This is a genomic window from Paenibacillus sp. 4624 (genome assembly GCF_050435065.1).
Classification (GTDB): Bacteria; Bacillota; Bacilli; order Paenibacillales; family Paenibacillaceae; genus Paenibacillus; species Paenibacillus amylolyticus_D.
The window spans coordinates 172,442-230,112 of record NZ_JBNDJR010000011.1; the positions used below are offsets into that span (position 1 = coordinate 172,442).

50 protein-coding genes and 1 riboswitch (2 of these 51 running past the window's edge) are annotated in these 57,671 nt (G+C 46.3%); of the genes, 14 read left to right on the forward strand and 36 right to left on the reverse strand.

Going from position 1 to position 57,671, the window contains the following annotated elements; translation table 11 throughout:
- From ABIE27_RS23510 to ABIE27_RS23535, 6 genes are all read right to left on the reverse strand, one after another.
- Positions 1-1,454, reverse strand: partial view of an ABC transporter substrate-binding protein gene (locus ABIE27_RS23510; RefSeq protein ID WP_429351649.1) — the 5' portion only. The gene continues 19 nt to the left of window position 1, outside the view; only the first 1,454 of its 1,473 coding nucleotides appear in the window; its start codon is at positions 1,452-1,454; its stop codon lies beyond the left edge, outside the window.
- 190 nt (positions 1,455-1,644) lie between these two features.
- On the reverse strand, positions 1,645-3,168 hold the full coding sequence (locus ABIE27_RS23515) for a response regulator (protein WP_429351650.1): 1,524 nt from the start codon (positions 3,166-3,168) through the stop codon (positions 1,645-1,647).
- A gap of 1 nt (position 3,169) precedes the next feature.
- Positions 3,170-5,062, reverse strand: a complete 1,893-nt coding sequence (locus tag ABIE27_RS23520; protein ID WP_429351651.1) for a sensor histidine kinase — start codon at positions 5,060-5,062, stop codon at positions 3,170-3,172.
- Positions 5,063-5,205: 143 nt separating this feature from the next.
- Positions 5,206-6,120: a tetratricopeptide repeat protein gene (locus ABIE27_RS23525; RefSeq protein ID WP_429351652.1), complete on the reverse strand. Its 915-nt coding sequence runs from the start codon at positions 6,118-6,120 to the stop codon at positions 5,206-5,208.
- A gap of 111 nt (positions 6,121-6,231) precedes the next feature.
- Positions 6,232-7,767, reverse strand: a complete 1,536-nt coding sequence (locus tag ABIE27_RS23530; RefSeq protein WP_123064680.1) for a DnaD domain protein — start codon at positions 7,765-7,767, stop codon at positions 6,232-6,234.
- Between the two features lie 383 nt (positions 7,768-8,150).
- Positions 8,151-8,444 carry a YuiB family protein gene (locus tag ABIE27_RS23535; RefSeq protein WP_123064681.1) on the reverse strand — a complete coding sequence of 98 codons (294 nt, stop codon included), beginning with the start codon at positions 8,442-8,444 and terminating at the stop codon, positions 8,151-8,153.
- A gap of 227 nt (positions 8,445-8,671) precedes the next feature.
- Here ABIE27_RS23535 and hemQ point away from each other — a divergent pair, with 227 nt between their 5' ends.
- The gene (gene hemQ, locus ABIE27_RS23540; RefSeq protein WP_123064682.1) at positions 8,672-9,418 is read left to right on the forward strand and encodes a hydrogen peroxide-dependent heme synthase; all 747 of its coding nucleotides are present in this window, start codon (positions 8,672-8,674) and stop codon (positions 9,416-9,418) included.
- A 342-nt stretch (positions 9,419-9,760) separates the two neighbouring features.
- Here hemQ and ABIE27_RS23545 read toward each other — a convergent pair whose 3' ends face one another.
- Both ABIE27_RS23545 and ABIE27_RS23550 read right to left on the reverse strand, forming a co-directional pair.
- Complete coding sequence (locus tag ABIE27_RS23545; RefSeq protein ID WP_123064683.1) at positions 9,761-10,015, reverse strand: hypothetical protein; 255 nt, start codon at positions 10,013-10,015, stop codon at positions 9,761-9,763.
- The gene (locus ABIE27_RS23550) at positions 10,012-11,205 is read right to left on the reverse strand and encodes an NAD(P)/FAD-dependent oxidoreductase (protein ID WP_429351653.1); all 1,194 of its coding nucleotides are present in this window, start codon (positions 11,203-11,205) and stop codon (positions 10,012-10,014) included. The genes ABIE27_RS23545 and ABIE27_RS23550 overlap by 4 nt, the downstream gene beginning before the upstream one ends.
- 510 nt (positions 11,206-11,715) lie before the next feature.
- Between ABIE27_RS23550 and ABIE27_RS23555 the strand changes: the two genes are divergently transcribed.
- Both ABIE27_RS23555 and ABIE27_RS23560 read left to right on the forward strand, forming a co-directional pair.
- Positions 11,716-12,717, forward strand: a complete 1,002-nt coding sequence (locus ABIE27_RS23555; protein WP_429351654.1) for an NAD(P)/FAD-dependent oxidoreductase — start codon at positions 11,716-11,718, stop codon at positions 12,715-12,717.
- Positions 12,718-12,796: 79 nt separating this feature from the next.
- Entirely contained in the window at positions 12,797-13,048 is a 252-nt protein-coding gene (locus ABIE27_RS23560) for a hypothetical protein (RefSeq protein WP_192895110.1), read from the forward strand.
- 21 nt (positions 13,049-13,069) lie between these two features.
- Here the strand turns inward: ABIE27_RS23560 and ABIE27_RS23565 are convergent, their stop codons facing one another.
- A complete protein-coding gene (locus ABIE27_RS23565; RefSeq protein WP_024632651.1) occupies positions 13,070-13,213 on the reverse strand; it encodes a sporulation histidine kinase inhibitor Sda in 144 nt (47 codons plus the stop codon).
- A gap of 356 nt (positions 13,214-13,569) precedes the next feature.
- The gene (locus tag ABIE27_RS23570) at positions 13,570-14,229 is read right to left on the reverse strand and encodes a YheC/YheD family protein (protein WP_123064686.1); all 660 of its coding nucleotides are present in this window, start codon (positions 14,227-14,229) and stop codon (positions 13,570-13,572) included.
- 236 nt (positions 14,230-14,465) lie between these two features.
- Between ABIE27_RS23570 and ABIE27_RS23575 the strand changes: the two genes are divergently transcribed.
- The gene (locus ABIE27_RS23575; protein ID WP_123064687.1) at positions 14,466-14,720 is read left to right on the forward strand and encodes a hypothetical protein; all 255 of its coding nucleotides are present in this window, start codon (positions 14,466-14,468) and stop codon (positions 14,718-14,720) included.
- Positions 14,721-14,745: 25 nt separating this feature from the next.
- A complete protein-coding gene (locus tag ABIE27_RS23580; RefSeq protein ID WP_161556926.1) occupies positions 14,746-16,275 on the forward strand; it encodes a Ppx/GppA phosphatase family protein in 1,530 nt (509 codons plus the stop codon).
- Here the strand turns inward: ABIE27_RS23580 and ppk1 are convergent.
- Positions 16,235-18,316, reverse strand: coding sequence for a polyphosphate kinase 1 (ppk1, locus tag ABIE27_RS23585; RefSeq protein WP_123064689.1), 2,082 nt, complete (start codon positions 18,314-18,316; stop codon positions 16,235-16,237). The genes ABIE27_RS23580 and ppk1 overlap by 41 nt on opposite strands.
- Positions 18,317-18,563: 247 nt before the next feature.
- Between ppk1 and ABIE27_RS23590 the strand changes: the two genes are divergently transcribed.
- From ABIE27_RS23590 to ABIE27_RS23600, 3 genes are all read left to right on the forward strand, one after another.
- Positions 18,564-18,791 carry a hypothetical protein gene (locus ABIE27_RS23590; RefSeq protein ID WP_123064690.1) on the forward strand — a complete coding sequence of 76 codons (228 nt, stop codon included), beginning with the start codon at positions 18,564-18,566 and terminating at the stop codon, positions 18,789-18,791.
- Between the two features lie 380 nt (positions 18,792-19,171).
- The gene (locus tag ABIE27_RS23595; protein ID WP_429351655.1) at positions 19,172-20,221 is read left to right on the forward strand and encodes a glycoside hydrolase family 53 protein; all 1,050 of its coding nucleotides are present in this window, start codon (positions 19,172-19,174) and stop codon (positions 20,219-20,221) included.
- Between the two features lie 41 nt (positions 20,222-20,262).
- Positions 20,263-20,571: a hypothetical protein gene (locus ABIE27_RS23600; protein WP_429351656.1), complete on the forward strand. Its 309-nt coding sequence runs from the start codon at positions 20,263-20,265 to the stop codon at positions 20,569-20,571.
- A gap of 917 nt (positions 20,572-21,488) precedes the next feature.
- On the opposite strand, the gene ABIE27_RS23605 is transcribed toward ABIE27_RS23600, so the two are convergent.
- The 4 genes from ABIE27_RS23605 to rarD form a co-directional block, all read right to left on the reverse strand.
- A complete protein-coding gene (locus ABIE27_RS23605) occupies positions 21,489-21,839 on the reverse strand; it encodes a hypothetical protein (protein ID WP_429351657.1) in 351 nt (116 codons plus the stop codon).
- 10 nt (positions 21,840-21,849) lie between these two features.
- Positions 21,850-23,121, reverse strand: coding sequence for an MFS transporter (locus ABIE27_RS23610; protein ID WP_429351658.1), 1,272 nt, complete (start codon positions 23,119-23,121; stop codon positions 21,850-21,852).
- 18 nt (positions 23,122-23,139) lie between these two features.
- On the reverse strand, positions 23,140-23,592 hold the full coding sequence (locus tag ABIE27_RS23615; RefSeq protein WP_123064695.1) for an NUDIX hydrolase: 453 nt from the start codon (positions 23,590-23,592) through the stop codon (positions 23,140-23,142).
- Between the two features lie 234 nt (positions 23,593-23,826).
- The gene (gene rarD, locus ABIE27_RS23620; protein WP_123064696.1) at positions 23,827-24,705 is read right to left on the reverse strand and encodes an EamA family transporter RarD; all 879 of its coding nucleotides are present in this window, start codon (positions 24,703-24,705) and stop codon (positions 23,827-23,829) included.
- 224 nt (positions 24,706-24,929) lie between these two features.
- On the opposite strand from rarD, the gene ABIE27_RS23625 reads away from it, so the two are divergent.
- On the forward strand, positions 24,930-25,334 hold the full coding sequence (locus tag ABIE27_RS23625) for a VOC family protein (RefSeq protein WP_123064697.1): 405 nt from the start codon (positions 24,930-24,932) through the stop codon (positions 25,332-25,334).
- Between the two features lie 120 nt (positions 25,335-25,454).
- Here the strand turns inward: ABIE27_RS23625 and ABIE27_RS23630 are convergent, their stop codons facing one another.
- The 3 genes from ABIE27_RS23630 to ABIE27_RS23640 form a co-directional block, all read right to left on the reverse strand.
- Positions 25,455-26,096, reverse strand: coding sequence for an NAD(P)-dependent oxidoreductase (locus ABIE27_RS23630; RefSeq protein WP_123064698.1), 642 nt, complete (start codon positions 26,094-26,096; stop codon positions 25,455-25,457).
- A gap of 422 nt (positions 26,097-26,518) precedes the next feature.
- Positions 26,519-30,421 carry a carbohydrate binding domain-containing protein gene (locus ABIE27_RS23635; RefSeq protein ID WP_429351659.1) on the reverse strand — a complete coding sequence of 1,301 codons (3,903 nt, stop codon included), beginning with the start codon at positions 30,419-30,421 and terminating at the stop codon, positions 26,519-26,521.
- A gap of 527 nt (positions 30,422-30,948) precedes the next feature.
- A complete protein-coding gene (locus ABIE27_RS23640; protein ID WP_123064700.1) occupies positions 30,949-31,305 on the reverse strand; it encodes a HesB/IscA family protein in 357 nt (118 codons plus the stop codon).
- A 446-nt stretch (positions 31,306-31,751) separates the two neighbouring features.
- Here ABIE27_RS23640 and mqnE point away from each other — a divergent pair, with 446 nt between their 5' ends.
- Together mqnE and ABIE27_RS23650 are read left to right on the forward strand one after the other, a co-directional pair.
- Entirely contained in the window at positions 31,752-32,858 is a 1,107-nt protein-coding gene (mqnE, locus tag ABIE27_RS23645; RefSeq protein WP_111269507.1) for an aminofutalosine synthase MqnE, read from the forward strand.
- Positions 32,859-33,127: 269 nt separating this feature from the next.
- Entirely contained in the window at positions 33,128-34,189 is a 1,062-nt protein-coding gene (locus ABIE27_RS23650) for an NAD(P)/FAD-dependent oxidoreductase (protein WP_429351660.1), read from the forward strand.
- Between the two features lie 6 nt (positions 34,190-34,195).
- Here the strand turns inward: ABIE27_RS23650 and ABIE27_RS23655 are convergent, their stop codons facing one another.
- A complete protein-coding gene (locus ABIE27_RS23655; RefSeq protein ID WP_123064702.1) occupies positions 34,196-34,450 on the reverse strand; it encodes a YuzB family protein in 255 nt (84 codons plus the stop codon).
- 80 nt (positions 34,451-34,530) lie between these two features.
- Here ABIE27_RS23655 and ABIE27_RS23660 point away from each other — a divergent pair, with 80 nt between their 5' ends.
- Complete coding sequence (locus tag ABIE27_RS23660) at positions 34,531-34,776, forward strand: NifU family protein (RefSeq protein ID WP_053783253.1); 246 nt, start codon at positions 34,531-34,533, stop codon at positions 34,774-34,776.
- 74 nt (positions 34,777-34,850) lie between these two features.
- Here the strand turns inward: ABIE27_RS23660 and ABIE27_RS23665 are convergent, their stop codons facing one another.
- Positions 34,851-35,615 carry an SDR family oxidoreductase gene (locus tag ABIE27_RS23665; protein ID WP_123064703.1) on the reverse strand — a complete coding sequence of 255 codons (765 nt, stop codon included), beginning with the start codon at positions 35,613-35,615 and terminating at the stop codon, positions 34,851-34,853.
- Between the two features lie 263 nt (positions 35,616-35,878).
- Between ABIE27_RS23665 and ABIE27_RS23670 the strand changes: the two genes are divergently transcribed.
- Positions 35,879-36,514 carry a DUF2167 domain-containing protein gene (locus ABIE27_RS23670; protein ID WP_429351661.1) on the forward strand — a complete coding sequence of 212 codons (636 nt, stop codon included), beginning with the start codon at positions 35,879-35,881 and terminating at the stop codon, positions 36,512-36,514.
- Positions 36,515-36,855: 341 nt separating this feature from the next.
- Here the strand turns inward: ABIE27_RS23670 and ABIE27_RS23675 are convergent, their stop codons facing one another.
- The 6 genes from ABIE27_RS23675 to ABIE27_RS23700 form a co-directional block, all read right to left on the reverse strand.
- The gene (locus tag ABIE27_RS23675) at positions 36,856-37,692 is read right to left on the reverse strand and encodes a MetQ/NlpA family ABC transporter substrate-binding protein (protein ID WP_123064705.1); all 837 of its coding nucleotides are present in this window, start codon (positions 37,690-37,692) and stop codon (positions 36,856-36,858) included.
- A 40-nt stretch (positions 37,693-37,732) separates the two neighbouring features.
- Positions 37,733-38,392: a methionine ABC transporter permease gene (locus ABIE27_RS23680; RefSeq protein WP_429351662.1), complete on the reverse strand. Its 660-nt coding sequence runs from the start codon at positions 38,390-38,392 to the stop codon at positions 37,733-37,735.
- Complete coding sequence (locus ABIE27_RS23685; RefSeq protein WP_429351663.1) at positions 38,392-39,426, reverse strand: methionine ABC transporter ATP-binding protein; 1,035 nt, start codon at positions 39,424-39,426, stop codon at positions 38,392-38,394. The genes ABIE27_RS23680 and ABIE27_RS23685 overlap by 1 nt, the downstream gene beginning before the upstream one ends.
- A 121-nt stretch (positions 39,427-39,547) precedes the next feature.
- Positions 39,548-39,686: riboswitch (SAM riboswitch) on the reverse strand.
- A 172-nt stretch (positions 39,687-39,858) separates the two neighbouring features.
- The gene (locus ABIE27_RS23690) at positions 39,859-40,578 is read right to left on the reverse strand and encodes a Cthe_2314 family HEPN domain-containing protein (protein WP_429351664.1); all 720 of its coding nucleotides are present in this window, start codon (positions 40,576-40,578) and stop codon (positions 39,859-39,861) included.
- A 262-nt stretch (positions 40,579-40,840) separates the two neighbouring features.
- A complete protein-coding gene (locus ABIE27_RS23695; RefSeq protein ID WP_240036880.1) occupies positions 40,841-41,728 on the reverse strand; it encodes a COX15/CtaA family protein in 888 nt (295 codons plus the stop codon).
- Positions 41,729-42,919: 1,191 nt separating this feature from the next.
- Positions 42,920-43,264 (reverse strand): thioredoxin family protein, encoded by a 345-nt coding sequence (locus ABIE27_RS23700; RefSeq protein WP_429351665.1) that lies wholly within the window; start codon positions 43,262-43,264, stop codon positions 42,920-42,922.
- A gap of 141 nt (positions 43,265-43,405) precedes the next feature.
- On the opposite strand from ABIE27_RS23700, the gene ABIE27_RS23705 reads away from it, so the two are divergent.
- Positions 43,406-44,692, forward strand: coding sequence for a DUF2515 family protein (locus ABIE27_RS23705; RefSeq protein WP_123064708.1), 1,287 nt, complete (start codon positions 43,406-43,408; stop codon positions 44,690-44,692).
- A 258-nt stretch (positions 44,693-44,950) separates the two neighbouring features.
- On the opposite strand, the gene ABIE27_RS23710 is transcribed toward ABIE27_RS23705, so the two are convergent.
- The 10 genes from ABIE27_RS23710 to ABIE27_RS23755 form a co-directional block, all read right to left on the reverse strand.
- On the reverse strand, positions 44,951-46,579 hold the full coding sequence (locus ABIE27_RS23710) for a putative polysaccharide biosynthesis protein (RefSeq protein ID WP_123064771.1): 1,629 nt from the start codon (positions 46,577-46,579) through the stop codon (positions 44,951-44,953).
- Positions 46,580-46,643: 64 nt separating this feature from the next.
- Entirely contained in the window at positions 46,644-47,132 is a 489-nt protein-coding gene (locus ABIE27_RS23715) for a DUF456 domain-containing protein (protein WP_123064772.1), read from the reverse strand.
- A gap of 6 nt (positions 47,133-47,138) precedes the next feature.
- On the reverse strand, positions 47,139-47,888 hold the full coding sequence (locus ABIE27_RS23720) for a Cof-type HAD-IIB family hydrolase (RefSeq protein ID WP_123064709.1): 750 nt from the start codon (positions 47,886-47,888) through the stop codon (positions 47,139-47,141).
- 293 nt (positions 47,889-48,181) lie between these two features.
- A complete protein-coding gene (locus ABIE27_RS23725; protein ID WP_123064710.1) occupies positions 48,182-49,054 on the reverse strand; it encodes a metal ABC transporter permease in 873 nt (290 codons plus the stop codon).
- The gene (locus tag ABIE27_RS23730) at positions 49,055-50,014 is read right to left on the reverse strand and encodes a metal ABC transporter permease (RefSeq protein WP_123064711.1); all 960 of its coding nucleotides are present in this window, start codon (positions 50,012-50,014) and stop codon (positions 49,055-49,057) included.
- A gap of 2 nt (positions 50,015-50,016) precedes the next feature.
- Entirely contained in the window at positions 50,017-50,823 is an 807-nt protein-coding gene (locus tag ABIE27_RS23735; RefSeq protein WP_429351691.1) for a metal ABC transporter ATP-binding protein, read from the reverse strand.
- A gap of 46 nt (positions 50,824-50,869) precedes the next feature.
- The gene (locus tag ABIE27_RS23740; protein WP_123064774.1) at positions 50,870-51,814 is read right to left on the reverse strand and encodes a metal ABC transporter solute-binding protein, Zn/Mn family; all 945 of its coding nucleotides are present in this window, start codon (positions 51,812-51,814) and stop codon (positions 50,870-50,872) included.
- 249 nt (positions 51,815-52,063) lie between these two features.
- Positions 52,064-54,043, reverse strand: coding sequence for a peptidoglycan D,D-transpeptidase FtsI family protein (locus ABIE27_RS23745; protein ID WP_429351666.1), 1,980 nt, complete (start codon positions 54,041-54,043; stop codon positions 52,064-52,066).
- Between the two features lie 352 nt (positions 54,044-54,395).
- Positions 54,396-56,426, reverse strand: a complete 2,031-nt coding sequence (locus tag ABIE27_RS23750) for a peptidoglycan D,D-transpeptidase FtsI family protein (protein ID WP_429351667.1) — start codon at positions 56,424-56,426, stop codon at positions 54,396-54,398.
- Positions 56,427-56,534: 108 nt separating this feature from the next.
- Positions 56,535-57,671, reverse strand: the 3' portion of a protein-coding gene (locus ABIE27_RS23755) for a transglutaminase domain-containing protein (RefSeq protein ID WP_123064714.1). 9 nt of this gene lie beyond the right edge of the window; 1,137 of the gene's 1,146 nt are visible here — the last part of the coding sequence; its start codon lies off the right edge, out of view — the gene reads right to left on this strand; its stop codon occupies positions 56,535-56,537.

Sequence of the window (57,671 nt, forward strand, 5' to 3'; positions counted from 1 at the left end):
CAGGCATCCAGCTGGCTTTGGGCTTCAGCCATCACTTTCTCCAGTCCGGCTTGATTGAACTTCTCAATCACTTGATCTAGATTGGTTGCCGGGTCGATGGTACCTGTCATTAATGCTGCCCAATACTGCTCCTTCACGTTCTGTACTGCCGTCAACTCGGCAGATACCTTGCTTGCATCAAAGTTAAAGCTGAGGATTGGCGAATCCACACCTTCTGCATTGAACTTTTTGAATTCATCCCATTTGTCATCCGGATCATTGCTGTTCAGATAGAGCAGCATGTTATTACCGAGAGAGTAGGAAGGCATATCATAGTTTTTGGATTCAGGCAGGTTTTCCATATGAGTATCTTCCACTTTTTTGTAGTGTGTGCCCTCAATGCCCGAGTCCACCATATTGCGCAGCACCGGGTCTGTATTCAGCAGGTTCAGGAATTCCATCGCTTTCTCCGAGTATTCCGAGTTGGCCGAGATTGCCATGATGGAGCCCTGTACCGATGTGTTGGTAATAATGGCGTCACTTGCCGGTGTGGATACGACAGGATAACCGTAACTTGCCGACCATAGATTGTCTGCGAGCGGCTGGGTCTGTGCACGATCCAGGAACCAGTTGCCCGACGTTGTCAGATCATTGGTAGAGCCTGTTGTTGCCGCTTCAGCCGACACATAACCCTCTTTATAATATTTGTGCATGGTTGTTAGCGCTTCCTTCATTTCTGGTGTTTCCAGAATGTTCACGATCTTGTAATCGGTAGTGTCCAGCTTTACGGCCATCGGCAGGTTCTGGATTACATAGTCGTATGGCACGTACGGCACGTAGTTTTTATCCATGGCAAAAGGAGTAACACTTGGCTCATTTTCCTGGATTGTTTTAAGCAAAGGTTCCAGGCTATCTAACGTACGGATCCCGGAAGTATCCAGTTTATATTGATCTAGCAGCGTTTTGTTGAAACGCCAGACTTCCTGCTGCGGCAGCTCCTTGTTGGCCGGAATACCATAATTGTGACCATCTACCTTGGAACCATTCAGGAAAGCCGGATCAATGGTTTTAGTCAGGTCCTGACCGTATTTGGCAAGCAGATCATCCAGTTCGAGGAATGCGCCCTTTCTGGCATTTTGCACGTAGTCAAAACCACCGGCAGAAGTAAAGATAATGTCCATCGGTTCACCGGATGCTACGTTCACTTGCATTTTCTGAGTATAGTCACCCCAGTCCACCATTTTCATCGTCACATTAGCATTAATTTTCTCTTTAGTATATTTGCTGACTTCCTCCATAACCTTGTTAACATCCTTCTGCGGTGTGCCGATGGTGTACCAGATCAACTGCACGGGGTCATCGCCTGCTCCGCCAGAATCAGAAGCCTCTTTACTGCTGCCGCAAGCGCTAAGAACAAGTGTAACAGCCATTAACAATGAAAGAACGAGCGATAAATGTTTCCTGACTTTACTCATTTGCATGATCCTCCCTTTTGGTGTTTCCTTCTGATGTTCCCCTTGGCACCTTCAACTAACTGCTTTAACCTTATCGAATGAAAGCACTTACAAAAAGAAGATAAACTTAAGGTTTCGAGGTACAAATTAAAGGGAATTCGGGCAGTTAGCTTGTTTTTGTCACCAAATAATTAAATTGCTCTGCACTTCATTATCCAAATACTTTAAAGTCAGTCGGCGAGATGCCCACATATTTGCGAAACTGTTTATAAAAATAACCGGTATCCCAATACCCTACGTTCCGGGCGATCTCCTGCACCTTCAGATTGGAGCTGCGCAGCTGCTCCTTGGCACGTTCGATTCGATACTTGTTGATGTACTCAGCAAAGGTCTCCCCTGTCTCTTTATGGAAAAGCTGACCCAAATAAACTGGATGCAGATGGTACTGTGCACCAAGCAGCTTCAAGGAAAGCTCTTCGGCATAATGCTTGTCGATATGCTGAAGCACCTGATTCACAACGGGATTCCGCATATCCTGGAGCAGAGACTCAATCGTCCGGGTGGCCAACAACTGCAATGTATGTACCAGTTCATCAAAGGTTGTACTATCCAGTACCTGACGAAGTCCTTGCCGATAGATTACCGTTTCCTCCGCATGTTTGATGCCCTCCAGCTCCATCTTGAAACGAATTACTACTTCCAGTGCCGTATTTTGTAACTGCTCAGGTGTGAGTTCATGGCGATGCAATTCAAAATCGGTGCGAATCCGCTCCGCCAACTGCTCTGCGCTGCGGGACAAAATCAGCTTCGCGTACGCTCTCCAATCTATAAAGAAGGAAAACGCCGCATGGCCTTGTTGATCCAGCATGGCATGGTCGATAACTCTCCGTTCAGGGTAAATCATCACATACTGGAGTGCCTTCTTTGCCTCTTCATAACTCACTGGAGCCTGATACAGACCTTTCAGCAAACGGCCAGCACCGATATGCAGATCGGGATACATCACCGCCAGCCGGTCTGCCAGCTTATGCAAACCAAGCATCAGCCTGTTTTTTTCATCCGGTTCGTCTTCTATGTTGGCTACAAGCACGATATCTCCGTTCATATCCTGAAAAATGTTCAGGCGGGCATATTCTCCCGCCAACTGTTCGACTTGTGCAAACAACATCTCTGCCTTGTGCGCCTGAGCTATGTCACGCAGCACGGCGACAACAACACAAGGTGCATTCAGTGAGAGATTCATGAACCGGGCACGTTCCTCAAACTCTGCTGCGGCAATTTGCCCGGTAAGCCAGCGATGCATAATATTATCCTTCAACATCTGGATGCCGTATTTCTCCTCCAGATGTGGTGTGACAAGCTGGTCCAGCTTAGCTGCTGTGTTCCGAAGCGTGGACTGAAGTTCATCCACATTAATTGGTTTGAGCAGATAATTTTCGATGCCAAGCTTCATGCCTTCTTTTAAATACTCGAATTCATTAAATCCGCTCAGAATAATCACCTTCAACTCGGGCTGTAATTGTCTGGCTTCCTGGATCAGGTCGAGTCCGTTCATCAAGGGCATCGAAATGTCCGTTATCAGGATATCCACCGGCTGATCGGGAAGAGCTTGCAGAGCTGCCTGCCCATTGCCTGCATGATTTACAATTTCCATCCCGAACGAAGACCAGTCCACAATATCGTATAAACCTTCAATGATGAACGGCTCATCGTCCACAATAAACACCTTGTACATGTCATACACCTTTCCCTTCCGAATGGGTTGGATATCTCACTCTGATCATGGTGCCTTCTTCCAGCGTGCTCACAATCGTAATTCCGAACTGCGGACCGTACAGATACCTTAATCGGCTGTGCACACTTCGCAGTCCAAACATCTGACCGGATTCCTCGGGACGTTCCAGTTCCTCCTGAATTTCTGTAAGCCTGGACGGATCAATGCCCTTGCCATTGTCCCGTACCTCAATCTGCAGGGCACCACCCGCTTCCACCACCGTAATCGACAATCGATTGTCACTACGCTCCGTTCGTATACCATGTACCACATAATTTTCAATGATGGGCTGCAGTGAAAGCTTCACCACCGGATGCCCGTAATAGATGCTATCGATCTGAATCGTATATATAAAAATATCCTTGTACCGGATACGGAACAGCTCCAGATACAAACGGCAGGCTTCCATCTCATCCTTCAACGTATAATTAGGTTTTTGCTGCACAAGGCTTTTGAACAGGACAGACAAACTGTAGATCATCTCCCCTACATCTCTCGCCCCCTGGGAAATAGCCCTCATGCGGATTACTTCAAGTGTATTGTAAAGGAAGTGCGGGTTAATTCGCGCCTGAAGCGCTACCAGTTCAGTCTCCTTTTGTCTGATCTCGGCCTTGTATACCCGTTCAATATACAGATTCAATTCATCCAGCATCTCGTTAAAGCTGTGCGATATTTGTCCCAGTTCATCCTCTCTCGCATCATCAATGCGAGCAGACAGATTGCCGTATTTTACTTTTTGGGTGAAACGAATGATTCTGCGGGTACGCTTGGCAAAGTTAATAATGAAAAAAGCCGGAACCAGCACGGCAAACAACAGGGAAATCAGGCTAATGGAGATAATGGTATTGCGAATACCCGCGTACGATTCTGCCATCTCTTTCACAGGAACGGTACCGATCACCACATATCCTTGATCAGCGGATACAAATCGGTTTATATACAGGTTCTGATTCTTTTTCATCGCATCCATGTCTGTCTGGTCAAACAGGGAATCTGCCGCTTCCACATAGGGATATTTCTTGCCGTAGTATTTTGCGCTGGAGTCGAACAACACCGTGCCTTTGGCGGACAGCACCACGATATCCCCCTTCAGATTGCGTTCGTAGTTATCCAGAGCATTGCCGATGCCTTTTGAGTCAAAGAAGATGAGGAACTGACCGATATTACGCAACGTCTGAGTATTGTTAATGGGCACACGAATAGCATACAATTCAGGGTCCCATAGATTGACGGCCTTGCGAATCCAGTAATTGGGAGCACTGATATTGGGCGTCTCCATCGCCATCACATCGGGAATATAAGATCTGGCCGCATTGGTGTTCAGCTTGCGGAACGGTTTGTACTGATTAAAGGTCAACAAATCCTGTTTCTCGGCACTGTATAACATGAGCTGGTGAATGTCTGAATTACGGTTGATGATGTTCTGAAAATGGTTAAGCACCTCGGCCGAATAGTCATCCCGATTGGCGTAATAGCCGTTGGTCATATGCTGAACATACTCGGCGTACGAATGGTTCATCAGATAGGTGACGTTGGCGGATAACGCCTCATTCTGGTGCATATCCCTCACCATGTTTTGGACCGATTCATACTGCTGATGCATGTAACGATCGACATGCTCCATTGCCGCTTTCTGAATCGCCAGCTCCCGGCGTATGGTGGAGTCCGATACGGACAGAAAAATAATATATGACAATGTAATAATCGTAACGATCGAGATCATCGAAAAGATGAGCAGCATTTTCATGAACATATTGTTCTTGAAGAAATTTTTGTAAACGTTAACAATTTGCAATCTGGTACCCCCTTTGATGCTTTTTTTCTGTCTTGAATTATAGCACCCGTCCTCTGACATGAACTTGTCCCTCGCAACTATTCTTTAATTTATACCTCGGATTCTTTAATTCCGCCCTCTTTATAGCTGACGATAAATGCCAAAAACAAAAGATAGCCCTCTTCACTTCGGTCGAAGTGAGAAGGGCTATTTCTGAAATACATTTAATCCCTATATTCAGGATATTTATGTCTTGAGCAGCCGAACAAGTAACACCTGGAACTTAAAGAGGTTGTAAACTTAAATGGCGGGACATAACCTTGAGATATCTTTTGGATAAGATATTCGTATTCCTTTTTTTCATTTTGCAATCCGATCAGGTACGCCGCTTTATCACTTTCTGTCCAATCCTCATCGCACTCTTCTGCCTGTGCTTCCTCAATGTCACCTTGTTTTAACCGAATACATTCTTCTGCAATTTCAACCGCACGTTCCATTGCATTCGTTTGAACCAAAGCATAAATATATCTACTTATCCAGTCGGGCGACTTATCATAGGTGTTCCAGGATTTTTCAAACCAATGCACCGCTTCGGAAAAACATGCAAGCTCCAAATACAGTTCTGCAACATGTACCTCTCCAACAAAATCATCATCACTTTCCAAGAAGGCATCCAGTTTGTGTTTTGCTTCAATGGTTTGCCCCAGCTGAATTAAACAGTGAACATGACTATACATGGCGTAATCAGAAGGCCCAGCACTTTTTAAAAATAAAGTTGAAGCCTCTTCCCACTCACCGAGATGATATTTGGCAACAGCTAAGTTATTGTATGCCTCTTGGGAAGGCTCCACAGCAATGGAGTCCGATAATACTACCACGGCTTCTTCCCATCTCTCCGTCAGAACAAGTAATTCACCCAGCAGACTGTATGGAAAATGCGAGGTTGGTTTCAACGCCACTGCTTCCTGAGCCAAATGTATAGCCGCCTCTACATCATTTTCTTCGTGATAATAAATCCAGGCCAGATTCGTCAAGGACTGAACATCCCTTGAATCATTCAATGCTTCCTGAAATAAAGTCAAAGCTGCATCATAATCATTATTTTCAAGGCATTCAATGGCTTTCTGATTCGTAGTCAACGATCTGCTCCCTCCTCTAAATGGTTGGTGCCCCTGGCTTTCTGACTTCCCCGTATATCTATTGAAAAAAGCGAGCCACCTCTTCCAAGGGACCCGCTTGTATAAGTACAACTATAACGTTCCTTTTTGCTTGCTCGCCTGCATCTCCTGAGCAAATCGCATCATCTCTTCGAACTCTTCCTCCGAAACATGTTCCCCATCATGGCTTATGTCTTGTACAATCGGAATTTCGGGTTTGGCTTTGGTTCCTTTGCCGTATGTACGGGTACGGGTTCCAGCTGCTCCTGCAGCCTGCTTGCCTTTGACCTTCGCCTGATCACGGATATATTGTACAGCCTTCTCATACGTATTAACCTGCTTCAGCAACATATTGGAGGCAATGGCTTCGACAAAATTACGATTAATCCGTTGCTCGCCGCCCGATACAAGTAGTGCCATCAGATAATGAATCAATACGTTGATCACTTCACCAGGCAACTTATAGCTCAGATCAATTTTTTCAAAAATATCAACCAGATTATCCGGAACAGCCCCCGGGAAAAATGTCTGTAACAACCGAGTGTACGGCTCGTTACGAAGCATCATATTGTATTGATGGATATCACATTTGGTTGCAAATTGCGGCGGAACCTCGACATAATACTCCATCTGAACAACGTGCTCCACTGGCGGTTCACCAGAGTCATTATATGGCTGTGGCTCCTCCATATTCTGGCGAAGTGCAACCACCTTGGCGGCCTGTACCGTCTGCTGTTCCTGACGTTTCTTCGTTTGTCTGAATTGCATGCTCGCCTTGTGCTGAAGATCATCCAGCAATAGTTGTCCTTGCGGGCTGAATACACCATCCTCGTCGAGCAGTCGGCATACATCCTGCACGCTTAGATTAAACTTGTTCACTACAAAATTGACGATCCCCAGCTGTTCATGATCAAAACGAAGTTGTTCCACATAACGCCGGTTTACCGACTCACGCGGGAAACGTAAAATAATGTCCGCGTAATTCAGTGTGTTTTCTTCCACGGCATCATTCGTGCCTGTTCGCTGTGCCGATGTGGATACTTCGGATAGTGCCTGCTCCAGCTCGTAATCAATAACATGCGTGTTAAGCTCAAATATATCGTAAAAGGGAACTGAAATATTTTCTTTATTGGCTGCAACGTAAGGTGCATCCCCATTTTCAACTGCCGAAAAACCAGCTCTCAGCGACAACACAGCAAACTTGCCAATTTTGTCCCGAAGCAAAAGTGTCAGATGCTGTGTGCGGAAAAACTCTCCTGGCGAGAGCGGCGGCTGTAGTTCATACTCATAGATGTAATCATCATTTTCTGGAATATAGACCCTCGACGTCTGGAGCAGACCTACTGCTTCCAGCTTGGATGCCTGTTCCACGAGATATTTACGTCCTTTCTCGCTAGGTTCCAGCCCCAATGTCATGAACAGCCTTCGTTGTTGCTCAAGCGGGGAATAACCGACCTGTTCTCCGGGGAGATGCTGAAATAACAGCCGATACAAGCCAACCGCAAACGCACCTACCATAGGCTGGTAAGCTCCTGTAAGCATGCGGTCGTCCAGGGCGCTTAATCCAAACTCCCTGTATACGCAGTAGCGATGATGTTCCGTAAAATGATGCAAATTCTTCATGCGCATAGCCTGATCTCCTTCTTCCCCAAAGGTTGTTTTTCTATTCTATCATAAATGTCCGATCCTCAAATGCTCAAAAACAGGTAAAAAACCAACCCGTTCTCTCTCCGTTTCGTCCTAGGTCGACATCGTTCACGTTTTCGCAGAATTGGGCGAATTTTCAAATAAGCAGAGCCAAAGAGTCGCTAGAATACTATAAAAGCTACAGAGCGAGATTACAAGCGAAAATCGTTTAGATCTATTTATCTTAAGCTTATGAAAAAAGCGGACAAACATTCCCCTCACCGTTCATCACAACAAAAAAGCCTTCCCTTTGCACGCGTAAGCGTTTGCGTCAAAGATAAAGACTTTTTCAAGTTATTGCGGCATATGCCTTCACTTTCCAGTCATCAGAACATCCGATATCCGCCCAAACGCAGCTTCTGAATCGTCCAGCCGCTAATAATCGCACCCGCCAGGCCTGCAACCCCAGTCATGTAATCGACCAGCTGGAATGATCCAAGATGCGACATGAGCGTAGATGAATGATCCCATAAGGAATATACCACCACAGGCAAAATAACGATGACGAACAGATAGGAAGGAAACCAGGTGGTCTTCATAAGCATATTCAAAATGAAACCGATACCAAACATCATGACAAAAAATAAAACCATTAATACAAGCACAGGTATAAACTGCATCGGCTGACGTTCACCTCTTCTTTCACACTTTCGGTTTTCCCTTCTGGATAGTAGTAAGTTTACCGCAAAAAATGTGGCGAAGCAACGAACTTTCTGGACAAATCTCCCGATTTTCACGAGAAGATCATTTGCCCTTCTGCTTCATATTGGGATACAATATAACGATAAAGCACTAAACCATCCCTTACCGGGATTTGGAAATATAATCTGCAGGAGGAACAAAATCCATGAACGAAGCCGCATCAACCCTGGAGGGCTGGTATGCCCTGCATGATTTTCGCTCGATGAACTGGACCGCCTGGAAAGCAGCCGACGATGAAGAGCGTGCTGTTGCCCTGGACGAGCTTCAAGAGTTTTGGAATGATTGGAAAAACGTTGAGGAGGCTTCCCAAGGCAGTACTGTAGTTTATACAGTTGTAGGCCAGAAGGCCGACTTTGTGATGATGCATCTGCGCGAGACGCTTGAAGATTTGAAGGCAGTAGAGAACGCTTTCAACAAAACGACGTTTGCCAAGTACACAACTAAAGCTTATTCATATGTCAGTGTAGTTGAACTCAGCAACTATCTGGGCAAAGAGGGCGAAGATCCGATGCAAAATCCGGAGATTGTTGCCCGCCTTAAGCCCGTTCTGCCACAGCGCCAATACATTTGTTTCTACCCGATGAACAAAAAGCGTGAGTTGAACGACAACTGGTACATGTTGTCCATGGACGAGCGCCGCACCATGATGCGCAGTCACGGCATGATTGGCCGCAGTTATGCGGGTAAAGTGAAACAGATTATTACCGGCTCTGTCGGATTTGACGATTGGGAATGGGGCGTTACGCTGTTCGCAGATGATGCACTTCAATTCAAAAAACTCGTGTACGAGATGCGCTTTGATGAAGTAAGTGCACGCTACGGCGAATTTGGCTCCTTCTATGTCGGAAGCTTGCTAAACGAAAGCACTCTAGAAGAGATGCTAAAATTGTAATTTGTTTCATACATGCAAGAATCGTCCAGCCTTCTATTGAGGAAGGCTGGACGATTCTTTTTATTCCAATACAGCAAAAAAATCACCGCCGGATGTATTGCTCAGCGGTGATTTTGTTCATACATATTACCTACTTCAAGCTTGATTAGGATCTATATAAGTTGAATTGTTTAATGTTTACACAAAAAACGGAGAGGACAGAAAAAACCTGGAAAAGCGAAGCGGTCGCATTTATCACCGAATTTTCCCCTTTAAAAAAATTTGGGGATAACAGCGATGTGAAGGTTATTCTGTCATCGAAGTGCCCTGTGTAAAGTAACTTCTTTCAACTTAAATAGAGACTTAATCCTGCTCCTCTTCATCAACCGCTTTCAGTGATTCGAGAAATTCGGCAGTTGCGCGGTCACGGTCACGGCTCTTTTCCTTCAACCGCTCAATCGCTGGCAGAATGAGAATGTCCACTTCTTTTTGAACGATGTAGGCGAGGTCATACTGATTCTGTTCCTCCAAATAACCGCCGACCTGCATCAGACCGTTGTAGCGATCCAGTTCCTCACGGGTTAACAGACCGCGAACCTGTACACTGCAATGTCTCATCCGAAAAACCGTCCTTTCCTCAGGACCAGCGGAATGCCACCGATAATGAACAAGTAACGGAGATCCACCAGCTTTTTCAGCTGTGCTGCCTTCCAGCCCTTGTACTTTTTATCGCCAACGACGGCAATGGCTTCCCCTTTACCCAATGAGGCTACCGTACCTTTGCTGGTGAATTCAAAAGGCTGAGGCTGCTTGTTGCGAATGGCTGCGACAATATTTTTTGCGCAGTTCACACCTTGCTGCATCGCAATCTGTGCTGTTGGCGGATACGGTCTGCCCTCCTTGTTAAACACAAGGGAGTTGTCCCCGATCACATATACGTGCTCGTGCCCAGGAGCACGCAAATATTCATCGACCTTCACACGGCCACGCATCACTTCAAGACCAGCCTGCTCAAGTAAGGAATTCCCCCGAATGCCTCCTGTCCATACAACTGTGGCCGCATCAATTTTCTCACCATCTCCAACAATAACCCCATCGGGAAGGCATTGCTTGATTGGTACACCGATTTTAAAGGTTACGCCTTTTTTCTTCAGCACATTCATTGCATGCTCCACAAGTTCTGGATCGAATCCCGGTAATGCCGAGGGTGCAGCTTCAACATTATAGATGTGTACATGCTTCGGATCTACGTCAAATTCTTTGCATAGCTGCGGGATACGATCTGCAAGTTCTGCGACAAATTCCACTCCGCTGAAACCTGCTCCCCCCACAACAAACCGAATACGGTTTCGTTTATTATCGTTTTTGTACATTGCGAATTGATATTCGATATGTTCCCGAATCAGCCTGACAGAGTTGATGCTGCGAATGGTCATCGCATGGTCAAGCATACCCGGTATACCAAAAGTTTCAGGTTCTCCGCCTAGTCCAATGATCAGGTAATCATAAGACAACGTTCCATCCTCCAGAATGACTTTACGATCCTGAAGACGGATCTCCTTCACGGATGATTTTACCAGATCAATCTTGAATTCATCGATCAGTTTGGAAATAGAAACTCTCGCATGCTCTATTTTATCCGTGCCGGCTGCCGGCATATGTAGATGGGTTGTAATATAGTGATAATCATGCCGATTCACCAATGTGACGTCAGCTTCATTGTAGTTCAGTTCCTTCTGCAGCCGCTGAGCTGTCAGAATCCCGCCATATCCCGCTCCGAGAATGACGATTTTGGGAATGCTGCTCATATCTGTACTCCTTCCGGTTTCGCTCGCATCCTTCCTGGTATTGAGGTGGAATGCAAAATGCTCATACTTACAAGTATTGCTCAGGTCTTATCCAATATGACGGCAAATGTAAAATTCGTGAGTGTATATTAACTTCTGTACGTATAATATCGACGATTATAGTTGTGAAATTAACCACAAGATTCCACAAAACAAGGTTGTTTCTTGACCTGATATTATGACTCTAATTTTGACAAAAAAACACATAGTACAGGTCAAGGATATCTGTATTTCTCGTAAAGATCAAGGTTTTTTTTGTTATTTTTCATAACCTTTCATTTCCAATTTCATCCTATTCTCACCAGAACTTCATCATTTATTCTCAGATTAGTGATCCAGCTGACTTTGCAACCCAGATTACACCGTTTATAATAGAAAAGACAGTTTGGAAACCATGCAGATGATGTGACCTAATTTGCGAAAATAATCACTGTTCTCTACCTATTAAAATAAGAAAGGTGTTGTTGATTTTTGACTGCACAGACGTCCGGTCATGAAATGACCGATTTACTTATTATCGGCGGTGGTCCTGCGGGCCTGTTCGCTGCATTTTATGGAGGTATGCGTCAGGCTTCCGTTACGCTGGTTGAAAGCATGCCACAGCTTGGCGGACAGCTGGCTGCCCTCTACCCGGAAAAATACATTTATGATGTAGCCGGTTTTCCGAAAGTTACTGCTCAGGAACTCGTGAATAACCTGATCGAGCAGATGAACCACTTTAACCCGAACATCCGCCTGGAAGAAAAAGTGGTATCGGTGGAGAAAAAAGAAGAACAGCATTTCATCGTAAAAACAGATGAGAATGAATATCATGCCAAAGCTGTTATTATTACGGCTGGTGTAGGTGCATTTGAACCGCGTCGCCTTGAACTTGAAGGTGCAGCCAAGTTTGAGAAAACCAACCTGCATTACTTCATCAGTGATTTAAACGCTTTTGCTGGTAAAAAAGTTTTGATTAGCGGCGGCGGAGATTCTGCTGTAGACTGGGCTCTTATGCTGGAGCCGATTGCTGAACAAGTTACTCTGATTCACCGCCGGGACAAATTCCGTGCACATGAGCACAGTGTGGAAAATCTGATGAACTCCAAAGTTAACGTTGTGACACCGACTGAAATTACGGAACTTCACGGAGATGACACCATCACCAAGGTTACTCTTGCTCATGTTAAGACAAAAGAAACACAGGAAATTGAAGTGGATGATGTGATTGTTAACTTTGGTTTCATATCGTCCCTCGGTCCAATTGCTGAGTGGGGTATCGAAATTGACAGCAATTCCATCGTTGTCGATTCCCGTATGGAAACATCTATTCCAGGTATTTTTGCTGCTGGCGATATTACGACGTATCCCGGCAAGCTGAAACTGATTGCTGTTGGGTTCGGCGAAGCTCCGACTGCAGTGAATAATGCGAAAGTGTACTTCGATCCGGATGCCAAATTGTCCCCTGGACACAGTAGTAATATGAAACGCTAATTCAAAGAAATTTCACATAATATGGTACAAAAAAGGGTATCTTACTCCTTGAGAAATCTCATGATCAGGAGGGATACCCTTGTCTTATATATGCCCGCTGTGTAACGGTCTGGTTGTACCGGAGCAGGCTTGTCCCCACTGCCTTCAGGGACTGTCAGAATGCGGCAAATTAGACGACTACACCGGACCATACAGCCCCTACGAACTTCAAGCTTCCTCTGACATGGCAGACGAAACCGAGAGCGTTTGCAATCACTTGTTGTATTGTCACCATTGTCAGACCAGCATGCTGCTGCCTGTCTATTTATGGGACTTGTCCGGAAACCTGTAACATTGCCTGCAATGAGGATCTCTAGTGAAGAATGGCAGATACGTCGGTACCCAGTTTGCGCTTATGGATTTCTGCCAATAGCAGCGCGATGAAATCTCGTTCGAGATCCAGCTCGATCGCTTTATGGTAGGAATCCAACAACATCTCATCGGATAACATAGCCATTTCCCGCCACAACCTTTCCTTTATTTTCCTCAAAACTATCATATCAGAGATTGGATAAGAGAACAAGCGTTCTTGTTATCCACAACGACGTGTGGAAATCCTGTGTATAGTTTGTTGATAATTGGAAAAAACATAGAATATATATCAGTGGATAATGTGGACATTATTTATACACAGGATGGATAGCATCTCTGCACCATTCAGAATTAAAAGGAAATTTAGAGCAATTTTCATAGTTTCCGTCGATGCTCCGAATGTATTACCCAAAACTGAAAATTTTCAAACACTTTTCAACCTATTTCTCTTGTATATACTATCGGTTTTTCTTCCGTTTTCTTTAGCATTTCCAGTAATTTTCATTGTGGTCTAGTATTCACTTCCAAAATCCATATTCTTCCGGAGTGATCCAGTCCATAATCAAATCCCAGCTGGCCTATGCCAGGAAACTGACTTTCCATGATATGTGTGCAAGTTAAAGTTAAAGAACGCATCTCCTGCCGTTTGTATCGGTTCGCGATGTGAGGCAGTGATAAGGCGAGTGCTCTTTTGCCTGACAGCATCGTGCCCCCTTTACTCAGATTTGTTATACACAGCCCCGGACGAGCAAGTCTGCCAACCAAAGAGCGAAATACCCAGCCCTGTGCAGTCTTCACCACCTTAACTCTGTAATCCACAGGTCTTCCATGAATGGTTGCAAGATGAATCCCTTGTTGAATCATATATCTTCGTTTGGCCTTCGCCCGCACAAGGGAACGATACATCTGTCTGAAGCCTGCGAATGAACGAGTAACCTTCATATGTGTATACTTGTAAACCCCACCACTGCTGGATACTCGGATTACGCCATATCCTCCGCCGCCAACAACGGGTTTGATGTATACCATTCCATAACGTTGCAACATAAACAGCAAATTAGCTGCATTAAATGCCTTTGTCTGTGGAATATGAGCAGCAGCTACCGGGTATTTCATTAACGCAGCCGTCTTCCGCCATTTGCTTGCTAACTGTCTCGACATAGGTTGATCTCCTCTCTCCAAACCATGATCCTTCTTTATACATACTCACCCCATGGATGATTTTCTTGGATGATTGTCCAAGGCAGGGGCCCCTTTTCTGTGGAACATGTCCTGCTTGGTGTAACGGATTTTGAGACAAACGCTGGTTTACTTTTCAAACGGTTCAATCTGTCGTATGCTACTAAAGAATGACTTGTATTGGCTAAAAATGAGGATCTAAGGAGCGTTCAGAAGACATGGAAGCATTTTTCAAATCACTTTATGGTGTAGCCTACTTCGCAATGTCGATTGTACTGGTCGCGGTGACGGTACTTCTTTTCGTAATCGGGATTCGTCTGTTTATCAAAAAACGCAATCGCGGCTTTGCCCTAAGTTGTATTTTATTCGCCTGTTTCATCGTCTTTATCATCGTCGTGATGTTTACCACGCCCTTCTCTGCCACGCCTCCAGGCTCACCGGAAGCCATGGCTGCCCTGTTACATTATGGGTAACTGACCTTTGTAGAAGGAGATGCTTATGACACGAAATAATAAAACTCTTGGAATTGTTGATATTGGCTCAAACTCCATTCGTCTAGTGATCTATGAGGTGAGTGAAGATGGAGCATACCGCATTATTCATGAAGACAAATATGCTGCCCGGCTAAGCGGTGTTGTGGAATTGGATGGCAGTATCCAAAGATCATCCCTATCCACTGCCATAACCGTCCTTCGGCAATTTAAAGCCACCTGTGAGGCTTATCAGACTGAATTGATTCGGGCGGCGGCCACTGCGGCAATTCGCAATGCAATCAACGCGGCGCAGATTATTGCCTGGCTGGAAAGTGAGACTGGACTTACGATTGAATGTGTCTCGGGAGATCGTGAGGCCTATTACGGATTCTTGGGTGTAATACAGTCGATCGACCTAACCGACGGTTTTGTCGTTGACATCGGGGGCGGCAGTACGGAGATCACTGTATTCCGCAATCGCGAAAGATTGCACAGTGTTTCTCTGCCAATCGGTGCCGTGAATTCACATGCCCGTTATGGAGGCGAGGATCAATGGACCGAGGCCAATGAACAATCCCTTTGCAATGAAGTTATTGAGGCATTACAGGGACAGGCTTGGATTGGGGAACATCCCGGTTTGCCGCTCATTGGACTGGGCGGTACAATGCGTACACTCGCAAAAGTAGAGCAAAAGCGTACGCAATATTCTCTCCCAGTATCGCATCACTATGAAATTGGAGAGGAAGCAATGGAAAATATCGCCCTTTCCTTGCCCTACCTTACTTCCGCTCAACGCAAAAAAGTGCCGGGTCTCGCCAAGGATCGGGCTGACATTATCGTACCGGGCATATTGATCCTGCGTACTATATTCCGCATCATCCAGGGAGATCGTTATGTGGTAAGCGGAGCAGGACTTCGCGACGGGCTTCTGAGAGACTATCTCGCCGCTGGTCAGCCTTCCGCACCCGATGCATTGAAGGATAGCATCCGTAATTTCCTTTATTACGGCCCGCCGATCCCTGCGAAACGTCTGAACCGGATTCATCAGGATACGGTTACCCTATACACCGCTTTGCAAGAGGCTACACCTGATGCCTCTGATGAGCGAATTTTGTACGCATCCTCTATGCTTCATATGGCCGGCAAACAGATTAACTATTTCCGGTACACGCAGCACTCGGCATACTGGATTATGAATGCAAGCATCTACGGTCTGTCCCACAGGGAAACGATTTTAAGTGCCATTGCAGCCGACTATCATCCCAAAAAAAGAACGCCTCAACTGCTGCAGAAGCATGAGGACATTCTGAAAGATTCGGATACACAGCATGCTCACCGCATCGGCTCGTTACTGCGTGCATCCGAAGCGATCAATCGTGCGGAAAGTATTCTTGCTATTCATGCAGTAAAAGAAAAAGACTCGCTGCAGGTCACGTTGACCTGTACAGACGAGCCTTTACTGGAACTGAACGGCCTGGAAGATGCCGTCAAAGATTTGCAGGAAGCCTGGGGAGTTACGTTAAAACACTCCATTCAGCAGGCTTCCAAGGGATAATGCCCATGGCCTCCGTCTGACTTCTCAGCGGGGGCTTTTCATTTTTTACAAATACATAATTGCCGTTTGGCATAAGCTCTCTGGCCTTCACATTGTCATTCAATGACAGATTGAGGATATCCACCAGCATTTTTTTCAATGAAGGATCAAATACGGGACACATCAGCTCAATCCGCCGATTCAAGTTCCGTGACATCCAATCTGCGCTGGAAATGAATACGTCCGGATTCCCTCCATTTTCGAAGTAGAACAACCGCGAGTGCTCCAGAAAACGGTCTACAATGCTAATGACGCGAATGTTCTCGCTCAACCCTTCCACCCCGGGACGCAAGCAGCATACACCGCGGACAATCAGGTCAATCTGCACCCCCGCCTGCGAAGCTACATATAATTGGTCTATCATTTCCTGATGTGATAAAGAGTTAATCTTAGCGATAATTCGAGAACGTTTGCCATTCAGCGCATGTTCAGTCTCCCGCCGAATCAGTGCAAACAGTTCGTCCTTCATGCCGTCCGGTGCCACACGAAATGCTTGCATCGCCTTGGGACCCGAATATCCGGTAATTTCGTTAAACAATTCAGATGCATCTTCACCAATGATCGGGTTAGAGGTGAATAACCCTACATCCGTATACACTTTCGCGGTACTCTCGTTGTAGTTCCCCGTACCGACGTGAACGTAACGCCGTAACCCTTGCTGCTCCCGGCGTACAACGAGGATAATCTTCGCATGTGTCTTCAGACCAACCAGACCATAGACAACGTGACAACCTGCCTTCTCCAACTTCCGAGCCCAAGCAATGTTGCGTTCTTCATCAAATCTGGCTTTGAGTTCCACCACCACTGTAACCTGCTTACCACTCTCTGCAGCAAGGGCGAGTGCCGGAATAAGACGTGAATCCCCATTCACCCGATAGAGTGTCATCTTGATTGCCAGAACCTGTGGATCTTCCGAAGCTTCCAAAATAAAGTCCGTCACAGGTTCAAAGGATTCATACGGATGATGAACCAGCACGTCCTGTCTGCGAAGCAACTCAAAATGGCTCTCTCTTGGCAAAAACTCAGGCGGATATACGGGCTTTACCGGAGTATATTTTAAATGCGAGAAACCTTCGAGGCTGTCCACAAATCCAGCCAGGAAACTAAGATCAAGTGGCCCATCAATCTCAAAAACAGGGTCCTGTATCTCAAATTCTTCTTGCAGTTCCTGCAGGGCGTCACTGCGGAAATCCTTGCACACTTCCAGCCTGACAGGCGCTCCGCGGAGTCTACGGCGCAGTTCTTTTTCGATCGCTTCCAGCAAGTCTTCCGCTTCCTCTTCATTAATAGAAAGATCCGCGTTGCGAGTCACCCGGAATTCTTGTACTGCCAGCGATATATATCCGCTGAACAAGGTATGAATATGGTGTTTAATCAGGTCTTCGATGAGAATGAAAGATTTCTTTTTGCTATTGGCCCGTAAGGGAACCTTCACGATTCGTGGAAGATTGGAAGGCACCTGCACGATCGCCATAAACGGCTCGCCATGCTGCTCATCTTCTTTTTGCAGCATAACCGACAGATACACCGACTTGTTGTGGACCAGTGGAAATGGTCGGCTCTGGTCAATAGCCATTGGTGTAAGCACCGGAAAAATAATGTCATGATAATATTGATCCATTGCACGTTGTTGTGTCACGTTAAGGTCTACGTATTCCTGAATGTGCACGCCCTTCTTGGTGAGAAGGCGAGTAAGCTCTCTATAGGTTTTATATTGCTCCGCGACCATAGCCCCGGTTCGTTTAATCAATCTGCGGTATAGTCCCGAAGGGGTATAACCCGTAAAGTCTTTTTGCGTGAATCCTGCCTTAATCTTCTCCTTGGTCTCTGCAACTCGGACACTGACAAACTCATCCAGATTGCTGGCAACAATACCGAGGAACCTCATCCGCTCCAGGATAGGCGTCGTAGGGTCCTGAGCTTCTTGAAGCACACGTCTGTTAAATTCAACCCAGCTCAAATCACGATTAACATAGTTTCCTGTCTTGAGATCTTTATGCATGTATGGCCTCCGAATGTGATGCATGTTAATTCTTATTCGAACTTCTACTATAATTGTACTATTCGTAATCGGCTCCAAGCGTCATCGGAATGTTAACGCAGTGTTAAATTTATGTAAATGATAACTCATGACCGCAACTTTTTCCATCCCTTTACAAAGCACAATAGACAAGGTAAAGTGAACTACAGTGTGATTTGACCGGCTGTCGTTATTATCCCAAATTTTCGTTATGTTAAAGGAGTATCTCATGAAATCGAACAAACCTAGAACGTTACAAAAAAATATCGAGTTTTTCACCGCTGCCCTTTCCCAATGTGTAGTTACCGCATGGCAGGAAGATCCCGCAGGTGTATATTGTGAAGTCGGTCGCGGCATTGTGGAGAAGATCAGTGATGACAGTGTACGGATTCGCAATGATAATGGAACGAAGAGTCATTATGCACGGGAAACGACGATGTTTCAAACCGAAAAATAATTTTGCGTAAATATAAAAAAAGACTAGCTTTCTGAAACAGAGTGTTGTATACTCTTGCCACAAGGAAAGGAGGTGCGTCAACATTTCTAATCACATGTTGAACGTGTCCCTTACCCGATCCACTACTTCCAAATAAATGGGATGGTAATGGAGGCGCGGGATACGGATCAATGTTTTAAAAAGCGCCACGGGTAGAAGAGCCGTCTTCGGACGGCTTTTTGTTTTGTCTTTTTTTATAATACGTACAGATATAACGTGTGAAAAAAGATGTAGAGGTTAAGAAAACAACCAAAATATTGGAAACGGACCCTTTAGGAGCTTGATTTCGGGAGGCTATAATGAGGATGCATCTCAACTTATAACCGAGGAGGCATGTTGTTATGTTTAGAAATGTAAGGGGTTTCAAAATAAGCATTCTGCTAGCTTTTGTTTTATTATTCACTTCTATCCTGCTACCAGCAGGCCAGCACGCCAGCGCCGCACCGAGTTTTGCCAAAGGAGCTGATATCAGTTGGGTTCCGGGCATGGAAGCTCAAGGGTACAAATGGAAAGATAAAAACGGAGTACAACGCGACATCATTGATATTCTGAAAAAAGATTACCAGATTAACTCTGTCCGGATCCGTGTTTTCGTTAATCCTTCCAATGATTATGGTAACGGTTATATGAATAAAGACCGTGCTGCCGCTCTAGCACAACGTGCTAAAAATGCAGGTATGAGTGTCATGTTGACACTGCATTACAGCGATTCGTGGGCAGACCCAGGTAAACAAACTAAACCGGCCGCATGGAAAAACTATAGTTTCCAACAGTTGATGGATGTTGTCTGGAGTTATACCCGTGACGTTATGACGACCATGCAGAGCAAAGGTGTCACTCCAGACTGGGTACAGATCGGCAACGAAACCAGCAACGGTATGTTGTGGGATGATGGCAAAGCTTCGGTGAACATGAAAAATTATGCTTGGCTCGTGAATACGGGACATAATGCTGTAAAATCCATAAGCAGCGGTACCAAAACCATTGTTCATCTTGCAAACGGAGACGATAACGCCCTGTTTGTCTGGAATATCGGTGGACTAATTAACAATGGGGCCAATTTTGACATGATTGCAATGTCTCTCTACCCTTCTGCTTCCGGCTGGAATACAGCAGTGACGAACACGGTCAACAATGCAAAAGATATGATTAATCGGTACGGCAAAGAAATTATGATCTCCGAAATTGGCATGGACAACAATCAGCCCGCGGCAGGAAAGAGCTTTGTCGCAGCGATGAAAAATCAGATCCGCAATTTGCCGAATGGCAAAGGAAAAGGTGTATTCTATTGGGAGCCACAAGCTACTCCAGGTTATAACGGTGGATACGGCAAAGGCGCTTGGCAGTCGAACATGATGCCAACGGCTACCCTGGAAGGGTTCATTGACTAAGCACGGGGGTTAGAAGCCTTATGCGCGGGAGGGAGCCGCGGGTGGTCGTTCCGGGGGCGGGGCGTTCTTTCGATCGCTGGTTGTCCTCGGATGGTTTTGGAATTTCCCTTCAATGGAGAACATCCGATGACAAACGCGAACGCTCCGCTTCTCCAGAATCGCTCCCGCCCCTCCACTACGCGCTGCTCCTCAAGGAAGGGCTTCTAAAACGTGCTTTGGCTTTTCACGGGAGTATAGGGAAACAATCTGGTGGGAGCCGCGGGTGGGCGTTCCGGGGGCGGGGCGTTCTTTCGATCGCTGGTTGTCCTCGGATGGTTTTGGAATCCCCTTCATTGGGGAACATCCGATGACAAACGCGAACGCTCCGCTTCTCCAGAATCGCTCCCGCCCCTCCACTACTCGCTGCTCCTTAAAGAAGGGCTTCTAAAACGTGCTTTGGCTTTTCACGGGAGTATAGGGAAACAATCTGGTGGGAGCCGCGGGTGGTCGTTCCGGGGGCGGGGCGTTCTTTCGATCGCTGGTTGTCCTCGGATGGTTTTGGAATCCCCTTCATTGGGGAACATCCGATGACAAACGCGAACGCTCCGCTTCTCCAGAATCGCTCCCGCCCCTCCACTACGCGCTGCTCCTCAAGGAAGGGCTTCTAAAACGTGCTTTGGCTTTTCACGGGAGTATAGGGAAACAATCTGGTGGGAGCCGCGGGTGGGCGTTCCGGGGGCGGGGCGTTCTTTCGATCGCTGGTTGTCCTCGGATGGTTTTGGAATCCCCTTTAATGGGGAACATCCGATGACAAACGCGAACGCTCCGCTTCTCCAGAATCGCTCCCGCCCCTCCACTACGCGCTGCTCCTCAAGGAAGGGCTTCTAAAACGTGCTTTGGCTTTTCACGGGAGTATAGGGAAACAATCTGGTGGGAGCCGCGGGTGGTCGTTCCGGGGGCGGGGCGTTCTTTCGATCGCTGGTTGTCCTCGGATGGTTTTGGAATTTCCCTTCAATGGAGAACATCCGATGACAAACGCGAACGCTCCGCTTCTCCAGAATCGCTCCCGCCCCTCCACTACTCGCTGCTCCTTAAAGAAGGGCTTCTAAAACGTGCTTCGGCTTTTCACGGGAGTAAGAGAGGAAAGATTATGAAAGGCGCTCACCCTTAGGGACAGCGCCTTTTGACATTGAAGAGCGTTATTGCATTCTTATACTTATAGACTGGGTGCTTGGAGGAAGCCAAGGTTGGGCGTTCGGGGGGCGGGTTCAAATGATTCTGTTCGAAATTACATGAACACCATAACAACTATAAGAGATGCAAAAAGACTGAGGATAGCAATAACCGCTTGAATACAGCTAAACGATATATTTTCGATCAGAATCATGTGTTTTCTCTGTACAACATACGAAAATACAAATGCAGGAAAGATGATCGGAAGATATTGATGTAAATCCGCACCATTTGTACTTGGCAACATTGTGCCAAGATATCGGTTTGTCGTTTCGTTCACGATTAACCATGTATAGATCATCCCAATGATTACTGAAAAAAGAAACGGAGATATGAAACGAATCCCGCTTCCCGGCAGCACGGAACGACCAGGCTTGCCCTCTAGCAACTCATCATTAACCATCATCATTCTCCCCCTAATTCATCATTTGACGATTTTTTTCCTGAAATGCCCTAAAATTCAGCAAACCCGCCACAATGGCTAAGATGGTCAGTGCAGCTGCAAATAAATAGAGATTCACAATGCCAATGTATTCAGCAAGCCAGGCCATGCCTAACAGTGAAACGCAAAATACGAGATGCATCATTGAGGCTTGAGCAGATAGAACCTTGGGCAACATGCGATTAGACACACTACTCTGAATCAAAGTACGCCGGTTAATCATAGCAAGCTCAGCAAATGGCCCCATCAACATGACTAAAATCAACGCAACAAAAGGCTGTGAGTTTAACGCATAAACCGCAGTTAGTATTCCATACCCTGCCATCCCTATCATCATGACTGAAAAATAACGCTGTCCAATGATTCTGCCTAGGGCAAGCACCAGCAAACCACCACCAATGGTCCCAGCAAAATAAGCTGCATTGATAAAACCCCACCATTCTTCTCCTTGACCAAGTGCCACTTGTACAAAAGCCAACGTGAAGGCGCCTACCCAGATAGAGCCACCAAGCATGTCAATCATATCCATGAACGTAAGCACTCGCAGACGAGGTGTCTTCCATATCATTTTCCAGCCTTCCGTTAACGTATGCCATCTACCTCTGCCCAGATCAGGAGAAATATCTGCTGATGCATCCGCACGCTTCCCCGGTATCTCTCCATGAGTTGTCTCCTTGACGCCAAGTGTAAGCGCGGCTGCCAAGCCATAAATAACCGCTGTGAGTAACAAGGTTGAACTTGATCCAATTAATGCAACAATTACGCCGCTTAGGCCCCAACCTGCAAATTGAACAACTTGATCGCTGACGCTCATAAGTCCATTGGCTTTGAGTAAACCTTGCTCATGAGTTACCAATCGCGGAATTAGCGCATTACGAGCTGGCGTTGTCCATCCATCAAGAAAAGACATCACAAATATAAGCGAAAACACAAGTACCAATGAGGATTCTACGCTATTAAGCTGTATGTACACTGCCAGACAGATGAACAACAAAAACTGTCCGGTTTGTGAAAAAAAGAGTAGACTGGACAACTTAAAACGTTGAATGAATAGCGGTGCGACTAAACTACTCAACAACTGAGCCCCACTGCGGATCAATGGCAAAAGTGCCGCAGACACGAGCGAATTTGTACGATCCAGTACCATAACCGTAAGGGCCATAATATACAATACGTCCGCAGCATTGGCTGCTGTTTGGGTTGTCCACAGATAATAAAAAGCACGATTTAAATACGAGGACTTCATGAACATCTTTCTCCATTTCTATAGCATGCTGTGAAAAAGCATTAAGGGATACTCAGTTTTAGACATTATATGATCCGTAATCTGCAACATCACTTCGCGGTCGCGCAATTGTAGCACATCCGATTTGGACAGGTCTTCCGGTGTAATCCACCTCGCGTCTGCAATTTCTATAGCATCCGGTTGCAGAGAACCACCTATAATCTCACCGATAAAATGGAATAAAACGACCTGTTGCTGAAGACTGCTTATAAAATTGTAAATCCCTGTTGTAGCAGTGAGTCTAACATCATAACCCGTTTCTTCTCTCACTTCTCGATGTGCCGCATCCATTATATCTTCTCCGTACTCTACTCGGCCTGAGGGGTAATTCCAGGTATTTCGGACAGATGCTTTGTTCTCCTTAACAATTAGCACTTTCCCCTTATTTACAATAGAAACACTCACAACGAATACAATGCCCTGCTGCCCCATCAATCCTAACCTCCACCGCCGCACAAAATCATTCCCTATAATTAGAACATACGTTCCTTAATTTGTAAATAAAAGAATCATTCCAGTTGTCTTACAACTGGAAATTTGGTTTAAAAAAAACCTTCCTCATCCTTAAGGATGGAAAGGCTCATTATCAGGAAGACTAGATCGATTGTAATCTTTCAACCATTTTATGATATTACATATTTTCTGATATTACGTCGCTTTCTGTTCCTAGACTGACTTCGCCAGTTTTGCAGCACGCATGGAAGCAATAGCATAGACGACAAGCGCTATCCAAATGAAGGCGAAACCAACCAGCAGCACAGGGGAAACGGTTTCCTTAAACACAAATATGCTCAGAACCAACATAATCGTTGGACCGATGTATTGCACAAATCCGAGCGTGGACAGCGACATGCGGGCAGCTGCACGTGCAAAGAAGAGTAGCGGCAACGCGGTTACAACGCCGGAAAGCAACAATTCAAAAAACATTGGTGCTGGCAATGTCCAAGCCGTTGTTTTACCCACAATACCAAGATAAATCCAATAACCTAATGCAACAGGCAGGACAACCGCGGTCTCTGACAACAAACCTACTGACGCATCTTGCTTGATCTTTTTCTTCGCCAGACCATATAAACCAAAGGATGCAGCCAGTGAAATGGAGATCCACGGGAAACGTCCGTAGTCGATCGTAATAATCAGCACGGCAAGCGCTGCAATAGCAATGGCCAGCCATTGCCCCCGGTTCGGTTTCTCATGAAGGAAAACGACGGCAAGCAGCACATTTAGCAAAGGGTTCAAATAATAACCAAGGCTGGTCTCCACCACATGACCGTTGTTCACAGCCCAGATGAAAATCAGCCAGTTGATCGCAATCAACAATCCACTAGCCGTGAGCGACAGTAAAGTTGAGCGGCTGGTCCAGATTCGTTTTACATCACTCCAGCGGCGCTGGATAGCGACTAAAATCCCCATAAATACAAATGACCATACCACCCGATGCGACAAAATTTCGCCAGCCGGAACGTTGTTAAACAGCTTCCAATAAAGTGGGAGAATTCCCCACATGACATACGCAATAATGGCATTAATTAATCCGCTATTCATGAAACATACCTCTCTTTATGATCTCTGTCTGTGTCTCTATTTAATCTCTGATGTCTCAACGGATTATACGCCTCGTTCCTAACATAAGTAAAGAAATACTTATAAAAATACAATTTTGTAACAATATACATGGCAGTCTAAACACACTACTTCATCGAAGTACGATGCTTCTCTTCATAATAGCGTATAATAAGATAAAATCTTTCTCTATGGGGGCTATGACGATGTCACAAGATATCTGGTTTAACTTGCCGGTCAAAGATGTTGAGAGAGCAACTGCTTTTTTTGATACCTTAGGATTCCAAGCTATGAACGTTGGCAGCGAAAGAGCCATGATCTCCATTGGCCAAACGAAGATTATGCTTTTTCCGCACGCAACTTTTGAGAAATTCACTGGCACCTCTGTTGCGGATACTTCACATAGTGCAGAGATTATCATTTCCATTAGTGCCGAGAGCAGAGAAGCAGTCGACTCCTTTATTCAAAATGTAGAGCGTGCCGGAGGAAGCATCTTTGGCAAGCCAGGAGAAACAGACGGTTGGATGTACGGTGCAGGGTTTGCGGATCTAGATGGTCATCGCTGGAATCTGCTGTACATGGATGAGAGCAAGATGCCAAAGCGTCAATAATGAGCCCGACAATAGATAGCGTATAATAGATCATAAATGTATATCAACAAAAACGGACACTCGCTTATCCAGGCTTAGTGTCCGTTTGTTTTTAGTTTATCCTACAAGCATATGCAATTATTACTTTGCTTCGCCAACTACAGTAAAGCGTTCATTTTTATGTTGCGGGTTCTCAATCTCATCCACAAGCGCAATCGCGTAATCGGCATAGCTGATGTAGCTGTTTCCTTCACTGTTTACCAAAATCACATCGTTGCCAGACTGGTATTTTCCAGTACGTACGCCTTCCGGATTGAAGAATCCAGCCGGGCTAAGGAATGTCCATTGAATACCCGAAGAGGCTTGCAGGTCTTCAAGGTTCTTACCTTGGTTAGTAGCTGTTGCTTTGTATGCATCAGGGAATCCTGGGGAATCGACAACACGCAATGTTTTGGACTCGTCCGTGAACAAGCTTCCTGCACCACCGACAACAATCAGACGAGTGTTTGGAGCATCTTTCAAAATGTGTATAAGAGCTTGTCCTACTTCTACATGCAGGTTTTCTTTGCCCGCTGGCGCTCCAAACGCATTCACAACCACATCAAAGGCTTGTACATCTGAAGGAGTCAGATCAAATACATCTTTCTCCAATACATTCAGACTTTTGTCTTCTAATTTAGATGCATTACGCACAATCGCTGTTACTTCGTGCCCGCGGTCTGCCGCTTCTTTCAAAATAATACTTCCCGCTTTACCTGTTGCACCAATAATTGCAATTTTCATCGTCAATCTCTCCTTCGATCTCGGTTTGTTTACTATTATGTTAAGGTTGTTTTCCCAACTCATAATGTAACTATAAATGTTACAACTTATCTTGTCAATACGTTTTCTTTTATCTTTTAACCATACAACCACGAAATATGTGGAGCTGGAATGAAGCTCATCAGATAACAAAGGCTAAAGTTGATCATGGTACTAAAAATAAACAGATGAATATCCTCCCGCCAATATCCTTAATGCCATAGTAAGAAGCCTTGTTCATCAATAAACAAAGCTTCTTTATACCCAGACTTCCACACCATTCCGTCCGTTTTAAGAACATCTTTTATTGGGGCAAATACACATCACGTATTTATTGAAATACCTTGACCTCATTTTCAATTTTTCTTCTTCCCTTACTCTCTTTATTGTTCATACCCATGAACTTAAGCGCTCTTACGTCCCATTTTCCAAGAAGAGACCTGAATATACTCTACTGGAAAAGATGTCCCTGGGCTGTCACCAGTACTTGAAAACGTTGCTCCCGCAGGGGCTCCTGGTGTGATGACACCAGCATGATAAGTGCTCACCCCCATAGGGAATATATAGTTGCGGCCCCCGTTGTTATCCCAAGTACCGCTTCCGTTGTTGAAAACGGCCTCCAGTCCGGTGGCTGCACCTACATCAATTGTAATTTTGTTATACCCTGGCAAGTCTGATGCTGGGATTGGAACACCTGGTGGTGTCGTCCAAGTCCCTCCTGCCGGACGGTAATGAATGTTAGGCTGCGCGTATCCTTGCTTGTAGTAGAGCGTGACACTGTTGCTCTTTGGTGCAGCATCGGTCGTCACACGGATTTCCGCACTCTCTGCCGATTTGTTCTCCGCCGCATCATAAGCAACAACATGGTAAGCATGAGCTGTTGCAGCGTTCAATCCCGTATCCGTATACGCAGGTGTTGTGCTTATGCCAATGTTGACGCCATCCCTAAATACTTCGTATCCGGTTACACCTGTATTATCCGTTGACGGACTCCAAGCAAGGGATACACGATCGGAAGCTTTTGAGGTGACTGTCAGATTTGTGGGTACGCTAGGCGGAGCCGTATCTACTTGTGGCGCACCTTGAGTGATGACCCCTGCATTATAGGTGCTCCCCCCTAATGGGAACTGATAGTTCTTTCCACCGTTGTTGTCCCACGTACCGCTGCCATTGTTGAAAACCGCTTCAAGTCCGGCAGCTGTGCCTACATTCACTGTCATTTTCATGTATCCTGGCATTTCAGCTGCCGACATTTTTACACCCGGAGCCGTCGTCCAGGTTCCACCCGTCGGACGATAATGAATGTATGGATTGGTGTAACCCTGTTTGTAATAAATGGTGACCACATTGCCTTCTTTGGTCTTTACCGTGACTGACTCACTGGCTGCCGAGACATTTCCTGCCACATCGACCGCTTTGATGGTGTAAACATAATTGGTTGCAGGAGCGAGAGAAGAATCGGTATACGTCAGCTGGGTTGCTTCTCCAACCTTACTTCCATCACGATAGATATCGTATCTCGCAACTCCGTAATTATCCTGACTTGCTGCCCACTCCACAGTTACAGTGGATGAAGTAGACTCTTTAATCACAACGTTCGTCGGTGCTGTTGGTGGCTCAGTATCTGCAACGAGTGTCTGCACTTGTAAAGTTTGACTGGCAGCAGATATGTTATTGGCCTTATCTCTGGCTTTAATGCTGTACGTGTAGGTTTTGGCAGGTTCAAGTCCTGTATCTGTATACTCTGTCGTCTGGGAGCTGCCCACTTTGGTGCCATTCCGATAGATATCATATCCATCGACACCAACATTGTCCGTAGCTGCTGTCCATTGAAGAGTGACACTACGATCCGTTACACGCGTGGATTTCACCTCGGTTGGAGCGGAAGGCGGCGTCTGATCCACCATCAGGAACGGGTGTGTGCCCTGAATCGTTCCGTTTGAGTCTTCCACGATTTTACCGGAAGCATCCTTTTTGTATTTTCCCGTACCTACATATACCGTCTGAATCTCACTGCGAGTTATATTGCCGTTACCGTCTTCAGCCTCGATATAATAGTCAACCAGTTGATCCCTGAAATCGTTGAAATAGGTATAATACATATCCCCGATTTCTTGAGCCGGTACACGTTTAAACATATCCGTACTGCTTGGTTGCCAAGCCACCCCATTGATGTCAGGCTTCAAATCACGCTTGGTCATCGGATATTCCTGCCAAGGGCTCACTTTTGCAGGATCAATGTTGGATACACCCTTGGCTTTGAGCGCCGCTGGATCATATACACGGAAAGTATTATCCTTCTCATCCGCCTGTTTATCCCGATGAGTCCGTACTTTCACTTTGATATCACGAATCCCGCTCACATCATAAGCGTAGGTGTAGATGCCAAACGTATTGTCAAAATAATGAAGCGTCCATCCCTCTGCCTTACTGATATTGGAACTCCCTGGGTTATATGGATAACGCTGAGGCCACCAGACTGATGGGCCTGTGCGATCCTTAGCCAGCTGGCCGTTAACATATGGCTTGGAGAAAAACAGAGACTGATTAAATGACAGTGTCGGCTTCACACCGTCATCCACATTTTCATCATAGTACCCAAAACCGGAATCCAGCGCAGGCAAAAGGAAATACCAACTCAGCTCTGCCGGGTTCGCCCCGCCCTTATAATTGTTTGCCGGATCTCCCTTGACTGGGTAAGCCATCATCCATGGATTCAGCTGATTGCCTTCATAGGTGATCTCCCGATCCAGTGCTGTAGAAGGTTTCCAATGATTCGGGTTGGCATCCAGCCACATTTGTTCGGCTGTCTTTGCATAATTGAGCGCTGCCTGTTCCAAGGCAAAGTTACGCTCCAGATAGTGATAACCGTATTCAAAGGATACCGTCATGCCTTCCTGAACCCCTTCCAGATTCTTTTTGGGCTCTAGATTAAGGCCGGTAGCCTTGTTGAACGCATCGAACTGTCCTTTCCAGATGCCAAAAGGAAGACGCCAGTGATACCATGTCGGATCGGAAGAGGAGTCACGCGTATCGATCCACGAGCCATCCTGCACATGTACCACATCGTCGGCTTTTGGCGTATTCGTACGCAAGTACTCATTGATGCTCTCTCCTTTTACCCCGGGTTGTGCATAAGTCACATTGCCTGCATTGCGCCAAGTATCCTCGGAACCTGCACGGCCAGAAGAGTTATCCCCATCATGCGCAATAACAAAAAACTGCTTCTGATCCACTAGCCCCTCAAACGGTTTGAGTGCCTCTGCCTTCACCGAACCTTGGTAGCCTTCTTCCCATGATTCTGCCTGAGCTACAGGGATACCAACAATTTTCTTCTCAGCCCCGGTCTCGGGATTCACATGCCGCACCCAGTGCGGTGTAGAAGCGAATGGGTATTTGTTGTACACGACCTGTTTTTCATTGAACATCGGTGCAGACACCCATGAACCAACACTACTTGTGTTTTGCAGATCGGCTCGATTTGGTGGAGATACCATCGTATCCTTGCCTGGATCGTTCAACAACGGATAGTCCTTGAGGGTACGCGAAAAGTGATTGTTGCCAATCACAGACCACTCAATGCCGAGTTGATCCAGCACGGGAATAATGCGTTCCGAGAAGCCAAGCTCGGTCGGGAAGAAGCCTTTGGAAGATTTGAAGCTGTCCCCCAGGAAAAAGGGTTGAGCCATGACTGCATTTTGGTATATCAAGTCCTTGAGCAAATATTCGTTGCCCGCAAGTGGCCCCATAGAGTGGTGCCCGGAAAAATGAACAAGGTCCATCGTCCGTTCTCCATGGGTCGTTTTCAGATTGTTGTACGCATTCTTCCAGGGAACACCCCAAGCTTTGTTATTGTAACCGTTTACATTATTGGTATACATAAAGCTGTCCACATTGTTTAGGAGGGAGCCTGACATTGTTACCTGCATGCCGGCGGCTGGATGGTTATTTTTGAGATCGCCTGCCACTTGCCATGGCCAACTGAGATAGGCTCCGGTTTTTGCATGATGCGTGTAATAAGCGACCAGATCATCATGTGGCATTGGTGCACCACCAGGCAGAAAATACGGATAACCTGCTGGGGGATTCTTTTTCAGTTCAATGACTTGCCCGTCATAGGTGTATCGGATGGGTGATCCTACAGGTGTGGAAGCATACTTGGACGTATCGTAGTAAGCCCAGAAATTCGGCATATGGTTATGGTACACATGGGAAGCGGAGATTTCAGCATAAGCTGCTGTGGTGTGTGTGGAAACAACGATGGATAATGCCAACAGGAATGCGCCTAGCCTGCGCACAAGCTTCATGTTTTTCCTCCCTTATTTGTTGCCCCTGTGGGGACCATGAATTTGAATTCATTTGAAAGTCATTAGAACCTTGCTAACGAATCTTTTGTTTGAACTAGAAAATGAATCTGCTATGGCGCCTCCTCTCTCCTGTAATCCTGTGATTCTTCGATTCTCTGATGGAAAATCTCCGTGCCATCTAAGCAAGATGACACCTTCTGAACAAACGTTTGCATATTCAGGAAATGAATAACCTCATATACACCAACGATTATTGGGTATAACAACGGGATATACGTTGATGATCAGCTTAATTTTTGCAAACGTTTGCACAAAATAATATACCTACACATGGAACAAAATGTCAATATCGAAAATACGTAATCAATGCCCCCACTTCAGACTGCCCTAGAGTACTTATCAAACTACACGAAGCACAAAAAAGCACACTTCCAGCGAAACCTCTTCGCCGAAAATGTGCTTTGTCGTTGTATCTTTTTTGAAAGCTTTAATGATTGGACACGCTCAACCCCATACTGTATTGCAGATTAGCAATCTTTATCGGGTACGCCCGCTTCTTCGCGTGTACGGAAGGATGAACCGCAGCCGCAAGTGGCTACCGCGTTCGGGTTGTGAATGGTGAAGCCGCCGGACATGCCGGATTCTTCAAAATCAATTTCGAGCCCATTCAAATATTTCACATTTTCTTTCTCCACAACGACTTTCATGTCATGAATGTCCATATATATATCCTCATCGGACTCTTTATCGTCAAAGCCCATGGCGTACGAAAATCCGGTACAACCGCCCGGTGCTACGCCAAGACGCAGGAACATTCCAGGGGTCTCTTGCTGTGCAAGCATCTCTTTCAATCGGTCTGCAGCCGTTTCGCTGATATTAATCATGCCAGGTCACTCTCCTTTTCATCACTCTTCTTTAAATTATACTCCACCCCGTCAAGTGGCTCAAGTCATGTTTGCCCGCTTCCGCGATCCCCCTAAACTCCTTTTTCTTCCCAGTGTATTGAACCCCTGCGGCACGAGGTTTATAATGGATAGGTGGTCACTCTGAAAATGTCAATATTTTGTCATGAGATATTCGGATGACGGTCATATATGGAGTTGTAATTTTTTTCACATTTCGAGACTGGTTCTCAGTCCCCAATGCATATAGAGTCACTTTGACTCCTTTTGAAAAAATAAACTTTTCGATTGCAGCACACGCTGCACCGGGTAATAAGAGTTAGTCTTTCACAGGAAGGCGGCAGTTGACCGCATCTTTGCTATGTAGTTCTGTTTATTGGTTCAACACACCACAACTCGAATTCCGGTAAAGAACAGGAGGAAACAGCATGTCTACATTGGTAACACCGTTCACCGACAAAAGAATGGCTGAAATCGTTGAGAAAGTGCAGAACGGCGTAAGGCTGAGCGTAGAAGACGGCGTATATCTGTATCAAACAGATGATCTGCTGACTTTGGGCCAGCTGGCCAATGAGGCCAATCTGCGGAAGAACGGCAAGAAAGTCTATTTTATTGAGAACATGAGCCTTTATTTCACCAACGTATGCGAAGCTCGCTGCGCATTTTGTAATTTCCGTAAAGACCAGGGTGAGGAAGGCTCTTATACGTTATCCGGTCCGGAAATGATCGACTATGTGGAACAGCATATTCATCCAGGCGTGCGTGAGTTCCATATCGTAGGTGGACATAACAACCATGTTCCTTTTCAATATTATGTCGATTCCCTGCGTGCTTTAAACGAAAAATATCCGGATGTTACGCTGAAAGCTTACACGGCGGCAGAGATTGATTTCTTTACTCGCATCAGCGGCCTGAGCATCAAGGAAGTATTGCAAGAGCTGCAAAAAGCTGGCCTGAAGTCCTTGACGGGCGGCGGTGCAGAAATTTTGTCCGATGAATATCGCAAAAAAATGCGTGTAGATAAAGCGAATGTCGATCGCTATCTCGAAGTACACCGCACGGCTCATAACCTGGGCATGCGTACACACACGACAATGCTCTATGGTTCTATTGAGTCCTATGAGGATCGCGTGAACCACATGGCACAGATTCGTGAACTTCAAGACGAAACCAACGGATTTATGGTGTTCATTCCACTGTCCATGCAGCCAAAAAGCAAATCCGCAAGCATTATGCGCCGCAACTCGGCGTATGAAGACCTCAAAACGATTGCGATCAGTCGTTTGATGCTGGATAACATTCAGCACGTGAAAGCTTATTTCATTAACATCGGCCCACAACTGACTCAGGTTGCGCTGAGCTTCGGTGCATCGGACGTGCATGGCACAATTGTCCGTGAAAAAATCAGCCACGCTGCAGGCGCACTGACACCTGAAGGTTTGACTCGTAAAGAGCTGATCTGGCTTGTCAAAGGTGCAGGCCGCATTCCTGTAGAGCGCGATACATTCTACAACGAAATTCAAGTTTACGAATAGATCTGATCGATTTCCTTCGATCTAGGCCAAACGTTACAGCAACAGAAGCATCACTCATCAAAGAACGATACTTTCTCTTCAATCAGGGGGACGTTTTATCTGAGTGGTGCTTCACTGTGACCTCATATTTTAAATTTTTATTTTCCCATTCTTGATTATTCAAATTATCTTCAAACTAAAACAACACACGGAGCAGCTATGTGAAGGCATAGCTGCTCCGCAGGTTACAGCCCCATAACATGGGACTGATGCAGAAAGGAAGCCGAGTCATGAAAAATTTCGTCATTCTTGGAGGCGGCTATGGCGGCCTCACGATCATCAAGGAACTTTTGGAAGGCAAAATTCCGGCAGACACCCAGATTGTACTGGTGGACCGGAGTCCTTTTCAAGGATTAAAGACTGAATATTACGCACTCGCAGCAGGAACGGTATCGGATTACGACCTGCGTATCCATTTTCCAGTAAATGAGAAAGTGACACACCGTTTCGGTGAAGTGACTGCCATTAATCTGGAGCAGCGTCAGATTGAATTCGAAGGTCAGGAACCGCTTGAATATGACAAGCTGGTCATTGGACTAGGTTGTACGGATCGTTTTCACAATACACCTGGTGCCGAAGAATACAGCTGTACCATCCAAAGCTTCAGCAAAACACGCGAGACGTATCTGCGTCTGAATGAAGTTAAAGCTTATGGTCATGTTCACATTGTGGGCGGTGGCCTCAGTGGTGTTGAAATGGCTGCCGAATTACGCGAAAGCAGACCCGACCTGAATATCAGCATTCTGGATCGTGGTGAACGTGTATTATCCGCATTCCCTCAACGTCTCTCCTCTTATGTTCACGAATGGTTTGGAGAACATCAGGTTGAAGCACGAGGACATATCGCCATTTCTCGGGTGGAACCAAACGCAATTTACAACCGCGATGAACAGATCCGGACCGATGCTGTCGTATGGACGGCAGGCATTCAACCGGTAAAAGTGGTTCAAGACCTCAATGTAACGAAAGACCCGCAAGGTCGTGTCGTATTAAACGAGTACTATCAAATTCCGGAGTATACCGACGTTTACGTGGTAGGTGACTGTGCCAGTATACCTTATGCACCCAGTGGTCAGGCTGCGGAGGTTCAGGGTGAACAGATCGCTCATATTCAGCATGCCCTCTGGAAAGGCGAAAAGCCCAATCCACAACCCCTGAAGCTTCGCGGCACACTGGGCGCACTCGGCAAAAAGGCTGGATTTGGGCTCATGGGCAAAACGTCCATGATGGGACGTGTGCCTCGTATTTTAAAAAGCGGCGTGCTCTGGATGTCCAAACGCCATCTCGGTTAATTGAGGTTAGTCGAGATCCAGCGCGTCCCAAGCATCCGCTTCAGCTATTTTGGCTAGAATGGCGTTATATAGATCTTCTACTTTTTCCGTGGTGACAACTTCACCATTGACCAAGGCAAAAGGAGTCATATAACATTGACCGCAATTGGTCAGACAGCCGTATTCGATCACGTCATAATCCGGATTTTCATCCAGTTGATCCATGACTTCATCCGTGCCAAAATGCATATTGTTAGCACAAAATTCAATAATTGGTCTCATTTCAGTTCACCTGCTTTGTTTGACCATTTTAATTTATGGTCATTTGTAATATAATATAGGGAGGAAAGGAGTTGAACAATATGAGCGAAAACGCACAAAGCACCATGTATGATGAGGTATCTGATGTGCTTGATAAACTTCGTCCGTTCCTGCAACGCGATGGCGGTGACGTGGAACTGGTCGACGTGGAGGACGGCATCATTAAGCTGAAACTGGTCGGTGCCTGCGGCAGTTGCCCAAGCTCCACCATTACCTTAAAAGCCGGGATTGAACGCGCCCTTCTTGAAGAAGTTGAGGGTGTACAAGAAGTCGTACAAGTATTCTAATCAATCCTTCACGAAATAAACCTCAGAGAGCCTTTCGCTTCGCAAGAAGCGAGAGGCTCTTTTTTGTAATTCAATCAAATTGTAGGCCGGATCGGATCAAGCCCTCCAGATACATCCATAATGTTGCCTGTTATAAAATCCGAATGATCCAGACACAGGTACGTGATCACTCGCGCAATATCTTCTCCACTGCCAGGCCGCCCTCTCGGCGTCTCCTTATCAATTATCCCTGCAATGTCATCAATCGTTTTCTCTTTGTTCGCACCACGAATATCTCCGGGACATACCATGTTCACCGTAATCCCATAAGGCGCTTCTTCCACGGCAAGAGTTTTCGTAAATGAAACCAGACCTACCTTGGCAGCAGCATAGACTGCACGATGAGGCCAGGATCTTGCTTCACCCGCGTGACTGAAGCCAAAATGAATAATACGTCCCCACTGCTTGCGACGCATTTCTGGCAAAACAAGCTGATCCAGAATCATCGGCCCGAGCAGGTTGCCCTGCACTAACATCTGCACTTCTGCTTCTGAATAATCTGCGAACACCCGACGCTCTCTTACAAATGGGCCTGCGTTATTCACCAGAATATCAATATGCCCCAGCTGCGTTTGTACCGTATCAACGAGCGCATGAATCTCTTCTACTTTCGATATATCCGCCTGAACGGCAATGCAGCGTACGCCTTTGGCGGTAATCTGCGCTTGCAACAACTCAGCTTCTGATTTGCTGTGAACATAATTAAGGGCAATGTGACATCCCTGATCTGCCAGACTGAGGGCTGTCATTTTACCAAGACCTTTGGCACTTCCCGTTATGAGGGCAATCTTTCCCTTCACGTTCATCCCCCTCTTCAAAGAGCAGTCACTCATTAAGTATAAAAGATTTAGCCTTCCCTCACAACTTGCATGTGCTCACAATCTGTTCCAGTTATTTAAACAATACAAATAAGTCCTGATTATCCAAATTTATCTTGATTACCTTACATACCTATGATAATGTCTTACAGTCGTTTCTTATCTATAAAAGAACGCCATTATCATTTTCGAAAGGATCGTGTTCAATGAAGAAATGGTTCAAATCTGCTTCATTTAGGTTCACAATGGCATGGGTTCTAATGTATTCTATACTATCCGCAAGCAGCCTACCCGTCTTCGCTGAAAATGAGAACATCACCTCATCTAATGAATACGAATGGGTGGATGGCCCGAATACCGTATCTCTCGATGGTAAAGCCTCACTTGTGCTTCCAGCAAACTACTCATTTCTAGGTAAAACGGATACACAACGCTCCATGCTGGAACTTGGTAATCAGCCGAACGGGAATGAGATCGGAAGCATGTACAGTAACGATCCCAACGGTTCATGGTCTGTCATATTTGAATACGTACAAAGCGGGCACATTCATGACGATGACGAAAATCAATTGGATGCTCACGAGTTATTAAGTAACTATATGCGTTGGGAAGTTGAACATAACCGTAATGCAACAGAAGGAAATGAGCTTCATGTAACGGGGTGGGAGGTTATACCTGATTATAATGCTTCCAGTCATCAACTGATTTATGCACTTGGATTCAAAGACAGTTACGAACAAGCCTTGGTCAATTATAATGTTAATCTTTTAACACGCGAGGGCTATATCACGGCGATTCTTGTAACCGAAAAAGCGAATTTGGAGCAAAGTCGTGAGGAATTCCTTTTACCGCTGAAGACGAAGGAATTTGGACATTTTTGAAACATAGGTGGTATTGGGGGCTGGTTGGTTTGATATTGTTATTTAGCTGGGTCAGATACCAACAAAAAAGAGATGCATTACATCAAGAGGAAACACAGTATCCGGTGACCCGAGAATATAATTATGAAGAATACGAGCAGCAGCATGCGGCGGAACAGAATGAATTAACGTACTACCGCTCATCTGATACACATTCAAAAACAGACAATACTTAATAATAAATTCAAGTTAACCAACCAAGTTTACCAGCAATGAGGAAAGGCCGCGCTCTCACCATTCGAGAGCCGCGGCCTGTGTTGTAATACAAATCAGCAATACCTACGCTGATCTCTTAGAGTACCTTAAAATGCAGGTTCAACTGCACCTTGGTAACGTTCTTTGATGAATTTTTTCACCGTTTCGGAGTGAAGAGCTTCTGCCAGTTTTTTGATCGCATCTGCATCTTTGTTATCTTCACGGGACACGAGAATGTTCGCATATGGATTGCCTTGCAGATCTTCGATCAACAACGCATCTTTTGCTGGATTGAGGTTTGCTTCCAGGGCATAGTTTGCATTGATAAATACCAGATCGGCTTCGTCTAATTGACGAGGCATCATGGCTGCATCCAGTTCGATGATCTCCAGGTTTTTCGGATTTGCGGTAATGTCCTGTTTAGTGGAGGCGATGTTTGTGTTGTCTTTAAGTGTAATCAGACCTTTTTTCGCGAGCAACAAGAGGGCACGTCCACCATTAGATGGGTCGTTCGGGATAGCAACTTTAGCGCCATCTTTCAGCTCATCCAACGATTTAATTTTTTTGGAGTAACCGCCAAAAGGTTCAACGTGAACTGGAGTCACAGCAACGAGGTTAAAACCGCGCTCTTTGTTCTCTGTATCAAGGTAAGGCTGATGCTGGAAGAAGTTTGCATCCAGTTTGCCATCTGCCAGCTGTTGGTTAGGCTGTACGTAGTCGTTAAACGTCACCACTTGCAAACGAATGCCTTGCGCTTCCAATTCGGGTTTGATGCTCTCCAGAATTTCTGCATGTGGTGTAGGTGAAGCGCCGACTTTCAATTCAACAGTACGTGGAGCGCCTGCTGCGTTATCCGCACCACTGTCGGACTTCTTATTGTTGCCACAAGCTGCGAGCACGGCAATCATCATCAAGCTGAGTAGAATAATAGACCACTTTTTCATCTGTAAAACCCCTTCACATTTTTATTTTTCCATCTATCTGTTATTTCCGGGTGAAATAAATGACCAGACGATCGCCAATCATCTGCAGAAGCTGAACCAAAATAATCATGGATACAACAGAAATAATCATGATCTCATTCTGATATCGGTAGTATCCATAGTTAATTGCCAGTGTACCCAGACCTCCACCACCAACCATACCCGCCATGGCCGTATAAGAGACCAACGTCACAATGGTAATCGTAATTCCGGCAAGCAAGCCAGGTAAAGCCTCAGGTAACAACACCCTTCTAACAATCTGTCCTGTGGATGCTCCCATTGCCTGTGCCGCTTCAATAACACCGCGATCGACTTCACGCAATGTATTTTCAACAAGACGTGCAAAATACGGAGCAGCCGAGATCACAAGCGGTGGAATGACACCAAGCACACCTGTAGCTGTACCCACCAGCGTGCGTGTAAACGGAATAAGAGCAACAATTAAGATGATGAAAGGTACCGAACGTAAAATATTAACAAGAATAGATAATATGATATAAGTTATTTTTGAACCAGATGATGCCGAGCGGCCTGTCATAAACAGAATGACACCAAGCGGCAAACCCAAGAGAACAGTAAACAAACCGGATGCAGCTAAAATTTGTAATGTTTCAATCGAAGCTGTACCAACCTCTTCCCAGCGTACTTTGGAAAAATCCATTATCGGAGCACCTCCACATCAAGTCCTTCTGCGGTTAGTTCAGACAAGGTCTGCTCGATCGCAGCGGAGTCACCTTCAAAACGCACCGTCAGTTGACCATAAGGAACCTGTTTGATTGTAGAGATCGTACCTTGCAGAATGGCGAAATCCACACCTGTTTTGCGAACCGTTCTCGACAGAATCGATTCATAGGTTTTATTTCCAAGAAATGAAACCTTCACCAACTTGGAAGAAACACCTGCTGCCAACTCCGTTCCGGCGTTCGCCATAACCGTTTCCTCCAGTGCCAGTCCACCTTCGCTGTCCCGTGAGACAAAATCCCGTGTGATCGCATGCTGCGGTTTCATGAATACTTCCGTCACTGGCCCTTGTTCCACAATGCCACCTTGATGAATAACGGCAACCCGATCACAGATGTTCTGAATGACATGCATCTCGTGGGTAATCAGCACAATGGTCAGATTATACTTTTCGTTAATATCCAACAATAGCTTCAGAATCGAATTGGTGGTTTGCGGATCAAGCGCCGAGGTTGCCTCATCACATAGAAGAACACTCGGATCACTTGCCAGAGCTCTCGCTATCCCTACCCGCTGCTTCTGTCCGCCAGACAGCTGTGCCGGATATTTGTTACTATGCTGCTCCAACCCAACCAGATCAAGCATTTCCTTCACTTTGCGATCAATCGCGTCTTTAGGTGTATTCACCAGTTTTAACGGGAAAGCAACATTGTCATACACCGTTGCCGAAGATAGCAGATTGAAATGCTGAAAGATCATACCGATCTTGCGTCGTTGCTGCTGTAGTTCGCTTTTGCTAAGTTCGGTGAGGTTAATACCATCAACCCATACCTCACCCTCCGTTGGGCGCTCAAGTAAATTAATACATCGAATCAATGTACTTTTCCCTGCACCCGAGTGACCAATCACGCCGAAAATTTCACCCTTCTGAATAGTCAGATTAAGGTTCGCCAACGCTGTCGTTGTTTTGGCACGTCTGCCATATGTTTTGGTTAATCCAACCAGTTCAATCAATAGTACTGCTCCTTCCCCATCACCTACATATATCTTTACCCGAAGGAAGGGAAAACTCCCCGTTTTACGCAAAAAAAGAGCCCTTTGCAGATACAAAGATGGCTCTTCACGTGAAATGACCTTCTCATCTGCCAAAATCATGTGCAACATGATTCTGTAGGAATTAGCACCTAACATCAACAATGAAAACATTTATGCCATCATCGTTGATCGGTTGCCGGGCTTCATCGGGCCTGTCCCTCCGCCACTCTCGATAAGAGAAATATAAAGTTGTAGGATTATATAGTTTCATGTAGTTCATCATGTATAATGGCCGAACTGCATCAAATGCTGTATTAAAGACACGATCCCATGTAAGTTTCGATCTGGAACTCAGTATAATCAAAGTATTCCGATTTGTCAAATGGTATTATTTCAAAATCATTGATACGGCTAGCGTTTCAAAATCTGTTTACGCCAGATTCGATTGATGTATCGATAGGCCATATGCAGTGTTTCACAGACCATATCCACACCCTGTTGCATCTCCAGAAGATGCTGATCCAGATCCTCCAGCTTCACTTTGCCACGCAGCGTCTGATGTAACTGCCACAAATCATCCTGCATTTCCGAATTCATGTAATGAATCTCCATATTACGCCGCTTCCGCAATTTGCTCATCGGTTCTCGGTACGCTTCCTTGATTTTAATTAATTGTTGTGCCAACTCATGATGATCCCGATAATATTCGAATTGCCTCAGAACGGTATAATAGGAGAAATGCACTTTTGTTTTGGATGTATTTAGTTGGAAAATTTCATTCAAAACCGTACCTAATTTGTCCAGTATCGCGAAACACCGAATAAAGGCATCTTTATAAAAATAAACGTACCGGGCGTACTCGGCTTTCTCACCAGAACTCATATCGCGTGTCGAGCCTGCAACTACTTTTTTACGAAAATGTGCGGCGGCAAAATAACTCTGCTCCAGTTCATCCAACGAAGAGATTAGTCCCTGTGTCCATATATACAACTTCCGATAATCATGGTTTGGATCATGATCCACATACATTTGTTTTTCAAAAGACTCCAGTGTAAACGCCATGGTATCCATGGCTTCCTTCAGCTTCCCTTGATTCACTCGTGGCTTTTCCCCCAGTAACGTACGTAGCATAGAAGGCCTCCTCTTTCCACTGATCATGCAAAATAGATATGTTTTTCACAGCTGTTGAACAGCTGAAAATGAACCAAGCCTATGTGTCATTCCGTTAATCAAGACAACTTGATTTAGGTTGCCCTGCTACCCCTAACATCAAACAAAAGTCCACCTCTCCAATGATCTACATCACCGGATGGTGGACTTTCCAACATGGCCCAGCGCAGCTTGCAGGACAATGCACTAAACTTTCTTTGTAAATACCAAATTCATAAGCTGTTTAGAAACGGTTCACCGGGCGGTGCAGCTTGTACACGAGGAAGCTCATATAGGTCAAGACACCAAACAGTATAGCGATATCCAACATATGTGCCAGCGCCACAAACATGTAAACTTCTGGGCGATTGATCGTCCACATCATGAACATACCGATAACCACTTGCAACAGAATCAAAACGACGGATAACACACCGAGTGTCCGCAATTCACGGTTATCCGGGTGTTTACGATAAGCAAAGTGTCCCAAGATCGCAATCACGATCACGAGTGACACAGCTGCCAGACGATGGGCAAAGGCCACAGCTACACCGCCAGAGAGTTCAGGCACAATCTGCCCGTTACAGAGCGGGAATCCGGAACAACCGCCGGCTGAATTCGTGTGGCTTACAAATGCCCCTGTATACACTACTAGATACGTATAGATCGTTGAGAACCAAACCAGGTTGCGGAACCCCTTACTAACGCGCGGATACTGGTTCAAACGTTCCAAACCGCCATATCTCGCCTCCTGCCTGATCCCGAGAGCCATCATCAATGAGCTGGCAAAAGCAATGAGTGCAAACCCAAAGTGTAGCGCCATGACCGCGGAAGATTGCGAGAACACAACGGCAAAAGCACCCATAATTCCCTGAATAATAACAAATAAAAGGGTTAGAAAGGAGAATAATTGCAAATCACGACGCTGCTTGCCAAAGCGTAAGAAGGCAACAAAGGATGCGATCGACAGTAGTCCTGCCAGTGCACTGACAGCACGGTGGGAGTACTCAATCAGGGAGGCAACCGTGTGAGCCGGCACAAGCTTTCCGTTACATAAAGGCCATTCTGTTCCACAGCCAAGGCCTGATTCTGTTTTAGTTACGATCCCGCCGCCGAAGGTAGCCAGGAACATGACGAGACAGGTTAATACGGTTAACCATTTAAACAATGTTAAGTGCTTCAATTTTTTCTCACCCGCTGTTGTTTTAAGATGGCGAAGAAAGTTCTTCGCTTGATAATCATGCTGATTCATTATTGGTACTCGTGTTCTTTTGTTTCTTTGAACGATGTAATGGCCTTGCCTGACGCTTTCTTTCCATAAGAATGCTCGTTACAGCACTTGTTTTGTACTTTGACACTAATTTCACAACTAAATTCATTATAACGGATAAAAGCATCATTGACGCCGCGCTTTGTGACAAAATGTTAACGTCTGTTAAAAAATTGACCAGCAGGTCATTATATTTATATTTTCAAATCTAATTATGTAATCCATTACCAGCCTCGTTAGCCTGACACTCCTCATTTATTATTTATTATTTTCATTTGTAATTTATCAGTTTCATTTGTCATTCATCAATTTCAAATCATTAACTACCCCAACTTTGGATTCTAACGATCACCACGAAGCTTATTTTGCAGCAAACGCTGCTTTTCAGAACCTAACGATCACCAGGGAGCTTATTTCTTAGAAACACGGCAATAAATGCTGCAAATAAGCCTTTTAGCTCTGAATAGCGTCTCTGGTGATCGTTAGGTTTTTTTATGGGTTAAATTCGAACAAATAACGTTTCTGGTGATCGTTAGAGCATGAGTTACCTTGCAGTGTCTGTGAAAAGGACGTGAGCTGATATATAGCATATCACCAGCACCGCAACATTGACGCAGCAATCTCCCCGCTCCATCTTAAGCCTTAAACTACTCAAGCAAAATAAAAACAAGGCAGTCTAAGCCAAAATGTGGCTCAACCGACAGCCTTGTGTTTGCATACTTAGTCTACATTCTCCCCTGTCTTGGGGTAATTTATTCCTGCTGTGTTTGAACGGTAAGATACGGGGTAGTTTATTCCTGCGGTACTATGCGTTACTTTGCGTTACTTTGCGGTACTTTGCGGTACTATGCGTTACGGTACTTTGCTCACCCTTAATGCTCCTGTATGTGCTCCAGTACCTTACAGACTTGCATACATGCAAGAATTCGTTCTTCACGATGTAAATTAAAGTATAACGATTGTTCTGTCAGTTGGGACGGTTTAGGCACTCCGGCACTCCGACATTTCGTCGCTTCACAGCTCCGTCTCTTCGCAACAAAGCTCACCTAAGCCTTACTTGTGAATGGTGTTATACACCTCAACCGCACGATCCAAAAACTGCTCAATCTCTTCTCTCGACTTGCGCAACTTGTTCACATAACGTACCAGTTCACGTCCATCCGTGTAGGCTACAAAACTTGGAATACCCAAAATATTTTGCTCCTGACTTACTGTGCCCACTTGTTCAACGTCCACTTCAATCAAGGTCAAGTCACGTGAATACTTCGTTTCCACCTCAGGCATAAACGGATCGATGTATTTGCAATCCCCGCACCAGTCTGCCTTAAACACAGCCACTGTCAAACGCGGAGATTGAATCGCCACATCAAATTCCGGCTTGGATGTAATCTGTTCCATTGTCACATCTCCCTTTCTGTACCTTGTCTCCCTCTAAGTGAAGCAAATTGGTGATTGGAAGTCAAATGTTCAGCGCATACTTAGAATAACCACAAGTCCTGGCATATCAAACACAGATATTCATGAAAGGATGTTCCATTCATGACTTCCACCAGAAGTGACTCTTCGGAAAACCAGCATTCAGGTTCCATTGTACAGATCATTCGCTCCATTCCCGGAGCTGCCCTGGAAGTATGGCGAGGTAAACAAGCCGCCTGGCACGCATCTGCAAGGCTTAGACATCCTTTGCGTGACCTGAATTGGAACGCAGATACGGCTGCTGCTCTGCAAGCTGAGGTAGAGAAGTTAATCCCTACAACAGGCAAGCCATCTCCTTCACGCAACAATCAGGAACGTGCACTGGTGTGTGAAGAGGACTGCATCATTCTTGAAGAAATCAAAACCTTAACACAGCAGCAGAATCGCAGTAATGTGACTCGAACCGCTGCTTATCTGGAATGCTACGAGCAGTATCCCGAGCTGCATTGGGCACTGCTGGCACATATGGTGTCCCGCAACGGCGGATATCATATGACCGACCTGCACAGTGACCTGATGCATAATCTGCAAAATCAGAAGGATCGTGAGCATATGTATCGCTTGCTGGAGCGGTGCAATGCCCTTATTTTTCAGGATGCCTATCCTCAGTTGCAGCTGTATATCCACAGCCGGCGGCTTGGACGAAGCTGCTTCCATCTGTTGTCTCATTTTCACGTATCAGCGTTTATGACGCCGTTCTGGGAGCGATTTTGGCTCGAACGTTGCAGTTCCATACTGAGTGTGGCCTTAATTATTAATGAGCAGAACTATATTGAGAGCCGTGTGGTGCAACATCCTTATTTTCAAAAAGAAGTCCTCTCCAAACCTGCTTTTCATCTGCACAATCTGGCAGGACTGAACCACATCGTTTTCCCTCTTGCACAAGGAGGCGGTCTCGCCGGGCGGGTCATTGAGCATTTTGGCAAATTGAATGAACGTATCCAGTTCGGCAAAGGGCTGTATGCCCTGTTATTTGGTGTAGAGCAAGTGCTTCAGCAAGTACTGGCCTTCGCGCGAACCGTACCTCATGGTGGCTCACGAGCCGAATATTGGCCAGGCCTGTTTACCAAGCACCAGAAAGGGCCAGCAGACCATACCCTGTACACGGATGCTTTATTGAATGAGGAATGGCTGCCGGAAGGTCAGCGTTTATACTCTCCTGAGTTACTCGCCGTTTGGGAGGACGCACCCTATGAGCCGATTACAAGACATGACTGGCTGGAAACACGAGATTGCCTCGGATACCTCACTGCGCCACGCAGACCTTGGCTGTTTGAGATGAGTCACGAGCATCGGTATGGCATGTTAAAAACAGCACTCGCTCATGATGTACAGGTCATCACTCACTAATTGGAAGTAATATTGCAGAATCAAGCCATGCCCCCTTGAAAGCCATTTCCACCTTAACGGAAGACTGCCCTTGGATAAAAAACAAGCGTCGTCCGCTACAAAGAGCAGACGGCGCTTTATTTATGAGGGCTAAATCCCCATTATCCTATACTCATGCTGAAATCCATTCATGCGTGAACGCTACGCAGGCAAGTCGGGAGAATGTCCTTCACTCTAGCAACAAACGTAGAATATTCACGTTGTGAAATGGCATGGATGTTATCCCCGTTGTCCAGCGCCGCGTTGCAGACGCATAAGCGGACGGAGAATTTTTTGCAGAATTCGCGGGTAACTAGTTAGCTCGTCCTTACGCAACACACGAAGAACCACCATCAGCACGAGATATACCACAACGACCAGCACACCCACGACCATACAGGTTAACAGGAAGGATACCCTTGCAGGCAAGAACGCACCAAAGATCTGGTTTCCACTCCAATTGGCCGCGAAGCCGACAGCTGCCGCGAGAAGCACCGTAATAATAAATCCAATCCAGCGATCTCCCATAATCGAGAAATCTACAATTTTACGCAGTACACGCAGATTCAGATATGTGATGACCAGGAAACATAGCGCTGTTGCAATGATGATTCCGTAAATACCGAAGATCGGCGCCAAGATAAGACTCGCAATCAGCTTCACGATAATCCCTGCCGCTACACTAATCATCGTGATTCGTGGTTTCCCAACCCCGAGCAGCATGGAGTTCGTCGTCATCATTGTAATCTGGAAGATGGTACCGAACGTCAGCAATGCAATAATCGGCGTGCCGTCTGGAGTTGTGAACAGCAAACCGTTTACCGAATAAGCCGCCGCACACAGGGTAATCACAATCGGCATTCCCGTCAGAATGGAAATACGCAATGCCAGCGTCACCTGATTTTTCAGATGCAGCTCATCTTTGCGAGCAAAAGCCGCCGAAATGACAGGCACAAGGGACTGACTGAGCGCTATAGCGAGAATCGGCGGAATACCGGCTATACTCTGGGCTTTGGCACCAAGAATCGCTAGCACGCCTGTCGCTTCTTCCAGACCGATCCGTCCACTAAGCAGGGGAACGACGAGAGAAGAGTCGATAAAGTTGATAGCTGGGACAGCAAGTGAAGATAACACAATCGGAATTGAAAGTTTAAAAATATCGGTGTAAATACCGCGCATCGGCAGCTGCTCTGCACGGTCATAATGCAGCTGAGCCGCACGATCACTTTTGCGGAGCTTCAATGTGAAGTACAGCATCACCGCAAATGCGCCGATACTGCCAAACACACCACCGAAGGATGCCCCGGCTGCAATCGTCTGATCATCATAATTCCATTGCAGCATCACATAAGCCACAATAATCGCTACGCCTACGCGCGCAAACTGCTCTACGATCTGCGAAATGCCGCCTGCGGTCATATTCCCGCGTCCCTGGAAATAACCACGCATCATCGCGATCGCCGGGAAGAGCAGCAGGGCCGGAGCAAGCGCCCGGATGGCACTCACGGATTCCGGTACTTTGGAAATATGGGTGGCATAGAATGGTGCTGCGAACCATAACAGAACAGACATGACCACACCGGCCACGGCTGCAAAGATTAAGGCTGCACGGTATATCTGCTGCGCTTCCCCAGCGCGTCCGAGCGCGTAGCGTTCCGACACCATTTTACTCAGCGTACTCGGTATGCCCGCCGTTGCGACAGTTAACAGCATTAAATACACCGTATTGGAAATCGTGAACGATGCGTTACCGATATCCCCGAGGATGTGCTCCAGCGGCACACGCTGCACCAGACCGAGTACCCTTGCAATCAATGCGGCAGCCGCCAATATGAGCGTACCTTTAATAAATGTTTCCTTCTTAGACAAAACGAATTCCCCTTCTTTCCCCCACACCGGACCTCTCCGGCCCTAAGCTAGCTAACCCGACATTCTAGGCGAATCGAACCACCCAAATAATGAATAGAACAATCATCACGAGTTGCAAAATAATTTTCATCACCGTGCTGGTAAACAGACCGACGACAGAGCCAAACCCAACTTTGGATGCTTTGGAAGGCGAGGAACCGCCGATCAGCTCTCCGATAAACGCACCGATGAATGGCCCCAGGACAAGTCCAAAAGCCGGAATCACAAACGGGCCAATGATTACACCGATGGTACTCAGCGTTGTCGATAGCTTGGAGCCGCCGAACTTTTTGACTCCCCAAGCACTTACCACATAATCCGCCACAAACAGCACCACCACGATCAGAATCTGAATAATCCAGAACCAGACCCCAAACGGATCAAAGCTGAAGAACCAGCCGTAGACCAGAAACGCGAAGAAAATCGCGATTGCACCCGGCAAGATCGGATACACCGTACCTGCCATACCTACTGCAAACAGCAGTACAATTAAAATCCAGCCAACGGTTGCCAGCAAAGGTTACTCCCCCTTCAAAATATGTTCACGAATCAGATGTGCAATGCCATCCTCATTATTACTTCCTATAACCAAATCCGCTGCTTCTTTTACCTGCTCCTGTGCATTACCCATTGCAACACCCAGACCGACGGCTTCAATGACAGCCAGATCGTTCAGACTGTCGCCCACAGCAACCACTTCGGACATGTCGATGCCAAGCAATTGGCATACTTCAGCTACACCGGTAGCTTTGGAGACGTTCTCCGGGTTTACCTCAATGTTTACAGGGGAGGAATTGGTCATTTGCAGACCACCCATTTCCTGCAACTCCATCATAATCTGATGACGAATTTCATCATCCTCGGTGGTAAATCCAAATTTGAGCCATTCTAACCCTTCGATGTTATCCGTCCAGCGATCACGGTTATATAGCTCCTCCACGGAGTATGCCCAGTACCAGCTGTTATATTTCTCCCCGATCTCATACATCTTGCGGATTAACGCCGGGTCCATCAGATGACGCAGGTGAAGCTCATGTGGAGCTTTCCAGACTTCACTGCCGTTGACTGTAACCATTGGCGTTTCCAGTCCAAGCTGTACCGCATAGGGCATAGCGTGGTATACGGCTCTTCCTGTAGACAAGCACACATGCACCCCTCGACGAATGGCGATCTGTATCCACTTGGCCGTCTCCTGTGTAATTTCATGATTATCATTCAGCAACGTGCCGTCCATATCCAGGGCCAGCAATTTATATTTCAGTTCACTCATGCTGTAGATCCTCCTCCAGTATTCTCTCTCCTATAAACCATCTTGCATCAATAATACTCCCACATCCACTTTTTCCAAGCTCTCTCTACTTAAACAACAAGATCGCCCGGTATCCGCGAAATCGCAGACGCCCCGGACGTCACAGCTAACGACATTTTACCACAGATCATGCATATGCAACAAAGTAACCTGTATTTGAATCTTTGAAGGTGCGCGGCCCATTTTTCTGAAAACACGGAACACCAAAAACCGCCTGCTATGCAGACGGTCATCTAAAATTTATGGATTTATGTTCAACGTGCGGCATATTTACGGCGTACGTAACGAAGTACAATGCCATGTTTCGGTGACAGGAGTAACGCAAGTACAAACAGAATGCCAGCCACAGCCACCATGCAACCTGCAATAGAAGCATCCATCGCGTATGCCATCAGGTAACCACCAACAGAGGAAGCTGCACCGATCAGTACAGCATACAAAATCATTTTACCAAGCTGATCCGTGAGCAGATAAGCCGCAGCTGCAGGTACAATCAGCATACCAACCACAAGAATGGAGCCTACACTTTCAAAAGAAGCAACGGACGTCATGGACACGAGTCCCATGAGCGCATAATGGAACAAAACCACCGGAATACCGCATGCAGCAGCCAGAGCCGGATCAAAAGCACACAATTTGAACTGTTTGTAGAACAATCCGACAACAACGAGAATGATGAGTAACGTAATCCCCAGCATCCACACCGCTCTAGGCCCTACGTCCAACCCCCACAGCGTTAACGTATCCCATTGCACATAGGCAATTTCACCGAACAACACACAATCCAGATCCAAATCAATATGTTGTGCATTCAGACTGATCAGGATGACCCCCACAGCAAAGAGCGCCGTAAATACAATACCGATAGATGCATCCGAAGATAGTCCTCCCGCTTGAAGAGTCTGAATGAAAAACACCGTCAACAGCCCAAACACTGTTGCACCCAGCAGCATCCACAGAGAGTCTCTGGAGCCGCTCCACAGAAAAGCAATCGCAATACCCGGCAGCACGGCGTGACTAATCGCGTCTCCGACCAGAGCCATACGGCGCAGAATCAGGAAGCAACCGAGAATGGCGCAAGCAGAGGAGACGAGTATTGCGGTTAGAATAATCCAAAATGTGGCCACCTACATCTCCCCCTGCTTCTGTGTTTGAGGCTGTGCAGTATGCACCTGCAGCGTGCCTTGCTCTTCACGCATATAAGCTGCTTTCGCCTGAACGCTACGCAGCTTGCGGGCGAGCAGTCCACGTCTCGGCGCAAACAGGGCAGATCCAACAAACAGCACCGTAGCCGCAAGTACCGTTACAGGTCCAGTAGGCAAATTAGGAACAAATGTGCTGAAGAGTGTTCCTGCGGCACCGCTTACAGCGCCAAATAATCCAGCCAGCAGCACCATCAATGCGAGCGAATCGGTCCAGCACCTTGCCGCTGCCGCTGGGGTCACCAGCAGTGCCGCAACCAGCACCACGCCTACCGCCTGAATTCCGGCGACAACAGCTATAACCGTTAGCAACAGAATCAATTGCTCCAGCACCCCGACGGGCAACCCCATGCCTCTTGCAAAACCCGGGTCAAAGCTCACGAGCTTGAATTCCTTGAACCAGACAAGGCATGCAATCAGTAATACAAAACATACCCCTCCCATCACATACACATCGGTGAGCACCATCGATGCGGCTTGCCCGAACAGGTACTTGTCAAGGCCGCTTTGGCTTCCGCTAGCGCTGTGTTGAATACGTGTCAGCATCACGACACCGATACCGAAAAATACCGTCAGAACAATGCCCATTGCCGCATCCTGCTTAATCCGTGAAAACCTGGTTATCCACGAAATACCGAAGGTCGCCACAATTCCTGCAATGAGCGCTCCGAACAGGAACAATCCGATCGACTTGGTTTCCGTCAACATAAACGCGATACAGATTCCAGGCAACGCCGCATGTGCTAGTGTATCGCCCATCAGACTTTGACGACGAAGAAAGGTGAATGAGCCGATAATGCCACTGCTGAATCCGAGCAGCAGACAACCGAGCAAAATCCAGCGTGTGTTCGGGTCTGACAATATAGATACAACCCCATTCCACATAACTACACCTGGCCTTTCTCCGCTCGGCTGCCGATCATCGCAATGCGGCCTCCGTAGGTTTCCTGTAATAAATCAGGTACGAATACTTCTCTTGTTGGCCCAGCGGCAACCAAACGTCCATTGAGTAGCAGTACATGATCGAAGTATTCCTCTACCGTTGCCAGGTCATGGTGAACAACAAGCACAGTCTTGCCCTGCTTTTTCAATTGCTCTAACAGCAAAATGATCGCTTTCTCTGTCGTGGCGTCCACTCCTGCAAAAGGCTCATCCATGAAATACAAGTCAGCATCCTGTACCAGTGCTCTGGCCAGAAATACGCGCTGCTGCTGTCCACCAGACAACTGGCTGATCTGCCGATACATGTAATCCCCCATACCGACTTGCTCCAGGCAATGAGCCGCCAGGTCTTTTTCCTTTTTCCCCGGTCGTCGGAACCAGCCCAGATGTCCGTAGCGTCCCATCATGACCACATCCAGCGCATGTGTCGGAAAGTCCCAATCTACAGACTCTCGCTGTGGCACATAACCGATACGCCGCCTTGTTTCACGATAAGATCGTCCAAAGATCTCAATGTCACCGTGCATTTTCGGAACAAGCCCCAGAACCGCTTTGATCAACGTTGATTTGCCTGCACCGTTCGGTCCAAGAATGCCGATGAGCTGCCCTTCGGGTACATCAAAGGATACATTGCTGAGCACCGGCTTTTTGTGATAAGCCACGGCCAGATTCCTTACACGAAGAGGCGAAGAGACCGTTGCTTGTTCTTGTCCAAACTGATCGTTTTCTCTATTCACGACTGATTGTTTCATTGCATTAATATCATTCATCTTAGCTCTCCTCTCTTCAGATGATTTATTATTTCAAAGCCGCCGCTATCGTTTCCACATTGTGCCGTACCATTCCAATATAGGTGCCTTCTTCCGTCCCCTCGGCTCCCATCGCATCGGAGAACAGTTCACCGCCAATGGCCACCGTATGCCCCTTCTCAGCCGCACCAGCTATGATGGCCTCCATCGCTTTCGCAGGTACACTCGATTCGATAAATACGGCTTTGATTTGATTTTCCACGAGAAAATCTCTTAGTTCACTTACATCTTTGGCGCCATATTCTGCTGCCGTACTGATGCCTTGAAGCCCCATCACTTTAATGCCATAGGCTTGACCAAAGTAACCAAATGCATCATGTGCTGTGACCAGCACTCGGCTTTCCTCAGGGATCTGCTCTATTTTCTCCCGCACTTCCGTATCCAGCGCTTCCAGCTTCTCCAGATATGCTGCTGCCTGCGTCTTATACTGTTCCGCATGATCCGGATCTGCTTCCACCAGCGTGTCACGCACAGCTTCGGTTGCATGCATCCAATGCTTGACGTTAAACCATACATGCGGATCATACTCTGTTCCGCCTGTTGCTTGACCGGAATGCAGTTCCTCTACCGGGATTTTTTCGGCAACTGCGGTAACCTGTTTGCTTTTAGACATTTTCTCCAGAATATTGGTCATTTTCCCTTCCAGATGAAGGCCGTTATAGAAGATGACCTTGGCTTGCTCCAGTTTGCGAATATCGCCTTGGGATGCCTTATACAGATGCGGGTCTACTCCTGGTCCCATCAACCCGGTAACCTCAACATATGCTCCGCCCACCTCTCGCGCTATATCCGCGATCATGCCTGTTGTTGCCGTGACCTGCACTTTACCAGTGCCGTCTGCTCCCGAAGTACTCGAACAAGCTGAAAGTAAAATGATCAGAACAACTCCTATCAGCGTCATGACTCCACGTTGAATACTCCTCATCTTCACCATTAACAAAATCAATCTTCCCCTTTCCCTGTCCTAAAATATTTGTCCATAACTAATTAAGTTGTGCAATGCACTAAATTTTAAACTCGTCTAATAATGTTTCCCTTGTGCAAATTTTAGCCGATGGAAAAACAAAAGGCAAGGGATATTTTCCCTTGCCTTTCCTATTGCTTATGAAGTTCAATCTAAAGCAGTTTATCCAATACTTTGATGAGTATGCCGTTGTTTCCTCTTGTTTTATGCCCTGAATCATCAATCTTGTTCTTTATTTTGATCCTTCTTCCCCTTCGGGATGCCATCCAGTCCATACACTTCATCATAAGCATCAAAAATTTTGCGTGCGATTGGGGAAGCACTGACCGATCCAAAACCGCCTTCAGGCACGATAACCGCTACAGCCAGTTTCGGTTTGTCTCTTGGAGCAAAAGCAATAAATACACCGTTCTCCTTTTTATTCGGTCCGGTTCCTTGCTCCGATGTTCCTGTCTTTCTGGCAAAATCATAAGGGAACCCGTCAAAGGAGCTTACTTTGGTCACCATACCCTTATGCACTTCGTTCCAGTGTGCATCCGCAAACTGCACTTCATTAAGAACCTTTGGCTCAAACTTCTTCACCACATTGCCATCCGCATCCCGGATTTCCTTCACCAGGTGTGGCTCCATTCGTTTGCCCTTATTCGCCAGCATAGTGGTGTACTGTGCCAGCTGCATCGTGGTATATTTTGCTTGCTGACCAAAGGATGCAAACGCCAGACGTGTCAGAGCACTTTCTCGCCCCTCTCCCTCTCTGTACTCCAATCGGCCAAGAAATTCATTGGGCAGATCAATACCTGTGGACACACCTAAGCCAAAACTCTTCATGTATTCGTCCCATTTATCAATGCCCTTGTCTCCACCATATTTTTTTAACAACTGCTTGCCCACCATATCAATCATGAATGCATTGGATGATTTTTCGATAGCTCTCCGCGCAGTAATGTTTCCATTGTACGCCGAGTGTGAGTTCCTCACTTGCCGACCATCTTTGCCGAGTACAGCATAACCCTTATCATGATACGTCTGTCCTGCAGTGAACAGTCCTTCTTTTAGTCCAATGAGCACGCTGAGCGGTTTAATAACCGATCCCAGCAACACCACGGATTCGGCGTGACGCGGCTTCTTATCATTAGGCAGAAATGACTCTGTCGTTCCATTGCGGAATACAAATTTGATTTTGTCATAGTCCCAATCATTCGGGTCATAGTCCGGCATACTCGCCATGGCTACCACATTACCTGTGTCGACTTCCATAGCTACGGCATAACCCGTAATCGCCTTTGGAAGCTTTCGTAATTCGTCCGTAATGGCTTTTTGTGCCGCGAGTTGAATTTCCTTATTGATCGTCGAGATCAGACTGTACCCCTTCTCTGGTGGAGTCAGCTCCATTGTGCCTGTAGGCAGATTCCGAGAGTCAATATCAATGGATTGATATCCGCTTCTTCCGCGAAGCTCCTGCTGATATTGCAGCTCCAGACCATCGAATCCAACTCTCTCATCCTGTGAATACACCAATCCTGGATCACGTTGAGAAGCCGATTGCTCTATGATCGTTTTGTATTGCCTCAATGCCCCTGCTCCCTTAAAGTCCCGTGTATAACCAATAACCTGCACAGCAACACGATCAGGGTCATATCTCCGTACATTCTCTTCCAGCACCATAACGCCGGGATACTCCGTTTTTTTCTCTAGAAAAAAAGCAATTTCCTTGGTCGTCAGATCGGACTTAACCAGTCTTGGCACATAACCGAATGTCTTCTGATGATCCAGATCCAGTCTTTTAATAATCTCCTCTGCATCTGGCTGCTTCTCGTCTCCTGGATTGAATCGTTTGAAAATATCCGCAAGTTCACGGGCCAGTCCCTCGGCTTCCTGCCTGCGATCATCATTACGATAATCTTCATATAACAGCACATACAGTGACTGTACCGGCTCCGAATAAGCAAGCGCCACTTTCCCGGTCGCATCATAGATCGGGCCGCGCACCGGGGCTAGAGGGATATCTTTTGTATTGCGCGTGGATTCCATATACGTCAGTTCAGGCCCTTCGACAAACTGCACAAACGCCAGTCGGAAGATCAAAACGCTGAATATGACAAAGGCTACGAAAAAAAACACATTCAGCCTTGCGCTGGAAGGTTTATTTACCGCTCTCTCGTCTTTGTTCGGCGGTTTATTTTTGAGTCGGTTAAACATATGTCCCCTCTCCGTTCTTCTGCAAGTGTAAAAATGTAAAAGTTACGCTATCTATTCAAATCAAAACGTCATAACAGACACAAACAGACAACAGATCAAAATGGCAAACTCTCACCCCTTAAGTTTATCAAAAGCAGACTGTAACGTCTTTCTATTTTTGGTTACATTTTCGTAATATGATACTTTCATAAGTAATACAACGTTATCCCATACTTACTCTAGATCCTGGCCAGCACTCTGCCCTCTGTATATAACGTAATTCCATTGATTAGGTTACATAAAAAAGCAACAAAAAAAGGCCCCCGTTCTGAGGGCCTTTTAGCGTATGGCGTGCAGGATCTCGATCACTGCATTACTGCGTACTCGTTTCTGTTTCTTTATCTTTATTTTTTTTCGGAACGCCATCGAGGCCAAATTCCTGATCGTAAGCATCAAAGATCGCACGTGCAACCGGAGCGGCACTGTTGGAACCGAAGCCCCCCTCAGGGATCATGACAGCAACAGCCAGCTTTGGATTGTTACGGGGTGCATAAGCGATAAATACCCCGTTATCCACCAACTTCCCTCCAATATTCTGTGTCGACGTACCTGTTTTTCTGGCAAAATCATAAGGGAAGCCGCCAAAAGCAGAAACCTCGGTAGCCATACCACGCTGTACCTCATTCCAGTATGCATCACTGAAGTCTGCTGTGCTGAGTACCTTCGGTTTCACCTTCTCCACCACATTGCCTTCCGAATCCCGGAACTCTTTAACAAGCTGTGGTTCCATGCGTTTTCCTTTATTCGCAAGCATCACGGTATACTGCGCGAGCTGCATGGTTGTATATTTTCCTTGTTGTCCAAAGGAAGCATATGCTAGTTTGGTCAAGGAACTTTCCGTTTCATTTTCATATTCTTTACGCCCAGCCCATTCATTCGGCAAGTCTACTCCTGTTTTTATACCAAGACCAAACTGCTCCATGTATTTATCCCACACACCAACGCCCTTAGCACCATATCGTGCGTACAACTTCTTACCAACTTCGTCAATCATAAATACGTTGGAGGAATGACGAATGGCGTCACGAGGGTACATGGCACCATAAACGTGCCCCGACGAGTTCTGTACGCGCCGGTTATCTCCGCCGAACGTAGTTGAACCTCGGTCGATATACACCGAGTTAGTGGTAAAGAAACCTTCCTTCAAACCGATCAATACACTAAGTGGTTTAATCGTTGAACCGAGCAATACGACGGATTCTGCCCTTTTCTTGGAATCACTAGGCAGGAATCCCCGGATCGTACCATTCTGGTAAATATATTTAATTTTATCGTAATCTTCTGTGCTGATGCTGCCTGTTCTCCACACATTGGTATCGTAATCAGGCATACTGGCTGCAGCTACAACTTTCCCTGTATCCACTTCCATCGCTACGGCAAAGCCCGTTTTGGCATTGGGATGCAATCTGCCGGATACCGGATTACGATGCAACCAGCTTAGCTGATCCATAATTGCTTGCTCTGTTTTTACCTGCACATTTTTGTTGATGCTGGAGATCAGATCATACCCTTTTTGCGGCGGGGTTGTACCCGCTACACCTTCAGGCAAGTTACGCAGATCAACGTCAACCGACGTATAACCACTTTTGCCCCGCAGCTTATCCTGATACTGCAGCTCCAGTCCATCAAATCCGACAAACTCATTCTCCGTGTAGACCAGACCTGGATCAGTCTGCGTTTTGTTTGCTTCATCCACTTCTTTATACTTGTTCAACGTTTTGGAGCTTTTGAATTTTTTCAAATAACCAATGGATTGAACGGCAACTGTATCCGGATCGTAGTATCGTACACTTTCTTCCACGATCTGAATGCCCTTGAATTCATCCTTATGCTGGAGAAAATAAGCAACCTCTCCTTCGGACAAATCACTCTTGATCAGACGTGGCATAAACCCATTGGCCTTGCGAGAATTCAGATCCATTTCCTCTATAATCTGATCCACGGTCAAGGATTCGGCATTGGGGGTTTTATACTTTTCAAAGACATCATGCAGACGCGCAGCCATCTCTTGAACTTCACCAATTTTCGGATTCGGCTGGCCATCCACATCCCCGTAGTTTTTGTACAATGTGAGATACAGGGACTGAATCGGCTTGGAATACGCCAGTTTCACTGTTCCCGTAGAGTCATAGATGGTTCCTCTCACCGGAGCAAGCGGCACATCCTTCGTAATGTTACTCGCTTCTTCCTGACTGAGCTCTGGTCCTTCGACGAACTGTAAAAAGGCCAAACGTACAATGATTACACTAAAAATAACAAAGGAAGCGAAGAAAAATACGTTCATCCGGTAGCTAAAACGCCGTTTGTCCGCAAGTTCATCCTTCTCATTGGAATGCTTTTTCATTCATCCTACCTCTTTCATGACTTGATGCATACCGCAGAACGTTAACTTCCCGGCATGATAACCTGGCAACGTCGTCATATTCCGAACCATATCCGTGTCCGGTGTATATCAAGCTGACTGATCTTTCAGATGCGTGTCGGCAAAGTTAGGTGGGTTAAACCAATCTCCGCTGATGGCCCACGTTGGATCAAGCGGAACCCAGCGATTAGAATTACTCAAATAGACTTCATTCCAAGCATGAGGGCCGTAACCTCCCTGACCGTTATACCCCAGACCTGTAACAACCTTCACATCAAGCCCCTGGGAACGAGCCATCACTGCGTAGAGGCGGGCATAATCGATACATACCCCTTTGCGTGTATCAAAGGTATTCTGCGGGGTCTGTTCATGCCATATTCCTCTCTGCTCATAATCATCGACTTTTCCGTAGTCGTATTGAATCCGGGTGCCAACCCAGTCATACAGAGCTCTGGCTTTTGCCTCATCCGTCGATTTCCCTTTGACAATCTCCTGCGCAGCTTGCTCAATATCGGCCGGAATATTGTGGTCAATCACCTCATACTTCCGTTGCAGAATACTTCCAAGTTCCTTCTGCACAGCCTGCGTAAATACCGGAAGCTTGTCCTTGATAAACGTACCAGACAAAGGCTCAATCACCGATTTTGCCCCCTGCATATAGATCGGGGACGCCTCCACATAACGGCTGAACATACTGCCCGGATATAAACTGACGATCATGAACAATATAGCAATCACCATGATTCCTCGGACTGAACCGATGACCGTCCCGATCACTGCGCCTGTCAGCCGGCTAAAAATCCCTTTTGGTGCAGCTTGCTCATCTCCTGCATGTCTTCTGCGAAATATGAAGGATGTTAAAAATCCAAGAATCATGCGAATCAAGCCGTAACTCAGTACAAATATTACGGCAAATCGCATCAGCGGGAAATCCGCAATTGCTGTAACCAGCGTATAATACAACTGTTCCCACCGGTTCAACTCACGGTTAGGCATAGCCGAAGCATGTACAGACAACCATTGCTGTACATAAGGCGCAAGCCATAACGTCAGACCGATGGATAACAGAATACCAATGACCGCCATAATACCGTCCATCAGGAAACCAAAGAGTCTCCCCGCAGAACGTGAAGCCCCTCTGGACCATCCCTGTAATAAGGATGCTGCTACGATCAATAGCAACAAAATGGTAATCCCATTTAACTCCTTCAGGCTGTCCAGCCAAGT

Excerpts from the sequence above, each read along its gene's own strand:
- ABIE27_RS23705 (WP_123064708.1), top strand. The coding sequence starts at position 43,406 with ATGACTTCCACCAGAAGTGACTCTTCGGAAAACCAGCATTCAGGTTCC.
- ABIE27_RS23590 (WP_123064690.1), top strand. The coding sequence starts at position 18,564 with ATGAAATCGAACAAACCTAGAACGTTACAAAAAAATATCGAGTTTTTC.
- ABIE27_RS23570 (WP_123064686.1), bottom strand. The coding sequence starts at position 14,229 with ATGTCGAGACAGTTAGCAAGCAAATGGCGGAAGACGGCTGCGTTAATG.
- ABIE27_RS23580 (WP_161556926.1), top strand. The coding sequence starts at position 14,746 with ATGACACGAAATAATAAAACTCTTGGAATTGTTGATATTGGCTCAAAC.
- ABIE27_RS23655 (WP_123064702.1), bottom strand. The coding sequence starts at position 34,450 with ATGAGACCAATTATTGAATTTTGTGCTAACAATATGCATTTTGGCACG.
- ABIE27_RS23595 (WP_429351655.1), top strand. The coding sequence starts at position 19,172 with ATGTTTAGAAATGTAAGGGGTTTCAAAATAAGCATTCTGCTAGCTTTT.
- ppk1 (WP_123064689.1), bottom strand. The coding sequence starts at position 18,316 with ATGCATAAAGATCTCAAGACAGGAAACTATGTTAATCGTGATTTGAGC.
- ABIE27_RS23625 (WP_123064697.1), top strand. The coding sequence starts at position 24,930 with ATGTCACAAGATATCTGGTTTAACTTGCCGGTCAAAGATGTTGAGAGA.
- ABIE27_RS23605 (WP_429351657.1), bottom strand. The coding sequence starts at position 21,839 with ATGATGGTTAATGATGAGTTGCTAGAGGGCAAGCCTGGTCGTTCCGTG.
- ABIE27_RS23530 (WP_123064680.1), bottom strand. The coding sequence starts at position 7,767 with ATGCGCATGAAGAATTTGCATCATTTTACGGAACATCATCGCTACTGC.
- ABIE27_RS23520 (WP_429351651.1), bottom strand. The coding sequence starts at position 5,062 with ATGTCAGAGGACGGGTGCTATAATTCAAGACAGAAAAAAAGCATCAAA.
- rarD (WP_123064696.1), bottom strand. The coding sequence starts at position 24,705 with ATGAATAGCGGATTAATTAATGCCATTATTGCGTATGTCATGTGGGGA.
- ABIE27_RS23745 (WP_429351666.1), bottom strand. The coding sequence starts at position 54,043 with ATGTTTAACCGACTCAAAAATAAACCGCCGAACAAAGACGAGAGAGCG.
- ABIE27_RS23660 (WP_053783253.1), top strand. The coding sequence starts at position 34,531 with ATGAGCGAAAACGCACAAAGCACCATGTATGATGAGGTATCTGATGTG.
- ABIE27_RS23690 (WP_429351664.1), bottom strand. The coding sequence starts at position 40,578 with ATGCTACGTACGTTACTGGGGGAAAAGCCACGAGTGAATCAAGGGAAG.
- ABIE27_RS23700 (WP_429351665.1), bottom strand. The coding sequence starts at position 43,264 with ATGGAACAGATTACATCCAAGCCGGAATTTGATGTGGCGATTCAATCT.
- ABIE27_RS23720 (WP_123064709.1), bottom strand. The coding sequence starts at position 47,888 with ATGAGTGAACTGAAATATAAATTGCTGGCCCTGGATATGGACGGCACG.
- ABIE27_RS23695 (WP_240036880.1), bottom strand. The coding sequence starts at position 41,728 with ATGTTCCTGGCTACCTTCGGCGGCGGGATCGTAACTAAAACAGAATCA.
- ABIE27_RS23535 (WP_123064681.1), bottom strand. The coding sequence starts at position 8,444 with ATGCAGTTTATACCTGTGCTTGTATTAATGGTTTTATTTTTTGTCATG.
- ABIE27_RS23730 (WP_123064711.1), bottom strand. The coding sequence starts at position 50,014 with ATGTGGAATGGGGTTGTATCTATATTGTCAGACCCGAACACACGCTGG.
- ABIE27_RS23680 (WP_429351662.1), bottom strand. The coding sequence starts at position 38,392 with ATGGATTTTTCCAAAGTACGCTGGGAAGAGGTTGGTACAGCTTCGATT.
- ABIE27_RS23550 (WP_429351653.1), bottom strand. The coding sequence starts at position 11,205 with ATGAGCAGCATTCCCAAAATCGTCATTCTCGGAGCGGGATATGGCGGG.
- ABIE27_RS23615 (WP_123064695.1), bottom strand. The coding sequence starts at position 23,592 with ATGGGGCAGCAGGGCATTGTATTCGTTGTGAGTGTTTCTATTGTAAAT.
- hemQ (WP_123064682.1), top strand. The coding sequence starts at position 8,672 with ATGAACGAAGCCGCATCAACCCTGGAGGGCTGGTATGCCCTGCATGAT.
- ABIE27_RS23650 (WP_429351660.1), top strand. The coding sequence starts at position 33,128 with ATGAAAAATTTCGTCATTCTTGGAGGCGGCTATGGCGGCCTCACGATC.
- ABIE27_RS23635 (WP_429351659.1), bottom strand. The coding sequence starts at position 30,421 with ATGAAGCTTGTGCGCAGGCTAGGCGCATTCCTGTTGGCATTATCCATC.
- ABIE27_RS23575 (WP_123064687.1), top strand. The coding sequence starts at position 14,466 with ATGGAAGCATTTTTCAAATCACTTTATGGTGTAGCCTACTTCGCAATG.
- ABIE27_RS23670 (WP_429351661.1), top strand. The coding sequence starts at position 35,879 with ATGGCATGGGTTCTAATGTATTCTATACTATCCGCAAGCAGCCTACCC.
- ABIE27_RS23630 (WP_123064698.1), bottom strand. The coding sequence starts at position 26,096 with ATGAAAATTGCAATTATTGGTGCAACAGGTAAAGCGGGAAGTATTATT.
- ABIE27_RS23675 (WP_123064705.1), bottom strand. The coding sequence starts at position 37,692 with ATGAAAAAGTGGTCTATTATTCTACTCAGCTTGATGATGATTGCCGTG.
- ABIE27_RS23565 (WP_024632651.1), bottom strand. The coding sequence starts at position 13,213 with ATGGCTATGTTATCCGATGAGATGTTGTTGGATTCCTACCATAAAGCG.
- ABIE27_RS23750 (WP_429351667.1), bottom strand. The coding sequence starts at position 56,426 with ATGAAAAAGCATTCCAATGAGAAGGATGAACTTGCGGACAAACGGCGT.
- ABIE27_RS23545 (WP_123064683.1), bottom strand. The coding sequence starts at position 10,015 with ATGAGACATTGCAGTGTACAGGTTCGCGGTCTGTTAACCCGTGAGGAA.
- ABIE27_RS23640 (WP_123064700.1), bottom strand. The coding sequence starts at position 31,305 with ATGATTAATATCAGCGAAACGGCTGCAGACCGATTGAAAGAGATGCTT.
- ABIE27_RS23735 (WP_429351691.1), bottom strand. The coding sequence starts at position 50,823 with ATGAAACAATCAGTCGTGAATAGAGAAAACGATCAGTTTGGACAAGAA.
- ABIE27_RS23515 (WP_429351650.1), bottom strand. The coding sequence starts at position 3,168 with ATGTACAAGGTGTTTATTGTGGACGATGAGCCGTTCATCATTGAAGGT.
- ABIE27_RS23610 (WP_429351658.1), bottom strand. The coding sequence starts at position 23,121 with ATGAAGTCCTCGTATTTAAATCGTGCTTTTTATTATCTGTGGACAACC.
- mqnE (WP_111269507.1), top strand. The coding sequence starts at position 31,752 with ATGTCTACATTGGTAACACCGTTCACCGACAAAAGAATGGCTGAAATC.
- ABIE27_RS23740 (WP_123064774.1), bottom strand. The coding sequence starts at position 51,814 with ATGGTGAAGATGAGGAGTATTCAACGTGGAGTCATGACGCTGATAGGA.